The sequence below is a fragment of the Blautia sp. 2227st1_G12_2227SCRN_220401 genome, assembly GCF_039062885.1.
Classification (GTDB): domain Bacteria; phylum Bacillota; class Clostridia; order Lachnospirales; family Lachnospiraceae; genus Blautia_A; species Blautia_A fusiformis.
The window spans coordinates 1-57671 of the sequence record NZ_JBCLNI010000019.1; the positions used below are offsets into that span (position 1 = coordinate 1).

Genomic DNA, 57671 nt, shown 5'->3' on the forward strand with positions numbered 1-57671 from the left:
AAAAACACCATATAGATTTTTTGTACGCCGCCGCCCGCCATCGAGCAGAGTTTTACACCTAATTGGGGATAAAACAGTTGATGGCGGGCGGTGGCATCGTACTGATTGGAATAAACCTGATTCCACAGCTTGCAACTTTGTTTGGATAAATAAATGGGTGGAATAACCGAAAAAATAACAGAGTTCATAAAGGATCTGCTAACAGGCTGGATCACATCAAACCTGGATACCATGTTCACCGATGTAAATACCAAAGTAGAAACGATTGCTACAGAGGTTGGGAAAACACCCCAAAATTGGAACAGTGGCATTTTTTCCATGATAAAAAATCTGTCGGATAATGTCATTGTCCCCATTGCGGGGATGATTATTACATTTGTACTGTGTTATGAGCTGATTTCCATGATTATGGAAAAAAACAATATGCACGATACGGATACGTTTATGTTTTTCAAATACATTTTTAAGATGTGGGTAGCGGTATATCTGGTTACTCATACTTTTGATATTGCGATGGCAATTTTTGATGTAGCGAATCATGTGGTATCCAATGCTGGCGGTATGATAACCGGTTCCGCATCTATTGATGTTACAGAAGCATTGAAAACGCTTCTTGAAACGCAGATTGAAGATATGGGAATCGGAGAATTACTGGGGCTTGGTCTTGAAACGATGCTGGTCAGTTTATGTCTAAAAATCATATCAGTCCTGATTACCGTCATTTTATATGGACGAATGATAGAAATATATCTTTATGTCTCTGTGGCACCTATTCCGTTTTCAACATTTACGAACAGGGAATGGGGAAGTATTGGAAATAATTACGTGAAGGCATTATTAGCGTTGGGATTCCAGGGATTTTTTATGATGGTATGTGTTGCGATTTATGCAGTTCTGGTAAATGCTATTACAGTTGCGGATAATCTTCATACAGCTATCTGGTCAGTTGCAGCATATACAGTTATTTTATGTTTCAGCCTGTTTAAGACCAGTTCCCTGGCAAAATCAATCTTCAATGCACATTAGGAGGAAACAAGAATATGGCATATGTTCCAGTGCCGAAAGATTTTTCAAAAATAAAGACAAAATTAGCACTGAATTTAACTAAAAGACAAATTATATGTTTTTTTCTGGCAGGAATTTGTGGTGTTCCGGTCTATTTGCTGACAAAAGCAGGACTGGGAACAGATGTGGCAGCAACGCTTATGATCATAGTGATGCTGCCATTTTTCTTTTTTGCAATGTATGAAAAGGATGGATTTCCAGCAGAGAAAATATTGCTTCACATTATCCGGCAGAAATTTTTAAGACCTGGAATCAGGGTCTATCGTTCCCAAAACTTATATGACCGGATTATAGAGTACGATAAATTAGAGAAAGAGGGTGCATGGCTTGAGAAAAAGGCAAAAGAAGCCAGGGAAGCGAGAAATCCGTTCCATTTCCTTAAAAAAGCAGACCGAAAAAAATAAGAAACAGAAAACCGGACTTACGAAAGAAGAAAAAAAGCGTCTGAAAGAACTTCGGATGATAAAAGCGGAGAATCAGAAGAAGAGGAAGCCTTTTACAGCGCAGGATACGATTCCATATAAGGAAATATATAAGGATGGTATCTGCAGGACGGATGATAACTATTATTCAAAAATGGTGCAGTTTTACGATATAAATTACCAGTTAGCGCAGAATGATGATAAAGCGGCTATTTTTGAGAACTATTGTGAGTTCCTGAATTCATTTGATAGCTCTGTTGAGGTACAAATTACATTTCTTAATCAACAGGTGAATTTTGATGAGTATGCAAAAAATATTGATATTCCAGAGCAGGATGACTGTTTCAATGATATTCGGAAAGAATATTCGGATATGTTGAAAATGCAGCTTTCCAAAGGAAATAACGGGCTTGTAAAAACAAAATATATCACATTTTCCATTAAAGCGGATAATCTGCGAAATGCAAAATCCAGGCTGGAGAGAATTGAAGCCAGTGTGTTGAATAATTTTAAGGTGATGGGAGCCATGGCAGAGCCTTTAAATGGAGTAGAACGTCTGAAAATTCTGCATGATGTGATGAATATGGACACAAAAGAATCTTTCCATTTCCATTATGGGATGGTTGCAAAAACAGGTCTGCAGACAAAAGACTTTATTGCACCTACCGGATTTGATTTTCGTAATGACAGCTATTTTCGGATGGGACAGACTTTTGGATGCGTGTCATATTTACAGATTACATCACCAGAACTTACGGATAAGCTGCTGGCAGATCTGCTGGATCTGGAAGAGAATCTTATCATCAATATGCACCTGCGTCCCATTGATCCCAAGGCAGCTATTAAAAGTCTGAAAAGTACGCTGTCAAATATTCAGAAAATGAAAATTGAAGAACAGAAGAAAGCGGTCAGAAGCGGATATGATATGGATATTATTCCAACGGACATTTCTACATACGGAGAGGATGTGGAGGGATTGCTCAATGAAATCCAGTCCAGGAATGAGAAACTTTTTGAACTTACTTTTTTGCTGATGAATACAGCGGACAATAAGAGAAAACTGGACAATATTGTGTATCAGACGGCAGGAATTGCTCAGAAATATAATTGTAATATACGGAGACTTCAATATCAGCAGGAACAGGGACTTGTGGCATCACTGCCACTGGGAATGAACCAGACTGGAATACAGAGAATTATGACTACGACTTCTACAGCAATCTTTGTTCCGTTTACCACACAGGAACTTTTCCAAGGCGGTGAAGCTCTTTACTATGGCTTAAATGCACTGTCAAACAATCTCATTATGGTGGATCGGAAACGATTGAAAACACCTAACGGCCTGATTTTGGGTACTCCTGGTTCCGGTAAGAGTTTTGCAACGAAAAGGGAAATTCTCAATGTTTTCCTGATTACAGACGATGACATTATTATCTGTGACCCGGAGGGAGAATATTTTCCGCTGGTAAATGCCTTAAATGGTGAAGTTATTAAAATCAGTGCAAAAAGTAATGATTACATCAATCCTATGGAAGTGAACCTGGATGTTATTTATCATCCGGAGAAATACAGGATTAATGGCGATGTGGAGGATATTGATACCATTATTGCTGATAAAGCAGAGTTTATCACATCTTTCTGCGAGGTCATTATGAAGAAACCTCAAAATGCAGAATTAAATGGTGATGAGGTTTCCATGATTGACCTGTGTGTAAAAGACATTTATAAAAAATATCTTTACAATGATCCAAAATCGGAAAATATGCCGACTTTGCAGGATTTCTATGAACGTCTGAACTTTTATGCACCAGATAAACCAGCAGCACAGAACATTGCCAACAGTCTGCAGTTGTATGTAACAGGATCGCAGAATGTATTTAACCATCGAAGTAATGTTGATACGCAGAACAGAGTGGTATGCTTTGATATCCGGGAACTTGGAACCACATTACGAAAAGCAGGGATGTTGATTGTCCAGCATATGGTTTGGACAAGAGTATCACAGAACCGCAGTCGCAGGAAATCAACCCGTTATTATGTGGATGAATTTCACCTTTTGCTGAACCAGCCACAGACTGCTAATTATTCTATTGAAATGTGGAAGAGATTTCGTAAGTGGGGTGGAATCATTACAGGAATCAGCCAGAATGTAACAGATTTTCTTGGCTCTCTGGCAGTAGAAAGTATTGTGGGAAACAGTGATTTTATCCTGATGTTAAATCAGCACAGTGGGGATCAGAAGATCCTTGCGGAGAAATTGAATATTTCCAAACATCAGATTTCTTTTGTAAATAACAGTAATGCAGGAGAAGGGCTGCTTTTTTACGGAAATGTAATCATACCTTTTGCAGACAGATATCCGCAGGATACCAGAACCTATGCTTTGATGAGTACTAAACCGGATGAGATTCAGACTTAACGGACAAAAAAGCAGAGGTGAGGTACATTGGGAAAACAAAAATATACGGCGAAAGAGAAGAAAGTCAGCCGTATGACCAGAAATGGTCTGGTTGAGGAAAATCTTGCAACAAAGGAGACCAGAAAAGTTACAAACAGCGATCAGGAGTTGTCTTATAAACAGAAGGATGTAGAACAGGCATTTATTACTTCTGAAAAGAAGAAAAACTCTCATAAAAAAGCTGAAAAGAAACAATTTTCCGAAAAAGTTCAGGAGGGAAATCCTGCGAAAAAAGAAGAGGCTGCAAACAGTCCTCCGGGAAAACGAAAAACACAGGGACGGTACAGATACCGGGACAAGCCTGCAGGTGTTTCTGTGGATTCAGCGGTAGAAATACGTGAGCGCAAAGAAAAACACAGGAGCCAGTATCAGCGACAGAAAAAGAAACAGCAGAGCCTGCAGTTTGGAAAACTGGAGACAGATGGAAGTCTGAAGAAAGAAAAGAAAACTTCGTCTGAAACAGATGGAGGATATTTTCAGGCAGAGAAGAATGATGTTTCTACAAATCGAAAAAAAAGAACGCAGAAATATAGCCGAAAAACAATAAAAACTTATCAGGAAGTGGATAAGGCTGCAAGAAAACAGGAAGCTGAAAGGCAGAACAAAATTCCGAAAGATTCTGTTTATATCAAGAAAACAAATGAGGAACAGAAAGCAAAGGTAAAGTATCATTTATATTTCGATAAAAAAACAGGGAAAACGGATGGTAAAAAGAAAACATTGTCTTCTGTTCCCCAAAAAGTATTAAAAAATGCAGTATATCAGAAAACAGGCGAGGAAGAGGAGGAAAACAGTGCTGTAGATGCAGCGCATAAGCTGGTGCGTTCGAGTGAGTGGATATTACAGGAACATAGCAGTCGAAATATCCGGAAGAATCGCAGTCAGATACATAAAGAAAACCGTTTAGAGCAAAAAGTCTGGAAGAGTGCAGCCAGGTATCAATATCAGAAATATCTGGAAGAACATCCAGAGATGCAGAAAAAGCTGATCAGAAAATTAATACAGAAGCAGAGGATTAAGCGAGAGTATCAGATGGCATACCGGGCTGGGAAGATTGCAAAAGAAACAAAAGACACCTCAATCCGGTCAGTAAATCTTGCTACTAAAATTGCAAGAAAGGCACAGGAAGTATTTGTAAGAAATGTAACTACTCTGATCTCATTGGGGTTGTTATTGATTTTGCTTCTTTCTGTAATGACAGGATTTGCTTCCTGTTCGGCTATGTTTTCTAATGGAATTTCTACGGTAATCGCTTCCAGTTACATTGCGGATCCGGACGAAATTGAAAAAGCAGAGTTGTATTATACGCAGTTGGAAGCCAGTCTTCAGCAGAAAATAAACCAGATGGAAGCCCGGTATCCAGGAAAAGATGAATACAGATATAACATTGGTGAAATCGGCCATGATCCCCATACATTGATCAGTTATCTGACTGCCAGGTATGGGGATTTTAAGTTTGAAGAGATAAAAGGAGAACTGGAAACAATTTTTTCTTTACAGTACGGAATCACCATAGAGGAAAAAAGTGAAACCCGGCAGGAAACATCTACGATACAGGTAGGGCAGTCATTGGGAAATGTGGTGACCAGTGGATATTGTAACTGTCCCATCTGCTGTGGCGTGTGGAGTGGAGGACCGACTGCTTCAGGGGCAATGCCACAGGCTAATCATACGCTTGCGGTTGATGCTGCAAACCCATTTCTTCCAATAGGGACGAAAGTAGTGATGAATGGGATTGAGTACACCGTAGAAGATACTGGAAACTTTGCCCAGTATGGTGTCCAGTTTGATGTTTATTATGATAATCACGCAGTAGCTGAGGCACATGGTCATCAGACCTGGGAATGTTTTCTGGCAGAGGGCAATCAGAACTCTGTGGAAGTTACCCGTACAGTAACTGCAGATGTACTGAATGTTTCCGTTCAGGCAAAACCGCTTAGAAGTGTTATTCTGTCCAGAATGGAAGAGGATGAGCAGGAAATTTATGAAGAGGTCTATTCCAACAGAGGAAATTTACAGACATATAAAACTCCGGTTGAGTTAAACTGGTATGCCTATATCAGTACTTATTATGGGTATTCTGTAAACAATGGAACCGGGCAGACACAACTTCACAGAGGTGTGACGGTTAATGTACGACAGGGAACAGAAGTGAAGTCAGCGATGAATGGTTTTGTTGTAGATGTAGGATATAGCGGAACTTTTGGAAATTATGTAGTTACGCAGGATAAAAAAGGTGTGCAGATTAAATACGCTTATCTGCAGAGCATTTCGGTAGCAAATGGTCAGGAAGTAACAACAGATACTGTAATTGGTACAACGGGAAGTACAGGAAGTGCAACCGGAAGCCAGTTATATTTGGAACTGGTCAAAGATGGGGAATATTATAATCCTGTTTTTTATATCAGTACCGGAGATAGCGGGCTGTATGGTGGAGGCGGCAGTTATGATGATGAGACTGTGCGGAGATTATTTGCGGAAGCAGACAAATATCTTGGTATGCCGTATGTATGGGGCGGTTCCAGCCCGGAGACTTCTTTTGACTGTTCTGGTTTTGTAAGCTATGTGTTTACCAATTCGGGTGTCTGCAATATGGGAAGACTTACTGCACAGGGAATTTATGACATTTGTATGCCTGTATCACCAGAAGAAGCAAGACCAGGAGATATTATCTTTTTCACTGGGACGTATGATGCGGGAGAGCCGGTTACCCACGTAGGAATTTATGCCGGAGATGGACAGATGATCCATTGTGGAAATCCAATTCAGTATACGTCCATTAATTCTGCATACTGGCAGTCTCATTTTTATGCTTTTGGCAGGCCATAAGGAGGGGCGTTGTCTAATCATAATAAAGTTTGATAATTTGATAAAAAGAGTGACATAGAAATAAAAAAGTTATACAATAAAATCAAAGGAAGAAAATGATAAAAAGGTATGACATTGCGAACATGAAATAATAAAAAAGCATGACATCGGGGTGGTGGATATGGCAAAGAGAACACGAACATGGAATGAAGCCAAATACCGCAAATATCTTGCTGAAGGGAGAACTTATGGAATATAAGCCATGGGTTCAAGTTCAGGATTTCCCTTCTAAGGGGATAGTTTCGCGTGTAAAAGGCCGTACTACGGGAAGAATCCATCACCTGATGTCAAACTTGGAATTACGATATTTCCTTCTGTTGGATTGGTCTGAAAAAACAATAGATATCCGGGAACAGTTCCCTCTTGATGAAATATCAGAAGCTATTGGAATTGCAGATGCCTGTGGCATCCGGTATCCTTGTGATAACGTCAGTGGTTTCCCGTATGTATTGACAACAGATTTTCTGATCACGGTAAATGGTGGTTATGTTGTAAGGGCAATAAAACCCAAAACAGAACTCCAAAAACTGAGGGTAAGGGAGAAACTTGAAATAGAGAGGCGTTACTGGTTAAAGAGGAATGTCGAGTGGAGAATTGTAACAGAAGATGAGATTCCCAATACAAAGATGTAGATGATTTCAGAGGACTAGGGTTGATGTATGAAGTAGAAGGTGGATTTTCTTATTCTCAGAGAGCCTTCAAGCTTTTAGAACATGCCTTGGACTATGAAGGGAAAGTGAGTATTCCGGAGAAATTTCCTGAAAGAAATGTGTTTACGGTGGCTACAAATGATGATATTGAAGCACTATTTAAGAACTAATAAATAAAACTGTTATCTGAATAGGAGGATACCGGATTATGAAGATTGAATCTATAAAGATAAAGAATTTTAGAAGCTATAAAGAAGAAACGGTAATTTGTTTTGATGATCTTACAGTATTAGTTGGTAGAAATGACATAGGTAAATCTACAATCCTTGAGGCGTTGGATATTTTCTTTAATGATGGAGGCGGGGTAATTAAGATTGATAAAACTGATCTTAACATCCAGGCATCAAAAAATGGTGACAACGAAACTGTCATTTCTGTATGTTTTTCAGAATTGCCAGAGTCGATTATTATAGATTCAGCAGTGCAGACCACGCTTAGCAATGAATATATGCTGAATTCTGATGGCTTTCTGGAAGTGGTAAAGAAGTATAAAAGTGGCGGAAAGGCTTCCGTATTTATCCAGGCGAAACATCCGACGAATGCTGATTGTAAAGATTTACTTCTTAAGAAGAATGCAGAACTTAAACGAATTGTCACGAGTAAAGGCATAGAATGTGAAAACCAGAGCGTCAATGCAATAATGAGAAGATCTATCTGGGAGCATTATGCAGATGACCTTAATTTGCAGGATATCGAGATTGATGTTTCAAAAGAGGATGCAAAGAAAATCTGGGATAAGTTGTCTTCTTACATGCCCGTGTATTCTCTGTTTCAGTCAGATCGTAAGAACAGTGATGGTGACAGCGAAGTTCAGGATCCGTTAAAAGAGGCAGTTAAGCAGATCATCAATGATGAAGGATTGCAGCAAACTTTGGCTTCGGTAGCAGAGGTTGTAGAAACAAAGCTGAAGGAAGTTTCAAGTAGGACTCTGGAAAAGTTGCGGGAAATGGATCCTGCTGTTGCAAACAGCCTGAATCCGGTTATCCCTACTGCTGACAAGTTAAAATGGGCGGATGTATTTAAGGCGGTGTCAATTTCAGGTGATGAGGATATCCCTATCAATAAAAGGGGAAGCGGTGTCAAGAGGCTCGTCCTGTTAAATTTTTTCAGAGCAGAAGCTGAGAGGAGAGCTGCTGAAGGTGATAATACAGGTATTATTTATGCGATTGAAGAGCCGGAAACTTCCCAGCATTCCAATAATCAGCGAGTGCTGATAAAAGCATTAAAGGAACTTGCTCAGGCGGCTAATACACAGATTTTGCTTACAACACATAGCCCTGTTATTGTAAAAGAACTTGACTTTGAAAATCTTCGCTTGATTTATGAAGATGAAGATGGAAAACGCGTACTCTCAGTGGAACCGGCAGTTCTACAGTATCCTTCATTAAATGAAGTGAATTATGCAGCTTATGGAGAGGCAACAGAGGAGTACCATAATGAATTATATGGATTTCTGGAATTTCAGCAATGGCTTAATGATTACAAAACAGGAAGGCCGCAAAGACCATATCTGTATGTGAAAAATGGTAACACAAAGACATGGAACCTTGATCTGACGGAATATGTCAGACATCAAATCCATCATCCAGAAAATCATAGCAACACACACTTTACTCAGAGTGAATTGAGGCAGTCTATTGAAGATATGAGGCTCTATATTAGAAATCGTGCTGAAACGGAAGGAATATGGGATCCGATTCCGGACGGTGAATAAGACTGCTTACATAAACTATATAAGAAAACTGAATAAAGAGATTTACTTAAAAGGATGCAAAAGCCGCGAAAAGCAGATGCGTCCTTTTTTGTGTTCAAAGTAGAGAGGAGGTGATACCTTTGATTTTATTGGAGAGAATTATTGTCAGACTTTTTTATGATTATCATGAAAGGAAATATCAAACTTTTTTGTGAAAGGACAGGCGTATTTGAACATTGAACGAATAAAAGAAGAACTTGCAAGAACCTACGCTAAGATTGAAAAGCTACAGAAAAAAGCAAGGGATCTGGAAGAACAGAAGAAACAGGCAGAGGATATGGAGTATCTGAAAATTATCCGAAGCAATGGAGTTTCCGCAGAGGAACTTCAGTTGATGATTGATATCAGCAAGGAGGAACAAAAAAAGATATTGGAAACCAGAGAAAAGGAGTAGACAGAAAATGAAGAAATTTCATAAAAGAGCAGCTGTATTTTTAACCGCAGCTACGTTAGCAGGACTTCCGGTAGGAGCTTTCTTTTATAGTTCGCCCGGAAGTCTGACTGTATGGGCAGATAATGTAGAAGTGGAATCATCAGAAGAAAGCAGCCTGGAAGATGTTGATTTTTCAGATGGATCAGAAGCTGAAATTCATGCAGATCCAGTGGAACAGGCACAGGAAGATGCAGGAAATGATGTGACGGAAACACCAGAAGTAGGGATTACCTTTACAGAACCCGAAGGCTGGCAGACAGATACGGCAACCGTAAAAATTCAAGTGGAAGATACAAAGAATACAGGTGCTTTTTCTATTGCAAAAGTAGAAGCAAGACTTTCAGAAAATGGAGGATGGTCAGACATAACCGGAAATATGGAAGTATCCATCTCTTCTAATTGTAGTGTTTATGTGAGAGTTACCGATCAGAATGGAAATACTTATGAGCAGAATCGTTACATAGAGTGTTTTGATAAAACCAAACCAACTATTATTGCGGCTGCGAAGAATGGGATACTGATTGTGCAGGGAGTTGATGCGGAATCGGGAATTGCTGCTTTGTATGTCAATGGAAATGAATTCACAGAACTGACGAATAATACATTAAATGTCCGTTTGCAAAAAGCGGATACTTCCTATGAATACTTTACCCTGCAGGCAAAAGACAAAGCAGGAAATATGTCAGAGATCTATAAAGTAGGAAACCCTTATTATGAAAATCCAGATGCAGTAAAAGAGAATACAGAGGTTTCCGGAACGGAGCAGAATGCAGCTTCTTTGCCAGCCGATGGAACTGCAAGTAAGCCCACCAGTGCTACGGCAACCGTAACGGAACATCAGACAACGAACGAGACTGCTACTGCACCAACAGAACCAGAAAACACAGGAAATGAAACAGATACAGAAGCAGATACCGGACGGGTGCAGGGAGAAAGTTCTGCTTCCGGCATGACAACAGGAACAGTTCAGGACAAAGGGGGAAAGGAATTTTATACGATCAAGACAAAAAGTGATAAGGTTTTTTATCTGATTGTAGATAAGGATAAAACGGATGAAAATGTTTATCTTCTTACAGAGGTAGGCGAAAATGATCTTTTGAACTTTACGGATACCAACATGGTCACACTTCCACAGAACCAGGCTATTGCAGAATCCGCACTGCCACTTGAAACAGAGAAGATCACAGAGATACCGGAACCAGAAGTTACGATCATACCGGAAGAAAAGGAAGAACCTGAGAAGAAAAGCAATAATTCCGGCACGATTTTATTAATGCTGCTGGTTCTGGCAGGAGTTTGTGGTGCTTACTATTATTGGAAATTTATGAAAGGAAGAAATACTTCTTTTGATTATGAAGAGGACGAGGACGACGATGAGGAGGAAGATACAATTCGTGAGGATGATGAAGAATTAGAAGAATATGAAATGGAAGGTGAAGTAGAAGACGAAGAATCAGAGGAATAACTTTGTTTCACTTAATTACAGCGACAGGTGCAGAAAGGAGATAGAAAATTGCAGCTTGTAATTGCGGAAAAACCCAGCGTAGCCAGAAACATTGCGAAGGTGCTTCATGCCACAAACGTAAAAGATGGCTATCTGGAAGGAAAAGAGTATCTGGTTTCCTGGTGTATTGGGCATTTGATTGAACTGGCCAGTGCAGATCAGTACCGGGATGACTGGAAAGCATGGAAATATGAAACACTTCCCATGATTCCGGAGAATTGGAAATATCAGATTAAAGAAAGTACAAAAGGGCAGTTTCGGGTTTTAAAGGAACTGCTTCACAGAGCAGATATCACAGAAGTTATATGTGCAACAGATGCAGGAAGAGAAGGGGAGTTGATTTTCCGTCTGGTATATAACCAGGCAGAATGTAAACTTCCCTTTAAAAGACTGTGGATTTCTTCCATGGAGGAAAAAGCAATTCTGGAAGGATTTCAGCAGCTGAAAGATGGACATGAATATGATGATCTTTATTATTCTGCAGTGGCGCGAAGTGAAGCAGACTGGCTGGTAGGAATTAATGCCACCAGACTGTTTACGGTACTGTATCACCATCGGTTGATTGTAGGTCGGGTGCAGACACCTACACTTGCAATGCTGGTGGAACGGGAAAAGAGCATCGAGAACTTCCAGAAAGAGAAGTATTATCTGGTTCATCTTCTGATGGATGGATTGGATGCTGTAAGCAATCGGATAAAAGAGAAAAGTGCTGCCGTTCAGATGATGGAGGATATGAAGGATGAAACTGCACAGATTCTTTCAGTAAAGAAAGAGAAGAAAAAGGTACAGCCGCCGAAATTATATGATCTGACCACATTACAGAGGGAAGCAAATCGTCTTCTTGGATTTACGGCACAGCAAACCTTGGACTATACCCAAAGCCTTTATGAGAAGAAACTGGTGACGTATCCAAGGACGGATAGCCAATATCTTACAGATGATATGGAAGAAAATGCTCTTCTAGTTGTCGGGGCAGTAAATAGTATGTTTCCTGAAATGTCAATAAAGGGTTCAGAACCAGAAATAAAGAGACTTTTGAATAGTAAAAAGGTATCAGATCATCATGCAATTATACCAACGGTAGAAATTGCAAACATGGATTTAAAAGCACTTCCGGGTGGAGAAAAGGAAATTCTCATGCTGATTGCATCAAAGTTATTATGTGCATCGAAACAGGAATACATATATAAGAGTATTAAGACTGAAATTTCCTGTCATGGAGAACTGTTTACTGCATCTGGAAAGAATGTTCTCCAATATGGATGGAAAGAAGTGGAAGAACGGTTCTTTAAATTATATGGGAAAAATGCAGAAAATCCAGAAGAGGAGGAAAGTGATTTTCCAGATATAAAAATGGGACAGGTATTTGAAAGTGTTGTTGTAAAATTTAGTGAACATTTTACAGCACCGCCGAAGCATTATACGGAGGATACACTTCTTAGTGCCATTGAACACGCTGGTAGCTCGGAAATGACAGAAGACGCAGAGAGAAAAGGTCTTGGGACTCCGGCTACCAGGGCGGCGATTATTGAGAAGCTGGTCGAGAAAGGTTTTATTGAGCGTAAAAAGAAGCAGATATTACCGACAACAGATGGAAGAAATCTGATCAGGATTCTTCCGGAAATGATCAAATCGCCAAAACTTACAGCAGAATGGGAAAATGATCTGACACTGATCGCCAAAGGTCAGAAAAATGCAGAAGAGTTTCTTTACGGAATTGAAAAAATGGTTACCAAACTGGTAAGTGATAATGGAGAGCCAGTGGAAGAATACCAGAAACTATTTTCGGATGATCGAAAAGAGATTGGAAAATGCCCAAGATGTGGCAATAAGGTTTATGTGGGAAATAGAAATTATTATTGCTCAGGAAGTGATTGCAATTTCACGTTATGGAAAAATAACCGATTTTTTGAAAGCCAGGGAAAAACTCTTGATGAAGCAACTGTCAGGAAGCTGCTGAGTGAGAAGCAGGTGCATTTCAAAGATCTGGTATCAGAGAAAACAAAAAGAAAGTATGAAGCAACTATAAAGATGGAGGTTTCAGAAACTGGAAATCCAAAGTTTCAGTTGATTTTCCCGGAACGGAAGAAAGGAAAAAAGAATGAAGAATAAAAAGAATATGAGAAGATTTTTGTCGGGATTCCTGGCAATGCTTACAGTATTATCCACAATTTTATCACCAATGCTGTCTTATGCGGCAGATGTGGTACCAGCACCAGAAGAGCCACCGTTATATGAAGAAATAAAAAATGAACTGGATGCGGATGAGGTGGTAAAAGCAAAAGATCTGGAACTGGAAACAGGCAGCATTTTTGAAGTGGAGAAAGACTTTACCGGACTGGAAATACCAGATGAAAAAAAGGTAAAGATCACTTTCCATGAGGCAAAAAATGAGGAAAAACAGGACTTTACAACAGATTACGAAGATACATACAAAGCTGTTTATTATGTAGAGCCAGTAAGCGGGCATCCAATTTATCAGATTTATCGTAAGCTGATTGTAAAGGAAACTGCGGTACAGGTTGCTGAATCTGAGAATCAGGAATCTGTAAGCAATCAGGAAAATGAGAATGAAGCAGAAGACGAGGAGCCAGCCATAGGCTCTGCAGAGAGTGAAGAACCTGTGCAGGATGAGGTAAATGCAGAAATTCCGTCAGAGGATGAAATTTATGAAGAAGTAACTCCGACAGAAATTCCTGTTGAGGAAGAGCCAATAGACACATTAATCCCGGAAAACCCGTCTGAGGAAGTTTCAACAGAAGAACCAGCCATAGATAATCCGGATACAGACAGCACATTTGAAGAAATTGCAGATACTGATCCGGAAGAAATGCCAGAAGCGACAGACGATTCTTTTACAGACGGAACAGAGAAAACAGAAGATGCAGATGGAAATTATCAGGTAAATATTGTTCGTGGAGAGGAATTTCATATTGAGCTGAACCATGAAGATGGACAGTATCAGCCAGGAGAAACCGTTGTATTTTCCGGAGATATGCCGCAAGGCAGCTTAATTGCAGTAGGAACAACAAAAGTACAAGCAAACCAGACAGAGAATACAGAAGATTTATTATATTCAGAGGTGACTTATCATGAAGAATCGGATAAATTCAGTTTTGAAATGCCAGCAGATGACATTGATCTAAGTGTTTCCACGGATCAGGCAGAGAACGGTATCATGTTACTTGCAGCCGATACTCCATGGGATGATGCAACAAATATTGAAGCAAATAAATATTACTATTATTCAGATGGCCAGCTTCATCCGTTTGATACAGTTATGGGACAGGGTGGAAATGACAGCTACAAATATGTTCGTTACAAAGCAGGCGGAAAAACTTATACAGTAAATGCGTATTGTATGCAGCACTCCATGCAGTCACCTCCAAGTGGGACAACATATAAAAATATGGTTGAACTGGATGAAGGTGGAGATGATAAATATTTGAGAAAAGCCTTATTCTATGGATATGGCGGTCCAGGATGGGGACATACATTCAATGGATATAATGTAAAATCCATTATGGAAAAATATGGATGCAGTTCTGAGACAAGAGCCATGCAGCATTACCTGGTTGACTATTTATATGATGGCGAATCCGGATTTGGAGGTGCGCTTTCTACAACCGCTAAAAATATGCTGAAAGAGATTAAAGCAGCTCTTGCTAAAATGCCTGATCCGACAGCAATGAAACTTCTTCCAGGACTTTCCGTTAATGCAACGGGAAAGGAAACAGAAAGTTTTACCTGGAAGGCAAATGAAGCATTTACCATTACCATTCATCTGGAGAACGGAGTAAGCCTTGTTAATGAAACCACAGGAAAAACGGCATCTGGAAATGTCACTGTAAAGGGTGGAGAGAAATTCCATCTTGTAGCTACAACAGCCAATATGGGTAGCCTGAAAGGAAAGTATGCGATTACATCTAATTTCCCTTTGGATTTCCATGCAATGCTCTTAAAATTGGAGAGTTCACAGGACATTGGTTTTGGCTACTATACGGATTCCTCTGACCTGCAGCTTACAGTTGACTGGCCGGAAGAAGCAGTTATTGAAATTACAAAGAAAGATGGAGATACTGGAAAAAATCTAGCTGGAGCCGTGTATGGGGTATATAGTGATAACGCCTGCACAAAGCTGATTGCTAAAATGCCGCCAACAGACAGCAATGGTTCTTCACGTGTAACTCTTACCAAGACACAGGATACTGTTTACTTAAAAGAGATTACAGCACCGGAAGGTTATGTTGTCCAGGCTTCTTCGTATGGAGTGAAATTAGTAGTTGGCAGTACAACCAAACAGACTGTAACGGACAAAGAGCAGAAAGGAAATCTGACCGTTTATAAAGAGGGAGAAGTTTTTGTAGGAGCTGTATCTGATGAAAATGGAACTCCATTCCAGTATGAGAAACGCCGTCAGAAAGGAGCCGTTTATAACGTATATGCTGCCGAGGATATTGTAACAGCAGGTGGAAAAACAGTTTACAAAAAAGGCGCAGAAGTAGCGAAAAATCTGATCACAGGTGAGAACGGTTCTGTAACGGTAAAGAATCTTCCGCTTGGAAGCTATAATGTAACAGAAGCACAGGCCCCGGAAAATTTTTATAATGCAAAAGAAACAAAAAAAGTAACCATTTCTTATGCAGGGCAGACTGCAGAAGCGGCTTTCTCAGAGACTACCTTTACAAATGACCGTCAGAAAGCAGTGGTGCAGGTGATAAAGAAAGACAAAGATACTGAAAATACACTATCCGGAGGGCATTTTGCTCTGTTTGCAGCGCAGGATATGAAAACTGTGGATGGAAAAGTAGCAGTAAAAAAAGATGCTCTGATTGAGACTGCAATTACTGGTACTGATGGAAAAGCAGCATTTAAAGCAGATCTTCCAGTGGGATTTTCTTATTATGTAAAAGAAGTCCAGGCTCCGGCTGGTTATGTCAGAAATGAGAAAGATACTTATTCTTTCCAGTTCAGTTATACCAATGATGAACAGGCAAAAATTTCTTTCAGTCATACTTTTGTGAATGACAGGGTCAGTGCTGCAATCTCTTTGAATAAAAAAGATGCCGAGACAAAAGAAAATAAGGCACAGGGAGATGCTTCCCTGGAAAATGCGGTGTATGGACTTTATGCAAGAAACGACATTACCCATCCAGATGGAAAGACAGGCGTTATTTATAAAGCCGGAAGCCAGATTGGTACGCTAACTACCGATAAAGAAGGAAAAGCAAGGATAGAGAATCTTTATCTTGGAGAGTATTACATCAAGGAAATTACCCCATCCGTAGGATATCTGGCAGACGAGCATGAATATGATCTTGTATGCAGTGATGAAGGTGATCTGACAGCGGTTGTAGAAAAAGAGTGTACCTCACTGGAAACGGTGAAGAAACAGCCGTTTGAACTTATTAAAGCTGCCAATAATGGAGACACAGATGCTGCATTACTATCCGGAGCTGGATTTAGTGCATATCTGGTATCTTCTTTGGTGGTAAAAGAGGATGGAAATTATGATTTTTCCTCTGCAGAGCCAGTTGTGATCGGTGAAAATGGAGCAACGGAAATTTTTACAAATGAGAAAGGCTATGTAAAATCCATTGCAATTCCATATGGAACATATCTGGTGAGAGAAACTACAACACCCCATAATTACAAACCTGTAGATGATTTTATTGTCCGGATTACAGAGAATAAACCAACAGAGCCGCAGACATGGAGAGTTCTTTTGGATAAAGAATTTTCTGCAAAACTGAAAATTATCAAACAGGATGATGAGACTAAAAAATCTGTTCTAATTCCGGGAACAGAGTTTAAAATTTATGATATGGATCATGAAAAATATGTAGAGCAGGTAACTACATACCCGACAACTGTTACACATACCTCATATTTCACAGATATAGATGGATATCTGATACTGCCTCAGAATTTAAAAATTGGTCATTATAGAATCGAAGAGGTAACAGCACCGGACGGTTATACCATTAACAAAAATTATGTCGAAATACAGGTGGATACCAATACCCTGTATCAGACGGATCCGGTTTCAGGTGATGCGGTCATTGAAGTGGTATATGAGGACCATTCGGTGAAAGGAAAACTCACTGTACAGAAAAAAGGAGAGGTTCTTTCGACCTATAAGAATGATTTTAGGTATGAAGTTCAAAACCTTTCCGGTGCAGTATATGAAGTATATGCTGCAGAGGATATCTATACAGCAGATTTCCAGAAAGATGATACAGGAAAAAGAATCCTGAAATATGCAAAGGGTGAAAAAGTTGCAGAACTGACAACGGATGAATCCGGAAAAGCAGAGCTTGATAATCTGCCTCTAGGAGAATACAAAGTTGTAGAAAAGACTGCACCGGAGGGATTTGTATTAAATGAAGAAGAACAGAAGATTTCTTTCGTCTATGCAGACCAGAATACACCAGTGATCTCACAGAGTGCAGAGTTTATAAATGACCGCCAGAAAGTAGAAGTGTCAGTTGTGAAAAAAGATGCTGAAAATGAGAAAGGGCTTTCTGGAGCAGAGTTTGGTCTTTACGCAAAAGAGGATATAAAAGCAGGGGATAAGGTACTGGTAAAAGCAGACGAATTGCTTACAAAAGCGGTAACAGGTGAAGATGGAAAAACTGTTTTTGAGCAGGATCTGCCATTTGGAACTTATTATATAAAAGAACTGGCAGCACCAGATGGTTTTGTATCTTCAGATGAGCAGATTGAGGTGACTGCGAAATATCAGGGACAGGAAGTAAAAACAGTAAAACTGGAAACCGTTTTTAAGAATGAGCCGACAACAACTGAATTTACGAAATCAGATATTACAACAGGTGTGGAACTTGACGGAGCAACACTGACGGTTTTGGATTCAGACGGAAAAGAAGTAGAAAAATGGACTTCTGTAAAAGGAAAAGCTCATGTAATAAAAAGACTCCATGTGGGAAAAACCTACACACTTCGGGAAGAGTTTGCACCATATGGTTATCTGCAGGCGGAGGAAGTGAAATTTACAGTTTCTGATACTGCAGATGTTCAAAAAGTAGAAATGAAGGATGCTGTTCCGGTTGGACGAATCATCATCAATAAAAAAGGTGAATTTGTCAAGGAAGTTACCTGGAAAGATATGCTGGCAGGCGGCATGGACGCAGCATTTGGCTATGTTACAGGTTCTTTGAAAGATGTTACTTTTGAAATTTATGCAGCGGAGGATATCAAGGCTGCAGATGGGGAAAGCAGTGATTATTATAAAAAGGACGAATTGGTAGCAACAATTACGACAGATGCTCTTGGATATGCAAGATCAGAAGATCTTCCTTTAGGCAAATATTATGTAAAGGAAAAAGAGACGGCGGATGGATATGTTCTGGATGGAGAAATCAGAGAGGTTGATCTGACTTATCGTGATCAGAATACTCCGGTTGTGACTTATGATGAGGACTGGCAGAATAACCGCCAGAAAGCAAAAGTAACTGTAGTTAAGAAAGAAAAAAATACAGACCGTGTTCTGGAAGGCGGAGTATTTGCACTTTATACAAAGAATGATATTTTAAATGCAGAAGGCGAAGTAATCCTGAAAGCAGATACCATGATCGAGCAGAAAGCTACGGATCAGGATGGAAGGATTGTATTTACGGCAGATCTTCCAATCAATGGCAACTACTATGTAAAAGAAGTGCAGGCTCCTGCTGGATTTGTGACAACAGAAGAAATCAAGGAATTTGATTTTGCTTATGCGGGAGAAGAGGTTGCAGAAGTATCCTTTGAGTTCACTTATGAAGATGAGCCAACTACTTTTGAAATCACAAAATCAGATATTACAACCGGGGAAGAATTACCAGGTGCAAAACTGAAAGTATCCGATTCAGAGGGAAACGTTGTGGATGAGTGGACATCCGGAAGCACACCACACATCATTAAGGAACTGGAAGTTGGAAAGAAATATACATTAACAGAGACAATTCCTGCTGATGGCTATGCAACTGCAGAATCCATTACGTTTGTAGTAGAAAATACTGCAGATATACAGAAAGTAGAAATGCAGGACGATACAACAAAAATTCTGATCAGTAAGGTGGATATGACAGATGGAAGCAGCGAGGTCAAAGGTGCGAAGCTGTATATCCTTAATGAAAACCAGGAAGTTATGGAAAGCTGGACGTCTGGTGATCAGCCCCATTATGTGGAGAAACTTCCAATCGGTACTTATACATTATTGGAGGAAACAGCACCGAAGGGTTACATTGTGGCAAATAAAGTGACATTTGAGATTAAGGACACCGGAGATATTCAGGGAGCCAAAATGGAAGATGAACAGGCAATGGGCAAGGTGATCTTAAATAAAACAGATAAAGATACCAAGAAGCCAATGAAAGGTGTAGAATTTGCCCTTTGTGACAGTAAAGGTAAAGTTCTGGAAACTCTGGTAACAGACAGTGCCGGCCATGCAGAATCAAAGAATTATCCGATTGCGACTTTTAAGAATGGGCAGTATAAAAAAGCAATCACATATATCCTGAAAGAAACAAAAACACTGGATGGCTATCAGCTTGATGAAACCGAGCATAAGATTCAGTTTGAATATGTCAATGACCGTACTCCTGTGATTGAATATACTCTGGATTTGACAAATAAGAAAGCTCCGGAAAAAGACACTCCGGAAACATCAGAAAACCAGGGAGTCAGCACTCCTGTTTCCCATGGTTCTGATGCGACTTCTGTATTCAATTCACCAAAAACAGGAGATAATACAAATATTGCTATTTTTGTGCTGGCGCTTGCAGTATCAGCAGGATGCCTGGGAGGTGTAGTGGCAGTTAAGAGAAAACGTAAATGATAGTAGAATAAGGCTTTGGAGCTGCAGTTGCAATGCAGCTCCAGATCTTATGATTGTAGTATTTGAGATTTTATATTATTATAAGCATAGATAATATTTGGCAAAATTATTAGTAGTGAGTCATTACTATGTAGGTATAGGAAAATTAATGATTTGGTGATTGGGGAGAATTAAAAAACGTGATTCACTTAATGGTGATGTGAGGAGGCTATTAAATGCAGAGTGCAATCCATGAAGGATACGAATATCAAGATTATTTTTCTGTTTCAATAATTTTGCAACTAATGCTTCAGCGGAAAGATGCTGAAATAATTGTTGATCGCAAAGATTTCAACGGAGATAAATTTGATGATTTAAAGGTAAAGTTATCTAATGGAATCACTGAATTTCAGATTAAGTATTCTGACGAGGAAAGTTCCCATAACCTTACAAAAAGTGACTTGTCAAATGGAAATGGACATGATACTGCGTTATACGATCTTTTTGCATCTTGGAAAACGAGAAAAGAATCCAAAAATAATACTGAGATAAAACTATGTCTTGCGTGGGGAAGGCCGGCAGATGATGATCCGATTGCAAAGTTTCTGAAGCCCATTCAAGAACATACTATGCCTTTTTCAACCGTTGCATACTCATTTGATGGCGCGGCTTTTTGGCCAGCAGAAGATACGCCTCCAAAAACGTGGAAGAAATTTAATTTGAAGATTAAGTCAGAGCCTATTGAGAGAGAAGATTTTTTAGCTTTTTGCAATGAACTTACATTTATTCTAGAAATGCCCAAGGCAAGTCTTGATTTAAAGAAGCCTGGTGATATAGAAAATGTAATTATTCAGCAAGTTGAAAAATTGGGCGTAGGAATATATCCAAATGATAATCTTAGAGTAGAGGATGTTATCGGTAAACTCGCAATGGAAGTGAAGCATTCTAGAGCAATAGGGAATAAACTTTATACGAATGTTTTAATGGGACGTCTTGGTTTAATTGCGGATTACGGAAAATTTGATCAAAGGTTTCCTGTGGATTCAGCACATCAGATAATACTTAGTGATGAAATTGAACGGCTACATCAAGTAATCCGTGATTCAAAACAAGTTATTATTTCTGGCAATCCTGGTTCTGGAAAATCTTGGCTTGTCGATGAATATATAGATAAGATTAAAAAAGAAAACAGTAAAGTTATACATTATAATTGCTTCCAATCATTACAAGATATAAATAGTCTTGAGAGGATACGTGTTGATTCTTTATATGGAAATTTAGTTTCACAGATTGTAGAACAATGTCCAGAGTTAATCGAACATAAAAAAACGATTTTGGGGGCGGATAAAGCAGAACTTGAAAATTTACTTTGCTTGATTGGCGAAGAGATTTATTTAATAGTGGATGGTCTTGATCATATATCCAGAGAATATGAGCTACATAAAGATCTTATTTCGCGCTCTGAGACAGAAATTATTTCTGAATTATTGGAAATACAGTTTCCGGATAATTGTTATGTGTTAATATCATCACAACCAATAAAAGCGTTGGAGAATTTTAGAACCAGGAATTATGGGGTATTTGAAATTGAGTCTTGGAAAATAGATCAGGTAAAATCTTTGATGGAGACTTTTCATATTAAAGATAATATTATTGAAAATGATGATACTTCATCAATAAGTGAATATTTGCTTAAGAAATCTCAGGGAAATGCGCTATATCTTAGTTATATTTTGCGTCAATTGAGAAATTCAGACGTAAATAAAGAATTAATAGACGAAATACCAGATTATGATATAAGTCTGTCTAAATATTATTCCTATCTATATACAAAGATTCATAACAATCGGACGGTTAATGCACTATGTGGGGCAGATTTTTATCTCAGTTCAGACGATTTAATGGAGATTACTGGAGATGGAGAATTTGTGGAACATGATATATCAGTGCTTCAGCCACTGTTAATTGAGAATATTTCAAACGGTGGTTTTTCAATTTATCATGAGAGTTTCAGGCGATTTGTATTGGCTTTATTAAAAGAAAAAAAGGTTGATTTAGAGAGAAATGTTTATGGCATTCTTGCCGATTGGTTACAGGAAAAACCGTTTTTTGAATTTAATAGGTCATTTTATTATCTCACAGAACTATTGTATAAGATTAAGAGAGATACTGAAAATACTGCTTTGATTGAGAAGAAATTTGTTCTTAAATCGGTTTCAGAGGGATATTCGCGGAAATATATAAGAAAGAATTTGAATTGTATTATTCGAAGCGCTGGTAGAAGTGAAAATTTAGTTGCATTGGTAATAGCTGGTGAATTATTGGCAATGCTTGATGATTTGAACGAATTTGAAAGTACTGGAGAAGAATATTTACAAGCAATATCTGATATAAAAGGCGCTTCTAAACTAAATCAATTAATGCAGATTGATGGAGAACCGACTTTTGAGAAGGATACAGGTCAATTGGCATGCTATATTTCTTCAAAAGCAGGTGTTAAACCTTGGTGGGAGTTGTATTTAGATACAGATACTAAACAAGTCGAGATTGAAAATTTTAAATATTATCTTAGATATAATTTGGATGAGCAGGGTGTTAGTATTATTCCTGATCTTATGGAAACAATAGAAAAAGATGACGTTTCTGTAAGAAATGAATGCATTGAGATTGCATATGATGAATTACGAGATTATATAGAAAATACAGAAATTGCTTCTATTGCGGAAAATCGGCAACTGATGCATTGGAAAAGATATCTTTCATATATTGAAAACGGATATTATCCGCAAACGGGTGTTTCCTTTGAGGATACAATCGGAAATTGGGAAAAAATTAGAAAATTAAAGATGCCAGGAGAAGAAGATGTCAGGATTTTTAAGGAATTCTTTTCACAAATATATTATCTGGCTAAGCAGGAGAATAAAAAAGCCATAGAGACAATTTTAGGCGATTGCGGAAATATTAACTGGTTTTATAATTGGATAATTTATTCTGTAAAAATGGCAGAATTGTGCGCTCGAACAGCACAAATGGATTCTAGATCTATTTGCGAATTAGCACTTAGTAATTTAGAACTATTGATACAGGATACGGAAGTATTCAAGGGACAACCGCGTACTTGTGATTTGTATTTTCTCCGGAATGAGTTAACAATGTCATATGAACGGGCAGTAAAATTGATTGTTCAAAATGGAACGTTAGCGGATTTGGAAAAAGCATTAAGTATTCTTGAACAGCTTGATGATGAGACTGGAACAAGCTTAGATCATAGCATGGAAGGTCCATTAACTGATGCAGAATTTATGAAAGTAATATCTCGTTTTTTGACTATTGACAATTATGAAGCTTTAAAACCGTATTTATTAAGGACTCAAGAAAAAATAGAAAAAAATGAGGTATATGATCGCATTGCTGTGGCCAAGCTTCGATTTGCTAGTCTTATTTCAAAATATAATCAGATTGAGGCTTTAGAGTATTTTGAGATGTGTACGCGTTATCTTATTGCGTATGGCTTTCATAAGGATATTATCCTGGAACAAATCATGGATTCTTATAATATATTTTTCGAATGTGTTGCAGGAAATCCGGAAAATGAACGTGACGCAATAACAGAAATGACAATGGCACTTTGGAATCATACTGATGGAAGAGAAACAAAGCATTTCTTAAATCATTGGTTTGATAAATTACTCAAGACCGATTCAAGGTACGCGCTTGCTTTTTTGAATGAGTTACAGATAAAAAATGGAAAATGGTGGGTTGTGGAACGCATGTTATTGTCTGCTATAGAAAAGTATTGCAATGATCCTGCCTATTTAGATATTGTAATTGGATTGATTGAGTCACTTCCAAATGATACAAGTCCAAGGCTTATTGATTCGGCTGCATCTGTATTTAGAACATTAGCACAGAGGTACATAGAGAGCGACGATAGAGAAAGATTACGGCTTAAATGGCGTATGAATGAGCTTGTTACCAATGTTGTTTCAAGATTTAATATACTGGATAAGCCTTGGCCAGAAAATGATCCTTGGAAAGATGGAAGTATGAAAGACTTCTTGTTAACAGTCGAGACAGCAGGATTTAATGTTTCACAGTATATAGAATATTTTCATATCAAGCAAGCTGATAATGCAAACGAAAAAGACAGTAAAAAAACAGTTGATATTTTTGAAGAAAATAGAATACATTTTGAAGCCTCAACCTTGGAAGAAGCAAAGAAATGGTTTGAAACACATGATTTGATGGAACGAGATGTGAAACATATTTGTGGATTCCTTAAGCCTTATCAGAATGATAAAGATATTATACTTGGTTTGGTGAGATTTATAATTATTAAAAGTAATAGATGGGGTTATAGTAGCAGGCAAAAGGACATCATTCTGCAAATTATAAATCAGTTGGAACTGGATAACAAGGAAATGTCAGAAATTCATATGTTGATGTATCTTTATTCATATGAATGGGGAAGTTCCTTAATGGATAAAGATGAATTTGTCAATAGTATGCGGTTGAATTCAGATGTGGCTCGTGACATATTTTATCGTGAGGTCCCTGAAGTTATTATTTTGCATTCAGGTAGAATTACAAAAGGGCTTTTGGATGCACTTTGGGAAATTGAATTTAACAAAGAGAGTATTATTATGATTTGGAGAGGTGCATTCGATATTATGAAGCTTCGCTTCCCGAATCTCGATCAGTATTCTGTTGATAATGTTTTGATGGAAAAGGATGAACTGTCAGAACTACGTAACTGTTTGTTACTGAGGTTTATTGATGGAGGCAAGGAATCGTTTCTAGCAACTTATGCTTATTTAGCGAATGCTGCTGAAGAAGAGAAGTATTCAGAATTTACAAAGTCGATAGTATTCTGTTTAGAGCAGTATGAAAAATATAATCTTGTGACACAAATAGCAATCGCAGATTTAGTAAAATGTTACGGCTTTCATCTGAGAAAGTTGGATAGAGAGCGAGTTATAAATGCAATCAATACTGTTTATCCAACTGGAAATTTGCTTTTAGATGCTATATTCTCGGAGCTTACAATATATAAGAACTTTCTTTTAAATCATTATGATAAACATGTGCCAGATTATATGGAACAGGAAGATATTGAGTTTTATTTATCAGAAGAACTCTATGATCTTGGCAAAGAAAAGGCACAAAAAGAAATTGATAAATATGCTAAGAATTCAATATATCGAGATCCAATTATGGGGGTGATTAAGAGCTGTGGTATTGATTATATGAATCTTTATAAAAAATTACATACATCAAAAATATTGAATGAAAAAATGCAAAATTTTATTGGGGCATCAAGTAAGATTCCTGAAATAAATACTGTATACAAATCATATGTAATTCAATATGCACTTCATGCGATTATTGAAAAAGCTTTTAGGGATAGAAAACCGGAATTAATTCCACAGAATTTACTACGATTGGTGCCAGATTATCAAGGAATGTATAGATTATTTAAGTGTCGTAAAATACAACCTCAAAATCATCTATATGATAAGGCTAATTCGTGTGAGCTGTTCCTCCCAAGTAATGAGGATGAATACATTCTAATCGGAGCTTTTGAGAAAAAATTACACATTGATTATAAACAGGCATCTTGTATATTTGCATATCAAGGAATAATAGGTTTGGATGATAAAAAACAGAAGAAACCCTTTCAAGAATGTCTTGCGCCAAGAGTTGAAACAGGAGAAATCTATGTAATTATAGAGAATTCGGTAGCACTGATTAATTTAATTAAAACATTAGATAGGGAATTAGAAGATGAAAATTATCTACTGCCGGAAAATTCTGTTTTTAAACTATTTAATGTCCATATTAAATTTGATTTTTTGCATAGAAGATATATTGCAGTCAATCAAGAAAATGATATTATCTTTATCATGAAAAAATGGTCATCTAGTTATAAAGGTGACAGTGAATATCTAGGAAATGTGATTCCGTTATATAGTGGCACTGAATTGTATATAAAGAGAGAATATATTGGAATGTTAGAGCAACAGTTTGGAACGCTGATGATGGAAACTTGCGTGGAAGCATGTACTCAAACTTATTAATCAAGGAAGTATGAAAATGATATTAACATTAATATTAGAAAAAGTGTAAGCTGATTTCTGAAATGCAGATGTGTAATGTTTATGCACATCTGTATTTTTATTATTGTTTCGTGGCTGTGTATCACACAATCTTTTTTGAAAAGGAGAAGAAATTGAAATTAGGAGCAAGAATAAGAAAAATCCGTATGTTTCGCAAACTAACGCAAAAAGAACTGGGGCGTAGGTTAGGATATGGGGAAAGTAGTGCGGATGTGAGAATCGCCCAATATGAAAGCGGACAGCGCACGCCAAAACAGGAAACGCTTATCCGGATAGCAGAAATATTGGAAGTTGATGTCCGGAATTTTTTAAGTCCTGGAATTGCGACAATGGACGAATTAATGGAAACTTTATTCTGGATGGATGAAGAAAATAGAGGGCTTTTTCATCTGTTTCTGCTAAATGATTCAGAAAGTGAAATGGTTGGAATCACAATAAGGGATAAAAAAACAATGTCTTATCTGCAGGAATGGATGGGGAAAAAGCAGAAATTGGGCGATGGAAGAATCACAGAAGAGGAATATCTGGAATGGAAACTGCATTGGCCAGAGAATAAGAGAAAAACAGAATATAAAACCGTATGAAGTAAAAAGGAATTGCTTTGCGGAGAGTTACCTGTTAGAATATTACTGGAGTAACCGTGTACAGGGTTGGTAAAAACCTCCTGGATTTTCAGATTCCGTTAAGGGATACAGAAGAAGGGAGGTGGAGCGAATGGATACATACGAAGTCTTGAGCTTATTGTTCTTAGGCGGTACGTTTCTGATTGCTTTGCTTGCCTATTTGGATAATAGGGACAACAAGCGAAAAAAATAGCCTACCCTGTCTGCCAACAGGATAGGCAGCTCTCTTTGAGAGCAAAATAAATTAAAACCTAATCCAGGAGCATCCACCTTGTGGGCGGTTACTCTTTTCAATTAGAATATAGCATTTTCTCTCCGAAAAGTAAAGTACATTTTATGCAGCCAATTCTAAAAAAGAGTGGGCTGTTTTTTTATTGATAGGAGGGAAGTTTAATGTCTAAACTACAGGACATCCGAAACTTGGTGCAGGAACATGCCGTATCAGTGAGCAGTTCGCCAGGGGATTGGATGGATTATATGGACACAGCATCAAGGTTATATCGTTATTCTTTTTCAGACCAGCTTCTGATCCATGCACAGCGTCCAGACGCAACAGCCTGTGCATCACTGGAACTATGGAATGAAAAGATGTTACGCTGGGTAAATCGTGGTGCAAGAGGAATTGCCTTGTTTGATGAAACCTGGCAGAATACCAAACTTCGTTATGTGTTTGATATTTCGGATACCCACATGGTAGCCGGAGGCAGAAGCCCATATCTTTGGAAGATGCAGGAACACCAGAGAGAAGAGATCCTCACCCATCTGGCAGAAGTCTATGCTCTGGAAGAAAAGGATGCGGCAACTTTGCAGGACGCATTGATGGCGGTCGCAAGGGAAATGGTCAATGACAATCTGGAGGAATACCTGGATGGATTGGAATATGCTGTAGAAGGTACTTATCTGGAAGATCTGGATGAGGTGACGATCCGCAGTGATTTTCGTCAGCTGGCAACAGACAGTGTTTACTATCTGCTTTCCAGGCGATGCGGGCTTGACCCGATGGAACTTCTGGAAGAAGAGGACTTCATGCATATTACAGATTATAACCATCTGTCAGTTCTCACCTTCCTTGGAAATGCGGCAAGCCAGCTCAGTGAGAGTATTCTGATTGATATTGGAAAGACCGTACATAAAATTTCTCTGGAAGAAGCGAGAAAAGAGGTTGAAAATTCCAATGAAAGGAATTATAATAACTTTACCACGTTAATGCACGAAATTAAAAACCAGGATGCAGAAACGAAAAAAGAAGAAAATATTGAAAATGAAGGAGGAACCGATTATGGAACTGACATATCATCGCAAGGGAGATTACCTGTTTCCGAATCTGACCGTCGAAGAGGAAGAAGTGACGATCGGGAAATACGGGATGCTGCGGAGGACATTTCTGAAGGAATACAAGAACAGCCTTTATCAGAGCCTGTTCCTGACCGGGAAGCTGAACAGCCATCTGGAACAGATCGAGAAAGCAGCACAGGAGAGAATGGACAGCCAGATGGAGAAATTACTGGAGAAGAATCCGGCACCGGACAAGGAAGCAGATCCGATGGCATGGACAGCACACATGAACGCACTGATGGCAACAGCGGAAGAGAGCATCTTGACGGAATTGGTATACAGTTAGTCGAAGATACAAGAGAAGATGGATTGAGTAAAGCAGAGGAAGAGATCGCCTCTGCTTTATCTTTGCCCGAATATCCCACCGCAAATGAACAAAGACGGAAGATCGAGGAAAAGGCAGCTGCCCTTTATGCCGGAGAAATTCCGATTCCAGAGCAAGTTGTTGATGAGATCTTACGGACAGGAGGAAACCGGAAAGCCAGCCAGCTCCGGATCATCTATTATCTGATAAAGAATGACCAGTTCCTGCAGGCAGAAGATTATGCTCGTATGCCGGAATATGAACGGGAGCAGATGGCAAATAAGGTACTCCGTTTTTATGACCGTCTTCCGGAAGAGGTGGACAGACCATTTACGGAGGACTTCTTCTGGGAAAAACCAGGAAAAGAAATGGTGGCAGTTTTAGAGAATCCAGAGCAGACAGAAGAACTGTTACAGAAGATGGATGCAGCATTGGCAGCTTTGCCATTGGATTTTGAGGCATATGGGACAAACTACCAGCAGAAAACAGAACTTCTTTCGGAACTCCACCAGTATGCAGAAGGAACCTATACGATATTCCCGACACCGGAAGCAGAACCATCTTTTGCGGAACCATCCGGACACCAGATGACCATGTTTGATTTCTTGGATACAAAGGCAGTGACAGAACCGACCGTAGTAGATATGTCAGATGTGGAGGAAATAGAAGAGGAAGAGGTTACTGCCGAAGAATCTATTTCAGAGAGTCAGGAGCAGGAAATAATAGAAACTTCTGAGGAACAGGAACAGAAAGAACCAGAAGAAGAGGTAACAGCTAAAACAGCAGAAAAACTGGCGGAGTCCTGGGATGAAGGTGTTTTTGAGTATCAAGGGTATCATTTTGAAGCAGTAGGGGTATTGCCGGAAGGAATAGAAGGAAAAGATCTGGTTGCACAGACCCGTTCCAATACAGAACTGCATTTATCGACCTATCATACAGAAGATTTCCCTAAATATTCGTATGATGATTTTTATGCAGTCAGCAATGCACCAACTGCCGATGTGTTCCGGTGCCTGGAAACCGGACGCAATTATATTCCCGGAGAAAATGAACTGTTTGGATATGAGGGAGAATTCCAGCCATATTTAAAACCGGAAGTAGAAAAGATTGTAACAGAACCACACAACTTCCGTATCCAGGATAATGACCTTGGTGCTGGCGGTCCGAAGGCAAAGTATAAGGCAAATATAGAAGCCATCCATTTGTTACAGACTTTGGAGAAAGAAGAACGTCTGGCAACACCCGAAGAACAGGAAATCTTATCCCGATATGTTGGATGGGGTGGCATCCCGCAGGCATTTGAGGAGAGTAACAGCAGCTGGGTGAATGAGTATCTGGAATTAAAGAATACTTTATCGCCAGAAGAATACAGTGCAGCAAGGGCATCGACCTTAAATGCTTTTTATACATCCCCGACCGTGATCCGAAGTATGTATGAAGCATTGGAAAACATGGGACTGAAACAGGGAAATATCCTGGAACCATCGTGTGGAGTCGGTAACTTTATGGGACTGATCCCGGAGAGTATGAGCAAAGCTAATATGTACGGTGTGGAGCTTGACCCAGTTTCGGGCAGGATTGCAAAACAGCTTTACCAGAAAAATAAGATTGCCGTGCAGGGATTTGAGGAAACCAGTTATCCGGATAGCTTTTTCGACTGTGTGATAGGCAATGTTCCGTTTGGAGCGTATCAGGTCAGTGACCGTAGGTATGACCGGCATCATTTTATGATCCATGATTATTTTATTGCAAAATCCCTTGATCTGGTGCGTCCGGGCGGCGTAGTTGCAGTAGTAACTTCCAGTGGAACGATGGATAAGCAGAATCCGGCAGTGAGACAGTATATCGCAAACCGGGCAGAACTGCTTGGAGCCATTCGATTACCGAATAATGCGTTCCAGAGAAATGCCAATACCAGTGTTGTTTCTGATATTCTGTTTTTCCAGAAAAGGGACAGGGCATCCATTGAGGAACCGGAATGGTTAAATTTAAAGGAAACACCGGAAGGCTATTCAGTCAATGCTTATTTTGCAGAGCATCCGGAAATGGTGCTTGGTGAGTTTACTACAGAAAGTACCCAGTATGGAAAGCAGGAAGTGACCGTAAAACCAAAAGAAGGAATTACCTTAGAAGAACAATTAAAAGAAGCTGTCCAGAATATCCATGGCACGATCACGGAACTGGAACTTTCGGATACAGAGCTGGAGGAGGATGTTGTCTCTATCCCGGCAGACCCGGATGTAAAGAATTTCAGTTTTACCGTAGTGAATGAGGAAGTCTATTACCGGGAAAATTCTGTGATGAACCGCATGGAGCTTCCGGCAATGACAGCGGAACGTGTCAAAGGGATGGTGAAGATCCGTGATGTTACGAATGAACTGATCCGGTGTCAGATGGAAGAGGGAAGCGATGAGCAGATCACAAAGCTGCAGGAAAAACTCAATGAAGAATACGATACCTTTACAGCAAAATATGGTCTTATCAGCAGCAATGCCAATAAGAGGGCATTTAGTCAGGACAGCAGCTATTGTCTTTTGACTTCTCTGGAATTTCTGGATGATAAGGGAGAACTGAAACGGAAAGCGGATATTTTTACCAAAAGGACAATCCGCAGGGCAGAAACGGTAACTTCCGTGGATACTGCCAGTGAAGCACTTGCGGTTTCCATTGGTGAGAGGGCAGGCGTTGACCTTTCTTATATGGCACAGCTTTCCGGGAAAACAGAAGCAGAGCTTACAGAAGAACTGGCAGGGGTGATCTTTAAGAACCCAGTCGGTGAAAAATGGGAGCCATCGGACGAATATCTTTCTGGAAATGTGAGGGAGAAACTGCAGATTGCCAAACAGTTTGCAGAAAATCACCCGGAATATCAGGTGAACGTGCAGTATTTGGAGCAGGTACAGCCAAAAGATCTGGATGCGTCAGAGATTGAGGCAAGACTTGGGGCAACCTGGATCTCCGAGGCTTACATTACACGGTTTATGGCAGAGACATTCCATACACCAAGATATTATGTAGGGAGCAAGGTCAAAGTCCAGTATGCCGAAGTGACCGGACAATGGAATGTTATGGGAAAGAATGTGGACAGCTACGGAAATGCCCTTGTCACTTCCACTTATGGAACACAGAGAGCCAATGCTTACCGTCTTTTGGAAGATGCCTTAAACCTTAGAGATACCAAGATTTATGACACGGTACAGGATGCCGAGGGGGAACACCGGGAATTAAACCGGAAGGAAACAATGCTGGCACAGCAGAAGCAGGAACTGATCAAAGAGGAATTTAAGGAGTGGATATTTAAAGACCTGCATCGACGGGAAGATCTCTGTAAGATCTATAATGAACGATTTAACAGCATCCGTCCACGGGAATATGATGGAAGCCATATTCAGTTTGTCGGCATGAACCCGGAGATCACCCTGATGCCGCACCAGAAAAATGCAGTGGCTCATGTGCTGTATGGAAATAATACGTTACTGGCTCATTGCGTAGGAGCAGGGAAGACGTTCCAGATGATCGCAGCCGGTATGGAATCAAAACGGCTGGGACTCTCACAAAAGAATCTTTATGTCGTGCCAAACCATCTGACCGAGCAGTGGGGCAGTGATTTCCTACGTCTCTATCCGGGAGCAAATATCCTGGTGGCAACGAAGAAGGACTTTGAGCCGGCAAACCGAAAACGGTTCTGTTCCCGTATTGCGACAGGGGATTATGATGCCGTGATTATCGGCCATACGCAGTTTGAGAAAATCCCTCTTTCAAGAGAACAGCAGATTGCCATGCTGGAAGATCAGATTGCAGATATTACGTTCTCCATTGAAGAAGCAGCACATCAGGCAGGGCAGAATTATACCATCAAGCAGTTGGAAAAAACAAAGAAGAGTTTGCAGGCGAGGATGAAGAAACTCAATGACCAGACCAGAAAGGATGATGTAGTAACCTTTGAGCAGTTAGGCGTAGACCGGCTGTTTGTGGATGAAAGCCATAGTTTTAAGAACCTTTTTTTGTATACAAAAATGCGGAATGTGGCGGGTATCTCACAGACGGATGCACAGAAAAGTTCCGATATGTTTATGAAATGCCGGTATATGGATGAACTGACAGGCGGCAGAGGGATCACCTTTGCTACAGGTACTCCTGTATCGAACAGTATGACGGAGCTTTACACTATCATGCGTTATCTCCAGTATGACACACTCATGCGTATGGGCATGGGACACTTTGATTCCTGGGCGGCAACGTTCGGGGAGACAGTAACCGCAATCGAATTATCACCGGAGGGCTATACTTTAATAGGACGATAAAATTAACTGTCCTAAATTGAAAATACATAAGGAAGGAGGTTAAGAGAATGTCAAGGACTTCAAAGATTACAGCACTTTATGAGAGATTATCAAGAGATGATGACCTGAATGGCGAGAGTAATTCCATTACCAATCAGAAAAAATACCTCGAAGATTATGCCCGTAGAAATGGCTTTGAGAACATCCGCCATTTTACTGACGATGGTTTTTCGGGTGTAAATTTCAATCGCCCAGGCTTTCAGTCTTTGATAAAAGAAGTTGAAGCAGGCAATGTCGGAACATTGATTGTTAAGGATATGAGCCGATTAGGGCGAAACTATCTGCAAGTCGGATTTTATACGGAAATTCTGTTTCCGCAGAAAGATGTCCGTTTTCTTGCAATCAACAACAGCATTGACAGCAACAATGCTTCGGATAATGATTTTGCTCCGTTTTTGAATATTATGAACGAATTTTATGCCAAAGACACGAGCAATAAAATCAAGGCTGTATTTGATGCCCGAATGAAAGACGGAAAGCGTTGTAGCGGTTCAATCCCTTATGGATATAACCGATTGCCGAGCGATAAGCAGACGCTTGTTGTTGACCCTGTGGCTTCTGAGGTGGTAAAGCGTATCTTTCTGCTTGCCAATGAGGGCAAAAGTCCACGAGCCATAGCGGAAATACTGACCGAAGAAAAGGTTTTAATTCCTGCCGCATATGCAAAGGAATATCACCCAGAACAGTACAACGGGATTAAGTTTGCAGACCCTTATATTTGGGGCATATCTGCCATTAGAACGATTTTAAGCAGGCAGGAATATCTTGGACATACTGTTTTGAGAAAGTCGGTCAGCACCAATTTTAAATTGCATAAGAGAAAGACTACCGATGAAGATGAGCAGTATGTGTTTTATAACACCCACGAGCCTATCATATCGCAGGAACTTTGGGACAGCGTTCAGAAGCGAAAGAAACGAGTGAACAGAGCTGCGGCAAGAGGTACACATACCAACCGATTAAGCGGTTATCTGTACTGTGCCGACTGTGGCAGGAGAATGACTTTGCAAACGCATTATAGCAAGAAAGACGGTTCTGTTCAGTATTCTTACCGTTGCGGCGGGTATGCAAGCAGGGTTAATTTCTGTACTTCCCATACGATTAGTGCTGATAATGTTGAAGCCTTGATATTATCGGCAGTTAAACGCTTTTCAAGATTTGTTCTGAATGATGAAAAAGCCTTTGCTTTGGAACTGCAATCCCTTTGGAAAGATAAGCAAGAGGAAAAGCCGAAGCACAATCAATCGGAGTTGAAACGCTGTCAGAAACGCTATGACGAACTCTCTACGCTCATTTGTGGCTTGTATGAAAATCTTATATCGGGATTGCTACCCGAAAGACAATACAAGCAACTGATGAAGCAGTATGACGATGAACAGGCTGAATTGGAAGCGAAAATGGAAACGATGAAAAAGGAACTTTCTGAAGAAAAAGACAGCACTATGGATATTCAGCATTTTATATCGCTGATACGCAAGTACAAAAATCCTACGGAAGTTTCTGATTTGATGTTTACCGAACTCATTGACAAGATTGTGGTGTATGAAGCCGAGGGTGTGGGAAAAGCAAAGACACAAAAGGTTGATATTTACTTCAATTATGTCGGACAGGTCGATATTGCCTACACCGAGGAAGAACTTGCCGAGATAAAAGAGCAGGAAGAACAGGAAGAAAAGAAGCGATTGGAGAAACAGCGTCAGCGTGAAAAAGCCTATCGAGAGAAGCGAAAGGCAAAAAAACTTGCTGAAAACGGTGGCGAAATCGTCAAAACAAAGGTATGTCCTCATTGTGGGAAAGAGTTTACCCCTACAAGCAACCGACAGATTTTCTGTTCAAAGGATTGCTGCTATCAGGCAAGGCAGGATAAGACAAAAGCCGATAGAGAAGCGGAAAAAGGAAGTCATTATTATCGTCAGCGTGTATGTGCTGTGTGTGGCAGTACTTACTGGCCTACACACAGTCAGCAGAAATTCTGTTCCGAGGAATGTAAAAAGGTAAATCACAATAAGAAAACCTTGGAGTTTTACTACAAGAAGCAAAAGGAGAAAGAACTATGCAAAGATTTATTACAGACGAAAGAACAGGTATCCGATACGAACTCATCGGAGATTACTATTATCCCTGCCTGACAGTAGAGAAAAGTCCTCCCCTTTCAAAATATGGTCGATTGCGGCAACGATATTTGAGGGAACATAAGCGTGTGCTATATTTTAATCTGCTGACAAGCGGAAAGTTATATGAACACCTTGCCGAAATTGATACTTCGGCTCGTGATATGGCGGAATATCTGATAAAGGAAATGGCAAAGAAGCAGGGTGTAACGGAAGAACTGAAAGCAACGGATATGATGAGATGGATAGGATTGATGAATAACATTCGAACCTGTGCCGATGAGATTGTATTGAATGATATTGTGTATTCCTAACGGATACCAACCGAAGAAGAACTGCTGTCAAACCGATGGCAGTTTTTCTTTTTCGGCAAGTATTCAAGAAGTCATTAAGTCGTGAGTATAATCGAAGTGGTAGAAAAATTCGTAAAGATGTGGTACAATACTTTTGCTTGTGAGCGACAAATCGAAATTTGAGGAGATAGACTAGTGAGAACATACGAGAATAAAGATGAACTTAAAAACGAGATAAATAAAAGTTTTGCAAAGTACATTGTAGAATTCGATGTTATTCCAGAATCATTAAAAGATAAGAGAGTTGAGGAAGTTGACAGAACTCCGGCAGAAAATCTTGCCTACCAGGTTGGATGGACAACGCTCGTCCTTAAATGGGAAGCAGATGAAAGCAAAGGTCTTCATGTCAAAACTCCTTCCGATGATTTTAAGTGGAATCAGCTTGGTGAATTATATCAATGGTTCACAGATACATATGCTCATCTGTCGTTGCAGGAGCTTAAAGACATGCTGAATGAGAATATTAATTCGATTTATGAAATGATTGACTCATTAAGTGACGAAGAATTATTCGAGCCACATATGAGAAAGTGGGCCGATGAAGCAACCAAAACAGCGGTCTGGGAAGTATACAAGTTCATACATGTTAACACAGTTGCTCCGTTCGGAACCTTTAGAACTAAGATTAGAAAATGGAAAAGAATAGCACTATAAATTTCAGTTTGCCAGTATCTTAGACAGAATATGAACAACGAAAAACATCGTAGCAATACGGTGTTTTTTTGTTACCTAAAACCAACAAATTCATACATAACCACAGGTTAGTACAAATACCTTGTGTGATTTTTTGAAAGGCTTAGAACGGGGATTTTCTCCGATTTTCGCCCCTAAAAGATACACAAAAAGGTTTCAAGTATCTTTCCTGTGGTTTTTTTATTTTCAAACGGAAAGGTGGATTGATATGCCAAGAATGAGCAAGAAACGGAAACAAGAATGGGCATTGTTTCTGAATGACCGTAATCGCATTACCTACAACGAACTTTGCAGAAAATGCAGGAATGACTGTAAGCAGAGTTTCCGCTGTATCGTGGTGCTTTGCCCGAAATATTTATCGAAAAGGAGAACAAATAAAAATGATTGAAAATGAAATGACTGTCAGCGTACCTCTTGAAGTTGTCAAGGCAAGCGAAATCGAGCCGAAAGAAGTGAAATGGCTGTGGTATCCGTATATTCCGTTTGGCAAGGTTACGCTGTTGCAGGGCGATCCGGGCGATGGAAAAAGCAAGCTAATGCTTTCCGTTGCCGCCCTGCTCTCAAAGGGCGAACCTCTGCCCTTTACCGAAACGGAAGAAAACGAGCCTGTGACTATCATCTATCAGACAACGGAAGATGACGCAGACGATACGGTAGTACCTCGCTTTAACTCTGCCGGTGGCAACGGAGAGAACCTTATCTTCATCAGGGAAGATGAAAAGTCTTTATCCTTTGGGGATAACCGTATTCGTGAAGCGATTGAGATGTACCACGCAAAACTTTTAATTCTTGACCCGATGAGTTCCTATATCGGAGAAATCTGTTCGATGAACAATGCCAACGAAACACGAGCCGAGTTTAATCATCTGATAGCGGTTGCGAAAGATACTGGCTGTGCGATTGTGATTATCGCTCATATGAACAAGATGAAAGACACCAACCCCCTTTACCGTACCAATGGTTCGATTGACATTGCGGGTGCTGCAAGAAGTATTCTTGCAATCACACGCACACCGAACAAGGAAGTACCTGCGGAAAGATATTTGGTGCAGGTAAAATCCAACCTTGCCCCGACAGGCTCTGCCATTCTGTTTGAAGTATCTGAGAAAGGTGTGGACTTCATTTCCGAAATGGAAATGACAGCAGAAGAAGCGTTCCAGTCCCTTGCCCCGAAAATTGGCAGACCCAACGATAAGGAAGTCAAGGCGAAAGCATTTCTGATGGAAATGCTGAAAGACGGAGAAATGCTTTCTTCAGATTGTGAAGAAAAACTTGAAGCCGCAGGGTTCAAGAAATCGACCATCAAAAAGGCAAAGAAGAACACAGGAGTTATTTCCCGAAAGAAAGGTTTTCTGTGGTACTGGTCTTTGCCGATGGGCGATATACCGAGAGAATAAAAACGGACTGTCTGCTGATGGGACAGTCTGATTTTATGATTGAGGTATCAAAGGAGGTCAAGGGGGAACACCCTTGCCCACGACATCTTTGCAGACGAAGTCTGAAAGTGTCATAGTGGGTTACACACATTCAAAGAATGTTGTGTAACGGCTTCGCCCTGCCGAGAAAGGAGAACGAAAATGGCTAAAAACAACAAAGCGGATATGAGTTGTGCAAGGGTTAAAAAGTACACCGCTTCCGATGTCAGCAAAGCAGAAAGACACAACGAGCGCAAAAATGAAACCTATGAAAATATGAATGTCATTGAGGAACGCATACCATTTAATGTGCATTTCAAAACACCGACTGCCCCGACTTATATGGAACAATTAAAGCAGATGGAAACTGACGGTTTGGTGTCGCTTCGTGGGTTGAGGAAAGACGCAACGATCTTCAATGAAATTGTGATTGATGTGAACACGATGTACTTCGAGCGTAACGGCGGCTACGAATACGCAAAGCAGTTTTATGAAGAAGCGTTCCATTTCATCGAAGAAAAATTCGGTGCTGAAAATGTAATATCGGCAGTAATGCACGCTGATGAAATCAATATAGCGGCAACCGAGGAACTTGGGAAAGAGGTGTACCACTATCATCTTCACGCTATGGTTCTGCCTGTGGTGGAGAAAGAAATCCTATGGAGCAAGCGTTGCAAAGATGAAAAACTGCGAGGAACGGTTAAGGAAGTTGTTCATCAAATCAGCCATTCAAAGAAATGGAAATCGGATATTCCGCTGACCGACGAAAAAGGCAATCCGCTTCTCAGAAAGAACGGAAAACCGATGTTCCGAGCTTCATACAGTATTCTGCAAGATGAATTGTTTAACCATATGACGGAGCAAGGCTTCAAAGGCTTTCAGCGTGGCGAATACGGAAGTACAGCAGAACACCTGACTTCCCTGCAATATCAAATCAAGCAGGACAAGGAACGCTTGGAGAAGTTGCAGAAGCGCATTCAGCATGAACAGATAAAATATGAGCCTGCCCGTAATGTTTCTAAAACCTATAACGAGATTGACCGTATGGGGCAGAAAACAATCACAGGTAAAATGGCAATCTCCAAAGAGGATTATTCTGAGCTTACTGCCCTTGCCAAAGAGGGCATTACAAGTCGTGCGGAAATTAGCGAATTAGAACAGAGTGCCAACTATTACCGACAGAAATATTTTGACTGTGCAAACGCGCTCGAAAGAATGAAAACTAAATACAACGAACTGAAAGAAAAGTGCAGACCTTTTCTTCAAGCGTTGGAGCATTTCCCCGAAGTTGCTAAACTTTTTACCGAAAAAGTGAAGCAACTTTTTTCTTTTAAGGAAGCACAGGAACGAGCCGAAAAAGAAGCAAGGGAAAAAGAACGACAGGAGCGTATCAAGGCTCGAAGAAACAAGCGTGGTATGGAAAGATAACCATTTCCATTATACTCACGACTTAATGACTTCTTGATATATTGAAAATCTGCGGTTACTGGGTGCTCTAATGTGAATGCCCAGCAATCAAATTTTATGAAAGAGAGGAACTGACTATATGAAAGAACAGAAATATTCTTATTCACAGCGAATTGGAAAGACAACATTCATCGTAAATGTAAAGCAGTCCGAAAGTGCCAAAAAGCCTTTGAATACGGTGTTTCAAGACATCTGCAAGCACGAGGTTTTGGGCGATTTCTTTACGGACAAATCATTTAATTTAGAAAATCCACAAAAAGTATCTTGACAAACTCGACCCCGAAGGAACGGGCTATCGTGCAAAAACACGGTTTGCCCGTTTTTTCAATCTTCCGGAGCTGATTTCTATTTTTAAGGAAGCTGCAGATATTCAGACTTCTGATATGCTGAACCTTCCCGTACCGGAAGCAGAGTTTATCAATGAAGTCTTGAAGCCAAGTGAAGAACAGCAGGATATGGTAGCAGCATTTTCAGAACGTGCAGAATCAGTAAGAGCAGGAATGGTAAATCCGACAGAGGATAATATGCTCAAGATTACCAACGATGGAAGAAAGTGTGCGTTAGACCAAAGGCTTTTGAATGAACTCCTTCCGGATGCCGAAAAAAGCAAGGTCAATACCTGTGTGGAAAATGCTTTCCAGGTATGGGAGGAAGGAAAAGCAGACCGGACAACCCAGCTGATCTTCTGTGACCTGTCCACACCAAAAGGAGACGGGACTTTCAACGTATATGATGATGTCCGGAACAAACTGACAGAAAAAGGAATCCTGAAAGAAGAGATTGCTTTTATCCATGAATACAACACGGAGGCAAAGAAAGCGGAACTGTTTGCAAAGGTGCGGGCCGGACAGGTGAGAATCCTGATGGGTTCCACTCCAAAACTCGGTGCTGGTACCAACGTACAGGACAGGCTCATTGCCCTCCATCACCTTGACTGTCCGTGGAAGCCGTCTGATGTAGGACGGATTTTGCGGACATTCAAAATAAAAAAGAATGTGGAGGTAACAGACAATGGCAAAGACAATTTTTGAGGAAATGGGCGGCAAATACGAAAGGCAAGGCGATTATTTAATACCGTGCTTAACTGTACCCGCCGAAGAAGAACAGCCGATAGGCATCTGGGGACAGCGGCATTTGGATTATCTGAAGCATCACTGCAAAGTTACATACACCAATCTTCTTACAAGCGGCAGACTTAACGCTTACCTTGCCGACATTGACAGACAGGCACAGGAACGCTTTGAAAGGCTCATAGAGGGTATGAAACAGGCACAGGGCATAACGGAACAGCTAAAGGCAGAAAACGCCTTAGAATGGACAGGATGCCTCAATAACATAAGGGCTTGTGCGAGGGAGATTGTGGAAAAGGAAATTATTTTTGCATAAACAGATGATTAGTGGCAGGGGGAAATCCTGCCGCTTTTTCTGCTTTAGTTTGTCAGCTTGACAAATAAAGAGTTAAGGAATATAATTAGATTCAGTATTATACAAGGAGTTAATAAATATGCGGCAAGGTATTCTTAAATAAACTGTCAATTTGATAGTGGGAACAAAAAGTAGCAGTCCCGTTTCACTTTTAATATGGGGCTTAGTTTTTTGTACCCAGTTTAAGAATACTTTTATCATGTAATTTTATATGCCCGAAAACATATAAGTGTTTTGGGGCTATTGGAGTTATTTACCCAGTGATAGGAGTATTTATCACTGGGTATTTTTATGCCCTTTTTTGGGTGTTGATAGGAGGAAAATCACATGAAAATAATTAACTTAGGCATTCTGGCTCACGTTGACGCAGGAAAGACAACATTAACGGAGAGTTTATTGTATACCAGTGGTGCAATTGCAGAACCAGGGAGCGTAGATAAAGGCACAACAAGGACAGATACAATGAATTTGGAGCGTCAAAGGGGAATCACTATCCAGACAGCAGTGACATCTTTTCAGTGGGAGGATGTAAAAGTCAACATTATAGATACGCCAGGCCATATGGATTTTTTGGCGGAAGTATACCGTTCTTTATCCGTATTAGACGGAGCAGTATTATTAGTTTCTGCAAAGGATGGCATACAGGCACAGACCCGTATACTGTTTCATGCACTACAGACAATGAAGATTCCGACAATTTTTTTCATCAATAAAATTGACCAAGAGGGGATTGATTTGCCAATGGTATATCAAGAAATGAAAGCAAAGCTTTCTTCGGAAATTATAGTGAAGCAAAAGGTTGGGCAGCATCCCCATATAAATGTAACGGACAATGACGATATGGAACAGTGGGATGCGGTAATTATGGGAAACGATGAACTATTAGAGAAATATATGTCAGGGAAACCGTTTAAAATGTCAGAACTGGAACAGGAAGAAAACAGGAGATTCCAAAACGGAACGTTATTTCCCGTTTATCACGGAAGTGCTAAAAACAATCTGGGGATTCGGCAGCTTATAGAAGTGATTGCCAGTAAGTTTTATTCATCAACGCCTGAAGGTCAATCTGAACTATGCGGGCAGGTTTTTAAGATTGAATATTCAGAGAAAAGGCGGCGTTTTGTTTATGTGCGTATATATAGCGGAACATTGCATTTGAGGGATGTTATTAAAATATCTGAAAAAGAGAAAATAAAAATCACAGAGATGTGTGTTCCGACAAACGGTGAATTATATTCATCCGATACAGCCTGCTCTGGTGATATTGTAATTTTACCAAATGATGTTTTGCAGCTAAACAGTATTTTGGGGAACGAAATGCTGTTGCCGCAGAGAAAATTTATTGAAAATCCTCTCCCTATGCTCCAAACAACGATTGCAGTAAAGAAATCTGAACAGCGGGAAATATTGCTTGGGGCACTTACAGAAATTTCAGATGGCGACCCTCTTTTAAAATATTATGTGGATACTACAACGCATGAGATTATACTTTCTTTTTTGGGGAATGTGCAGATGGAAGTCATTTGTGCCATCCTTGAGGAAAAATACCATGTGGAGGCAGAAATAAAAGAGCCTACTGTTATATATATGGAAAGACCGCTTAGAAAAGCAGAATATACCATCCACATAGAAGTCCCGCCAAATCCTTTCTGGGCTTCTGTCGGGTTGTCCATAGAGCCGCTCCCTATTGGAAGCGGAGTGCAGTATGAAAGCAGAGTTTCACTTGGATATTTAAACCAATCGTTCCAAAATGCGGTTATGGAGGGGGTTCTTTATGGCTGCGAGCAGGGGCTGTATGGATGGAAAGTGACAGACTGTAAAATCTGTTTTGAATATGGATTGTATTATAGTCCTGTAAGTACCCCCGCAGACTTTCGGCTGCTTTCCCCTATCGTATTGGAGCAGGCTTTAAAAAAAGCAGGGACAGAACTATTAGAGCCATATCTCCACTTTGAAATTTATGCACCGCAGGAATATCTCTCACGGGCGTATCATGATGCCCCAAGGTATTGTGCAGATATTGTAAGTACTCAGGTAAAGAATGACGAGGTCATTCTGAAAGGAGAAATCCCTGCCAGATGTATTCAAGAATACAGGAACGATTTAACTTATTTCACAAATGGGCAGGGAGTCTGCTTGACAGAGTTAAAAGGATACCAGCCAGCTATTGGTAAATTTATTTGCCAACCCCGCCGCCCGAATAGCCGTATAGATAAGGTTCGGCATATGTTCCACAAGTTAGCTTAACAGCTTGCAAAAGTCATATAAAATGAGATTTGAAAGGATTAGAGACTAATTATGATGAAATGCGAATGGATATTGTGTCCTGTTTGTGGGAGCAAAACCCGTAATAAAATTAGGAAGGACACTGTTTTGGAGAATTATCCCCTTTATTGTCCAAAATGCAGACAAGAAAGCTTGATTAAAGTTGACAACTTGAAGATAACTGTCATCAAAGAGCCAGACGCTTAAGACGCAGAGCCGATGAAATTGTGGAACAATTCACGAATCATCGGCTCTTTTTGTTTCGTATTTGAAAGAACAAACTCACCAAATAAAAAAAACGATATTCGGGTGGGTTATTTTGTTATACCCTAAATTACCCTCTGAATTTGTTTTTAAATTTGGAGGGATTTTTTTATGTTCTTTTTTCGGGCGGTTATTCATCTGCTCATACGAAGTAAAATTTATCAATACATAGCATATCAGAGAATGGCAGGAAACCAGTTAAAAAAATTTCTGCCAGTGCAGCGGTACTTCTCACCTTGAAAGTGGAAGTACAATCTCCATACAACAGAATTTGTATTTCCCATAACCGTGAAGGTCACAGAGCCTTTGCGGTTTTTCTTTTGTCGTTTTTTGTTGGAAAGTGCCGCAGGGCTGTTTCTGGTGTGCGTTGCCGCTCCCCGCCTCTCCATCTGGATTTTTACATTTCAAAAATTCAGATTGGAGGTATTAGCGGTGAAATACGCACCAAGAAAAGTATATATCAAAGAAAGCGGCGGCTATGTGGAACTGTCCTATACGGATTTCTGCCGCCGCAGGCAAGCCGACAAGGGATATATGGACAAGCTGTTTATCCCCGTCCAAGGTTGTCTGCTTGAAGTCGTAAGGGAGCAATATGCGGACTTCTACCGTGACAGGGAGCGGTGGCGTTACCTGCAAAAATTAGATGCGAGGAATAGACTGCTATCTCTCGACGGATTTACGGACAGCGAGGGGAATCCTCTGGACTTTATCACTGATGAAGCGGTGGACATTGCAGAAACCGTTGTCAATGCGGTCATGGTGGACAGGCTGAAAGCCGCCCTGCCTTTGCTGTCGGATAGTGAACAGGAGCTGATACAGGCAATCTTTTTTGACGGACTTTCCGAGCGTGAAGTCGGGGCGAGGTTGGGCATAACCCAGAGCGTTGTAAACAAACGCAAAGCCAGAATCCTAATAAAACTAAGAAAGATAATAGAAAATTAAAATTTAAGGCGTTCAGCCCCCTTGTTTTTTCCTTTGGGAAGATGAGGGGGCTTTTCTCTGCCCTCTCAATCAATTCTGATTGGAGGAAGTAAGAATGGCATACAACCACGGACGGGAGGACAGGAAATGGCGTATCTGGAAAGAAGCGGAGGAAAAGCTGCTGCGTGAGTGCGGCGTTGATGAAGCGACCATTGAGCAGATACGCATGGCGGACAGGGCAGACTTCAATTCCAACAGGCGGTTTTACCGATGGACGAATGACGTTGCGGAATATCTTGAGGACATGGCAGGCAGGGAGCGGCAGGCGGAAGTGGGTACGGTTGCGGAGTTACTGGAAGAGATTGAGAGCGAAAATCTCTATCAAGTATTAGTCACGGTGGACGGGCGTACCTTGAAAATCGTCCTGCTGAAAATGCAGGGGTATTCCACAAAGGAGATTGCCCCGCTTGTGCATTTGACGACTGGTGCCATCTATGCGAGGTTAGACCATCTGCGGAAGAAGCTGCGGAAAATTTTATAGCTTCTAAAACAGCCTGCCATCCTGCGGGCTACTGGGTGAGGGATGGAAATCCCCTCACTCATTTTTTGCAGGAGGACAACAGGATGGCATACAGGGTTAAGGCATACACGCTTCGGGAGGAATCCACGGAAAGCGGCACAAGGTATTTTATCAGCTTTAAGGACGGGCAGGGCAAATCCCACGAGTTGGAAGTGTCGGAACAGTTCTTTATGGAGTTTCGGCAGATGGAGCGCAGGAACAGGAATCTTTTCTAATGGGACGAGCGGCACAGGGAGTTTAACGAGGTATGGGACGAAACCCTTTACAGACGGGCGTTGCGTGTGCCTAAGAGCCTTGATGAACGCATGGTTGAGGAAGAACGGAATGAAACGCTCTATAAGGCGGTTGGGAGCCTTCCAGAGATACAAAGGCGGCGTTTCCTGCTCTACTACGAGTATGAGTTCAATTTTTACCAAATCGCCGCTATGGAGCATTGCACCGCTTCGGCAATACAGAAATCTGTTGCGATTGCAAAGGAGAAAGTAAAGGCGGAAATTGAAGAAATATCTCCAACCGTGACCGACACCGCCCGAAAAAGAAATCTGTTTTTTATTTGTGTGGGATTGGCGGCATTACATACTCTCACTTTTTTCCGTGGGAGTAAATCTATTTTTAAGGAGGTCAACGCCTATGTGCAACGAAAACAAAGACACCGCCCGAAAGGAGGAAAGCCATGCAGAAGTTACAGACAGTCAACGCCGAAACGCTCCTTTATGAACCGCTTGAGAAACCATCCTTTGTGGTGGACAGCCTTATCCCGACAGGCTTATCGCTGTTCTGCGGCTCACAGAAGATAGGCAAAAGCTGGCTCATGCTGAAGCTATGCTTATGCGTGTCGCAGGGAATCCCTTTATGGGATATGCCGACAATGGAGGGCGATGTGCTTTACCTCTGCCTTGAGGACACGTTCTGCCGCATACAGGACAGGTTATTTCGTTTGACGGACGAAGCAAGCGGGCGGCTCCACTTTGCCGTGGCAAGCTGCAAGCTGTCAGACGGTCTTATCGTGCAGCTTGAAGATTATCTGAAAGATTACCCAGACAGCAGGCTCATTGTCATTGATACCTTGCAGAAAGTCCGTACAGCTTCAAAAGACAATGCCTATGCAAGCGACTATGGGGACATCTCCCTCATCAAAGACTTTGCCGACAGGCACTCTCTGGCGGTCATTGTCGTACACCACATCCGAAAGCAGAATGACAGCGACGTGTTCAACAAGGTGTCTGGGACGACAGGATTAACGGGGAGTGCGGACGCTACCTTTGTTCTGGAAAAGGAGAAACGTGCGTCTGACACCGCCAAGCTGTATGTGACGGGCAGGGACACGCCTTATCAGGAATACACGCTGCGTTTCCGTGATTGCCGTTGGGAGCTTGTGGAGCGGAAAACGCAGGAGCAGCTTGCGAAAGAAACGATACCAGATGTCCTTTTTCGGTTGGTGGATTTTATGAGGGATAAGGAAGAATGGATAGGCACGGCAACGGAACTGTTAGCCGCTATGGGGGAAACGGAAACCATACCCACGGTGATTACGAAATGGCTGAATGAATACCGCACCACATTTTTAAGCGAGAACCGTATCTGCTACCAGTACAGCCGCAGGAAAGACGGCAGGCGGATTGCCCTTGCAAGGAGGGCGGGTGACAGCGGTGATGGTGGTGACAGCGATATTAGGATACCCCCCTGTTACTGTCATTGACGCTTAAAGCCATGTAAAGCTGGCGGCTCTGCCCTGCGGGTGACAGCAGTGACGGTGGTGACAGTGATTTTAGGATACCCTGCCGCTGTCATCCCTACGGGAGAACACCCCGTAAACGCAAAATGCAGGCGTGAGATTTACTCGCCCTTTTCGGTCGTGTAAAACCACCCCTGCGGTCAGAAAAATCATTCCGATTTTTCCGACTGCGTTTACAGGGTGTAACACACTACACTTTGCCCTGCAAAGTCGTGTGCCAGACGTTCCCTCTGGACTCCCTTAAGGCAGGGCTGTGCCCTGCTATCCTACGCCTTACGGCTTCGGATAAAAGAATGGCGGCATGACGGTGACGGCTCTTGCGAGGGGGGTATCCCAAAAACACCGTCATCATCGACATGACCGTCATGCAGGGGGTGAGGGTGACAGTTGCGGCAGTCGGCAGGGGGTATCCCAAAACTGCTGTCACCACCGTCACCGCTGTCACCCCAAAGGACGGTCACCCGCCGAAAGAAAGGAGGAATCCGCCTATGCCTTATGCAATCCTGCGTTTCCAGAAACGAAAAGCGGGCGGCGTTGCGGCTTGTGAACGCCACAACGAGCGGAAGAAAGAAGCCTACAAAAGCAACCCAGATATAGATATGGAACGCTCTAAAAACAATTACCATCTCATAGCACCACCAAAGTACACCTACAAGAAAGAGATTAACCGCATGGTAGCCGAAGCGGGGTGCAGGACAAGGAAAGACAGCGTGATGATGGTGGAAACGCTCATCACAGCTTCACCAGAATTTATGAACCAGTTACCGCCCGAAGAACAAAAAGCGTATTTCCAGACGGCTCTTGACTTCATTTCGGAGCGTGTTGGAAAGCAGAATATCCTCTCCGCTGTCGTCCATATGGACGAGAGAACGCCCCATATGCACCTCTGCTTTGTGCCGATTACGCCAGACAATAAGCTGTCAGCGAAAGCTATCTTAGGCAACCAGAAATCATTATCCGAGTGGCAGACCGCCTACCATGAGCGGATGTCCTCACGGTGGAATCAGCTTGAACGGGGGCAGTCCTCAATGGAAACCAAGCGGAAACACGTCCCCACATGGCTCTATAAATTAGGCGGCAGGCTTGATAAACAGTATGAAGAAATCGTGTCTGCCCTATCCGACATCAACGCCTTTAACGCAGGGAAGAAAAGGGATAAAGCGTTAGATTTACTCTCTGCATGGCTGCCAGACGTGGAGAAATTCTCTAAGGAAATCGGGAAACAGCAGGCGTATATCGACAGTTTGAAAGAGAGAATTGGGCAGGAATCAGACTATGCGGGGCGTATGCGTGATGAAAAGTACGAGCAGGAACTAAAGGTGCAGAAAGCGAATCAGAAGATATTTGAATTGCAGAGAACCAACGAGCAGATGGGGCGGCTGCTGTCAAAAATACCGCCCGAAGTGTTGGAAGAATTGCAGAAAAATCATAGAAGCAGAGCGAAAGAAAGGTAGATATGTGAATGAAGAAACAGGATTTTAAGGTGTTAAAGACCAAAGACTTGTACCCGTTCCCCGACAATCCGTTTCATGTGGCAGAAGATGAAACACTGTCAGAGTTAGCGGAAAGCATCAAGGAATTTGGCATTGTCACGCCGATAATCACACGCCCGAAAGATCTGGAACAGCAGGAAGGACGTATTTTAAGACAGGGAAACCAGAATGACAAAGTAAAGATATTCCGGTATGTGACGGAGAACACTTTTGATGCGTATATGTGGCAGATTTTGGAGAATAAGCAGAAGTTCATCAGCCAGATCATGACCAGTAAATCACCAGTCAGGGCTTGTGAAGATGTGGATGATACGGCACTGTCCTATGCGGAAATAAAGGCACTTGCCACAGGCAATCCGTACATTAAAGAAAAAATGGATCTGGATGTGCAGGTGAGTAAGCTGAAACTCTTAAAGGCAAACCATACCAGTCAGATTTACCGTCTGGAATCCGATATTGCAAAGAATTTCCCGGTACAGATCAGTGCATTGAAAGAGCGGATTGCCGGGATGCAGGTGGATTCGCAGGTAGTAAAAAGCGTGGATTTACAGGATAATGACACGTTTGCCATGACGGTAGGGAATGTTCTTTATGAAGATAAGAAAGAAGCAGGCGAAGCGTTGATTGCCGCCTGTGCAGGGTTAAAAACCGTCAGCACCGGCGGAAAAGTTGGGGAATATCATGGGTTTACGTTATCTGCTTCCTACAATATGTTTTCCAATGTGTTTGAACTGACGATCAAAGGAAAATGCTCTTATAAGCTGGAGATTGGAAAAGACCCGGTAGGAAATATGCAGCGTATCCATAACACCCTTTCTTCTATCGACAGGAAGCTGACGGAAAGTGAGCAGAAATTGGAAACTGTACAACAGCAGCTTGCTACTGCACAGGAAGAGGTAAAGAAGCCATTCCCGAAAGAAGCAGAGCTGAATGAAAAGATAGAACGGTTATCCGAATTAAATGCATTGCTGAATATGGATGAAAAGGGTAATGAGACGATTATGGCAGATGAGGATATTGGCAGAGAAGGAAATAGCACAGACAGCAGGGATGCCGTAGAAGAAAAAGAACTTCTGGAAACAGCAGACAGAATTCATAAGCCATCTATTCTGGAACGATTAAAGCAGGAGAAGGCACAGCAGAATACAGCGGAACAGCCATCTGTACAGAAAGCTGCAAAGAAAAAACACGAACAGGAGTTATAAAAGATTTCCCGTCAGAGTTTTCTCTGGCGGGGACATAAAATGGAGGGTTTGTTTATGGCAAATAATATAGAAAAACAGTTAAAAGAAATATCGGAACGGCTGGAGCAGGGAGTAAAGGAAATCTTTACATCGGAGCGATATACCGAATATCTGAATACCATGTCAAAGTTCCATAATTACAGCTTTAATAACACGCTGTTGATCACCATGCAGAAACCGGAAGCAACACTGGTGGCAGGGTATCAGGCATGGCAGAAGAAATTTAACCGTCATGTAAAACGTGGAGAGAAAGGAATCCAGATCATCGCACCAGCACCGATTCGGGAGAAACAGGAGATTGAAAAGATCGACCCGGTAACAAAAGAGCCTGTGATCGGGGATGATGGACAGCCAGAAACAGAGATCGTGGAGATGGTGATACCGAGATTCCGTGTAACGACAGTGTTTGATGTCAGCCAGACAGAGGGAGAACCGATCGCAGAACTGGAGGTGCCGGAGCTTACCGGAAGTGTACAGTTTTATGATACGTTCATGCAGGCATTGCAGAATATTTCTCCTGTACCAATCCGCATGATGAATGTGGAAGGGGAAGCGAAAGGCTATTATCACCAGACAGAAAAATATATTGCGATAAAGGAAGATATGAGTAATGTCCAGACGATGAAAACCGGAGTCCATGAAGTGAGCCACGCATTGCTGCATGACCGGGAAGTAATGGATGCGGAAGGAGTCTTAAAAGACCAGACAACAAAGGAAGTGGAAGCAGAAAGTATTGCTTATATTGTCTGCAACCATTTTGGTCTGGATACTTCAGAATATTCGTTTACCTATATCGCCAGCTGGTGCGAGAGCAGGGATATGAAGGCGTTGAAAGCATCTATGGATACCATCCGAAAAACATCGGCAGAGATCATTGAGAATATCGAGGCACAGATGTACGAGTTGGAAATGGAAAGACCAATCCGGGATACCTTCCATAAGGAAGATTTGATTCTGCATCTTTCGGGCAGCATGGGTTCCGAGTTTACTTATGATCTGATCGAAAATATGAGCAGGGAACAGTTAGAACAGAATGTGGGTGAATACGTCCGCCTTCTGGAAAGTGGTGAGATAGAGGAAAATGAGAAACCACTGGAAAGTTTTCTGGAAGAAAAAGGTGCTGCCGTCACACCACTCTATGACAGCAGTGGGCACGGAGAGAACTATCCGATTGATTTTTATGATGTGGAATATGATGCGGACACAGGCGTTACTTCTTTTTCTGACCTTTCTCCGAAAGATCAGGCAGAGATGTTGGTGCAAAAAGCAGAGTTTCCAAGAAATATTTTTTCGGAAAATGAAAAGGCATTTGTAAATGAATATGCAGAAACCTTCCCCGGACAGGTGGAAAGACTGAATGACCTGGTATGGGATATGAGGGAATCTTACGATGAAGCCGGTTCAAAGCTGGTGTATGAAGTGATCCAGGCAGCAAGGGCAAACTTCCCAGTGAAGGAACCGGAGATTGCAGAAGAAACAGCCATGCAGTATGCCCACCGTCTGATTGAAACGGCAGAAGCTGCAAATACAGGAAATTTCACAGATTCCCAGAGAAATCTTATTGTGAATTTTGCATATAAGATGGATGACAAAGACGAAGTGCTTGGACTGGTGAATCGTATGATGACCGCAATCCGCAGACCGGAAAGTGAATATACGAGAAACCTTATGAATGAAACACAGGCACAGATTGACAATTTCCCAGATGGCATGATCGGTTTTACGGAAATGCACGAGGCAGGAATCCAGTTAGACCATATGCTACCGCTTACGAAAGACCGGGCATATGAATTATACCGTGGAGGGGCAGAAATTTACATCTTATATGGAAATCCAGAGAATCCACAACGGGCAGAACAGGTGCTTGTGGAGACGGAAAATGAGATTTTGGGATATGACGGTATCTTTGGAATCACAGAAACAGAATGGGAAGTCCAGAAAGAAAGAGAAGTCTCTGCCACAAAACAGGAAGCACTGGAACGGCAGAGTGCAGAAAAGATTGATGAGACACTTCTTCTGCATGGAGAAAGCAGAAGGTTTGCCATTTATCAGATGGATAGTGGAGATGAGCATACCTATCAGTTTATGGGAATGGAATCTGCAAAGAACCTGGGCTATACCATTGATGGAAAGGATTACCGGATGGTTTATGCAGCACCGTGGATGCCAACAATCACGTTAGACAATATATTTGAACGATTTAACATTGATCGACCGGAAGATTTCCGTGGTCATTCCTTATCGGTAAGTGATGTGATCGTGATAAACAGGGGTGCAGAGATCACAGCCTATTATGTAGATTCTTTTGGATTTCAGGAACTTCCGGAGTTTGTCCAGCATAGAATGAACATGCTGGAACATAATTCCGTCAGGGCATATCCGCCAGTTTATAAAGAAACATTGGAACAGGCAATGGGAGAACGGGATGTAGATGCCTATCTGGATTCCAGAAAGTTAAACCTGGACTGCAAGAAAGCAATCGAGGATGTTATCCGGGAGAATTTTGACGGACTGCACTTAAAGCAGGGTGCGGCAAAAGAAGTCGTGGAACGCTTTGGGGAAGAACGTATGAATTTTGTTATGGCAAACACCATCCGTGAACTTTCTCATGATGGAAGATTTTCCAGACAGAACAAAGACTGGGCGGAGCATATCGAAATCCCGGAAAATATCAGCCGGGGCAGAAATCTGAACCTGGATTATGTGATTGAAAGCCACCCGGCAGTTTTAGATGGGTTTATCGACATGGCAAGAGCTGAGATCCGGATGCAGAGGATAGAACAGGCGATAGGAGAAAACGAAGTGACGATCACAGCAGAGACAAGAGGATATGAAGCAGAAGGACATAACGGGACATGGCATACGGTTGATAAAAAGGAATATGCTGGGGAAAAGTTTTTCTTAATGGAACATGATGAATTTGGCTCCGATGTGGCTGGCATTATCGTAGCAGAAAATGGACAGCTTGTAGCGGAGGACTTATGGAATGGATTTGATGAAGGAGCGTTAGAAACTGTATCAGAATATCTGCAGGAAAATGGAATAACACTCTATGACTTGACGGAATTCCCGAAAGATTCTGTTGTAACCCTGCGGAGTGGACAGACACTTACAATCGAAGAAATACAGGCAGTACAGAAAGACATATGGGAAGAAACGATGGCAGGAAAAAATGAATTGGGAACAGATGTCCGGTTTAATTTTCATGCAGTCAGTGAGGTGCAGCTGCCGGAAGGCATAAAGTTAAAAATGCCAGAGATTCATTACATTGATAATTTTTATGTGATGGAAGATGTAAATGCAGAGGGTGTAGTAAAAGTAAACCGGTATGAATCACTGGATGAAGCGATGCAGGAATATTTACGTCTGCCAAATCATCAGAAAAAAGTGCTTGGTATCCAGAATACGGAAACGATGCAGGAAAGCATGGATTTTATCCGATGTGAAAACGGGATAGATCGGCTGACCCATGCGTATGAACAGATCGGAGGGTGGCTGAATCCAGAAATATATGAAGCGGTAAATAAAATGGAAAACATGCTGGACTGGAATGAGGTACAGATTGCATATCAGATTGGAAAACAATACTTTACAATCCAGACCGCAGAAGATGGCTATGACTATACATTTTACAATGAAGATTATCAGGAGGATGATGGAGGAATCTATGACAATCCGACAATCTATGTGGATAAAGCTGCCAGTGATATTTTAGAAGATAAAGGGTACTCACTGGAAGATGCAAAAGTAGTGGATTATGAAGAACTGATGGCAGATGTGGAAGAAGTTCAGGAAGAACAGATGCAGCGGATACAATTAGAAAAGAACTGCCCGGCAAGTATTTTTGAAGGATTTCGCAGAGAAGAAGCACTGCAAACCTATGAGGGAATCGCAATGCAGTTTACCAGGAGTAAAGGGTATCTGACCATACAGGCAACAGAAGAAGGATATTCTTTTATTTTTTATGACTTTGACCTGCATGAAATCCAGAGTGGTGATTATGATAATCCCGACGCATTTATCCAGGAAGCCGCTTATGAAATTCTTAAAAGTGAGAGAATGGATGACATGGAATGTGTCAAAGTGGATTATAAAGAATTTGAGGAAATGACGATCCAGCACTCTAAAGATTTATTGCAGGAGGGGGAACTTCGTGTGACTTCTGAGATTGGAAGAAATGAACTGGCATTAAATAGCCTGAGCAGGGCAGAAGTAGAAAGAGGGGTTCTGTATCATGCACAGGCAGTATTAGAAGATATGGGAATGGAACAGGAGGTAGAGCTGCTTGCTGCAAGAGTGTATGGTTCCAGAAGCAGACAAGACCTTTACCGGGAAGATTCTGACCTTGATGTAGTGATTTCTTATCGTGGCAATATCCGTGAAGACAGTTTCTTCAATGAATTAAATGCTCATGGTATAGCAATGGCAGGTATTAAGGTGGACATCAATCCTATCGCAGAAGAAAGAATCACTCTGGCAGAATATATGAAGGAAGCAGATGCTTACCTTGATCAGCAGGAGATTAAAAAGCTGGCGGTGGATTTAGATAATTTCAGATATGAATATGACGCTTATGAATATAAAGATACCGTTGAGAACAGGGAAGAACAGGTGGAGAAAATCACAGAGGACATTCTGAATAAGAAAACAGAGTGTTTAAAGGACTGGTTGGTTGAAGTATCTGAAGAATCCGATATAGACAGCGATGCTATAACTGCCCATTCTTTACTTTCCCGTCTGGAGGACGCAGAGAGATTTTCTATCTTTGACAAACAGCCAGAGCAGGAACAGCCAGAAGCCACGATCAGTTTTTATGTCGCAGAGTGCATGGAGTTTCCGGTCATGGGAGAGTACCATAACAACCTTACTTTAGAAGAAGCCATTAAAATATATGAGAGCATCCCGTCAGAACGGTTGCATGGAATCAAAGGAATCGGATTTGATCTGCAAGATGGCGATGAAGATTATTCTGGGGAATATGGACTCATGAGTGGAGACAGGATAGACAGGGATCTGATTGATATGATTCCACATTATAAGGAGAGTCCATTGGTACAGAAAGCAATCAACGATATGGAAAAATATCTGAATGAGAAACATGGAAAAGTGCAGGAAGCAGAACAGACCGTGGAAGTGAAACAGGAAGTTTCAGAAACACCAGTCAAGAAAGAATCCGTATCAGTAGAACCGAACCAGACGCAAAAGAAAGAGCCTGTAAAGGGCGAAAAAGGAGAACTGAAAAAATCTGTGCTGCAGTCGTTAAAAGAGTTCCAGGCAAGAGTAAAAGCACAGGAGCAGAAAGAAATGGCAACTGAAAAATCCAAAGCACATAAGAAGGGGGATGTAGAATTATGATGGATCTGGCAATGAACTTTGATACAGACGAATGTTTAGTGACCGCAATGTTTGATAAAGGCAACCGAAATGATACGATGGAAGAGGAACACATCAGATATTATCATGCGTAGATGAAAAAACAAAAATTTTCAAACAAGACATTGTTGAAAATAAAAACCTGTGCTTTGAGGGACTAAGTATAGACAAATATAGGCGAGTGGTGATCCATGGTGAAACTGAAATTGAATTGACTTATACAGAATTTGAAATCTTATTGCTATTAGCACAAAATGCCGGAATAGTGTTCAGTAAAGAGCAGATTTACGATTGTGTCTGGAAAGAACCATATTTTGGCGATTATAATATTGTTATGAGTCATATCCGTAACCTACGTGAGAAAATAGAAGATAATCCAAGTAAACCAATGTACATACAGACAGTGTGGGGAGTTGGGTATCACTTTAATAAAAATTTAAGCAGTGGTCTGTGAAAATATTCCAGATCACTGCTTATTTTTCCTTTTTAACACCCAAGAGATATTCACAAGATACATGAAAAAATTTAACTAATGATACAGACGGCGTGAAAAGTCAAGATATTCTAGCGGAAAATTGAAGAAAATCAGAAGAATGCCAGGAAGACTTTCCTATGGAAATTTAATCGTACAGACGTTAGGAAAGTGTGGGAAATTTCGTCTGTGTCATGACATAGGAAGTGTTTGCTAGGTATCCTTTCATGCACTCCCGAAGGATGTGCCAATGTAGAAGGCATATGATTGTATTATTCGAAAGAACGAATTATAATAATATTCGGAGGAATGGATATGGATTATATGATATTAAAAGAAGCTAGTGCAAAATGGGGAGTAACACCTCGTTGGATAAATTATTTTTGCTCTGGTGGACGTATTCCAGGACCTGTAAAGATGGGAATGGTTTGGCTGATACCAAAATCAGCATAAAAACCTGTGGATGGTCGGACAAAACAAGGGAGAGAATTGTACCATGAATAGAATTTTGATTATAGATGATGACAGAGAACTGTGTGCCTTAATTAAGCGCAGCGTACAAACGGAAAATATAGCAGCCGATTTTTGTAATACCGGAAAAGAGGGCTTGCAGAAATTAAAAGAGCAGGAATATCAGCTTGTAATACTGGATGTGATGATGCCCGGTATGGATGGGTTTGAAACACTGGAAGAAATCCGCAAAGAGCATAGTTTGCCAATTTTAATGTTCACATCCAAAAATGACAGCATTTCTAAGGTGCGGGGGTTACGGGCCGGAGCGGACGATTATCTGACAAAGCCGTTTGATATGGATGAGCTGATTGCCCGTATTGTGTCCCTCATTCGCCGTTACACTCGCTTTAATCAGCAAGCCGGAACGATGCAAAAGCTGAATTTTGATGGATTACAAATTGACCTTGAAAATCGTTCCGTTACTACGGGAAACGGCACTTTTGAACTTCCACCAAAGGAATTTGATTTGCTGCTCTATTGTGTAAAAAATCAAGGAAGGATTTTAACAAAGCAGCAGATTTATGAAGAAGTATGGGGTGAAGAATATTTCTATGATGACAGTAACATTATGGCGATTATCAGTCGGCTTCGTAAAAAATTAGAAGTCAACCCCTCCAGTCCAAAGTACATCCAAACTGTCAAAGGGATCGGTTATCGCTTTAACAAGGAGGTGTAGTCAGCATGGAAATCATCGTATTCTTGTCCATTGTGATTGCTGTTGTGGCTGTATTGACTTCCATCGTTCTCGTTCGGCGTATAAAAAAACAAATAGCAGAAATGACCGATGCATTGGTTGATGTGAAAAATGGAAATGGCAATCGGCGTATTTTGTCTGCAACAAATGAACTAACAGCCCCTCTTGCATATGAAATCAATGAGATCGTTGTGGCTTATGAAAGCAGGCTTTCTGCTGTGCGACAGACGGAAGAAACCAACCGCCAGCTTATGACGAGCCTTTCTCACGATGTTCGGACGCCTCTTACCACTCTGATCGGGTATCTTGATGCTGCACACAAAGGTATTGTTACGGGAAAAGACCGGGATGATTATATTGAAACTGCTCGCCGGAAAGCCCACGATCTGAAAGAATATATTGATGTGCTTTTTGACTGGTTCAAGTTAAATTCCAACGAGTTTGCTTTGGAAATCCAGAGCATTGAGGCCGCAGAGTTTACAAGGAATATCCTGATTGACTGGATACCGATTTTTGAGGATAAACAGGTTGATTATGACATTGATATTTCCGAACAGCCTGTCCGGGTAAGATTGGATATAGACAGCTATATGAGAATCATCAATAATCTCATTCAAAATGTCATCGCTCATAGCCATGCGGACAAAATTAAAATCTCCCTATCGAAGAAGGAAAACAGCATGGAGCTGCTGCTGGCGGATAATGGAGTGGGAATTGAGAAAGAAGATTTGAAACACATATTTGAACGGCTTTATAAGTGTGATAAAGGACGCTCTGAAAAAGGCAGCGGACTTGGTCTTTCTATTGTCCATCAGCTTGTAGAAAAGATGGGTGGAAGTATAACAGTTGAAAGTTTGCCGGGAAAAGGAACTGAATTTATGTTGCTTTTTCCTTTGGAGAGTTAAGCGGGTTCCCGTCTTTATGGCGGGAGCCTTTGTCATTTTACTGGATTTCAAATTGCAAGGTTAGTGCAAGGTTGCGGCAAGGTTAATGCAAGGTTGGCATGATAAAATACCTTACAGAACAGGAGGTTTTGAATATGGATACAAAATATATCATTGAAACAAAAAATCTGACAAAGCAATACGGCTCACAAAAGAGTGTGGCTGACTTAAATATCCATGTCAAGCGTGGGAGAATTTATGGTCTGTTGGGTAGAAACGGAGCCGGAAAAACCACAACTATGAAAATGCTGTTGGGTTTAACGAAGCCTACTTCCGGTGAGGTCAAAATCTGGGGAAAGTCTTTGCAAGGAAATGAAAAGAAGTTGCTGCCCCGCATTGGCAGTTTGATTGAGTCCCCTGGTTTTTATCCCAATCTGACCGGTACGGAGAACCTGCGTATCTTTGCTACCCTGCGTGGAGTACCAAACAATCATGCCATCAAAGACGCTCTGGATTTGGTCGGGCTACCTTACAAGGATAAAAAGCTGTTTTCGCAATACTCTCTTGGCATGAAGCAGCGGTTGGCGATTGCCCTTGCAGTCATGCACGATCCGGAGCTTTTGATTTTGGATGAGCCGATCAACGGTCTCGATCCCATCGGTATTGCAGAAGTGCGATCCTTTATCCGTGAGCTTTGCGACACAAGAGGAAAAACCATTTTAATTTCCAGTCACATTCTTTCGGAGATTTCCTTGCTGGCTGATAATATTGGAATTATTGACCACGGTGCATTGCTGGAAGAAGAAAGCCTTGCTGAGTTGGAGCAAAAAAGCAGTAAACATATCCGGTTTACGCTCTCTGATACTGCACAGGCGGCAAGAATTTTGGAACGCAATTTCCATGAAACCCATTTTTCCATACAAGACGACCACAATCTGCGTCTACACAATATGGAGCTACCCGTGGGGAAAATTGTAACTGCTTTTGTAGAAAACGGATTGGAGGTATCAGAAGCACATA

Annotated in this window: 35 protein-coding genes and 6 pseudogenes (1 of these 41 running past the window's edge); all 41 read left to right on the top strand. The window is 41.0% G+C overall.

Annotation, left to right across the window (positions count from 1 at the left end; genetic code table 11):
* Positions 1-65: 65 nt before the first annotated feature.
* Positions 66-149, top strand: a pseudogene (locus tag ABCM67_RS10665) (Maff2 family protein); the annotation flags it as partial.
* A 4-nt stretch (positions 150-153) separates the two neighbouring features.
* The gene (locus ABCM67_RS10670) at positions 154-1026 is read left to right on the top strand and encodes a CD0415/CD1112 family protein (protein WP_005426566.1); all 873 of its coding nucleotides are present in this window, start codon (positions 154-156) and stop codon (positions 1024-1026) included.
* A gap of 14 nt (positions 1027-1040) precedes the next feature.
* On the top strand, positions 1041-1469 hold the full coding sequence (locus ABCM67_RS10675; RefSeq protein WP_021652599.1) for a PrgI family protein: 429 nt from the start codon (positions 1041-1043) through the stop codon (positions 1467-1469).
* Positions 1438-3906, top strand: coding sequence for a PrgI family protein (locus ABCM67_RS10680; RefSeq protein ID WP_342992862.1), 2469 nt, complete (start codon positions 1438-1440; stop codon positions 3904-3906). The genes ABCM67_RS10675 and ABCM67_RS10680 overlap by 32 nt, the downstream gene beginning before the upstream one ends.
* 27 nt (positions 3907-3933) lie before the next feature.
* Positions 3934-6774, top strand: a complete 2841-nt coding sequence (locus ABCM67_RS10685) for an NlpC/P60 family protein (RefSeq protein WP_342992846.1) — start codon at positions 3934-3936, stop codon at positions 6772-6774.
* A gap of 227 nt (positions 6775-7001) precedes the next feature.
* The gene (locus ABCM67_RS10690) at positions 7002-7445 is read left to right on the top strand and encodes a TnsA endonuclease N-terminal domain-containing protein (protein WP_342992847.1); all 444 of its coding nucleotides are present in this window, start codon (positions 7002-7004) and stop codon (positions 7443-7445) included.
* 23 nt (positions 7446-7468) lie between these two features.
* Positions 7469-7633, top strand: coding sequence for a hypothetical protein (locus ABCM67_RS10695; protein ID WP_342992848.1), 165 nt, complete (start codon positions 7469-7471; stop codon positions 7631-7633).
* 38 nt (positions 7634-7671) lie between these two features.
* Complete coding sequence (locus ABCM67_RS10700; RefSeq protein WP_342992849.1) at positions 7672-9237, top strand: ATP-binding protein; 1566 nt, start codon at positions 7672-7674, stop codon at positions 9235-9237.
* Positions 9238-9445: 208 nt separating this feature from the next.
* Positions 9446-9670, top strand: a complete 225-nt coding sequence (locus ABCM67_RS10705; protein WP_342992850.1) for a DUF4315 family protein — start codon at positions 9446-9448, stop codon at positions 9668-9670.
* 7 nt (positions 9671-9677) lie between these two features.
* Positions 9678-11174, top strand: coding sequence for a DUF4366 domain-containing protein (locus ABCM67_RS10710; protein ID WP_342992851.1), 1497 nt, complete (start codon positions 9678-9680; stop codon positions 11172-11174).
* Positions 11175-11222: 48 nt separating this feature from the next.
* On the top strand, positions 11223-13325 hold the full coding sequence (locus tag ABCM67_RS10715) for a DNA topoisomerase 3 (RefSeq protein WP_342992852.1): 2103 nt from the start codon (positions 11223-11225) through the stop codon (positions 13323-13325).
* Positions 13315-20049 (top strand): SpaA isopeptide-forming pilin-related protein, encoded by a 6735-nt coding sequence (locus ABCM67_RS10720; RefSeq protein WP_342992853.1) that lies wholly within the window; start codon positions 13315-13317, stop codon positions 20047-20049. The genes ABCM67_RS10715 and ABCM67_RS10720 overlap by 11 nt, the downstream gene beginning before the upstream one ends.
* 215 nt (positions 20050-20264) lie before the next feature.
* Positions 20265-26105 (top strand): NACHT domain-containing protein, encoded by a 5841-nt coding sequence (locus tag ABCM67_RS10725; protein ID WP_342992854.1) that lies wholly within the window; start codon positions 20265-20267, stop codon positions 26103-26105.
* Between the two features lie 152 nt (positions 26106-26257).
* A complete protein-coding gene (locus tag ABCM67_RS10730; protein ID WP_342992855.1) occupies positions 26258-26728 on the top strand; it encodes a helix-turn-helix transcriptional regulator in 471 nt (156 codons plus the stop codon).
* 130 nt (positions 26729-26858) lie between these two features.
* The gene (locus ABCM67_RS10735; protein ID WP_015524590.1) at positions 26859-26960 is read left to right on the top strand and encodes a putative holin-like toxin; all 102 of its coding nucleotides are present in this window, start codon (positions 26859-26861) and stop codon (positions 26958-26960) included.
* Positions 26961-28046: 1086 nt separating this feature from the next.
* Positions 28047-28388: a TnpV protein gene (locus ABCM67_RS10740; protein WP_118051254.1), complete on the top strand. Its 342-nt coding sequence runs from the start codon at positions 28047-28049 to the stop codon at positions 28386-28388.
* A 1142-nt stretch (positions 28389-29530) separates the two neighbouring features.
* A pseudogene (locus ABCM67_RS10745) lies at positions 29531-32710 on the top strand (SNF2-related protein); the annotation flags it as partial.
* Between the two features lie 47 nt (positions 32711-32757).
* Positions 32758-34878 (top strand): recombinase family protein, encoded by a 2121-nt coding sequence (locus ABCM67_RS10750; protein ID WP_142691972.1) that lies wholly within the window; start codon positions 32758-32760, stop codon positions 34876-34878.
* Positions 34803-35174, top strand: coding sequence for a TnpV protein (locus ABCM67_RS10755; protein WP_004612398.1), 372 nt, complete (start codon positions 34803-34805; stop codon positions 35172-35174). The genes ABCM67_RS10750 and ABCM67_RS10755 overlap by 76 nt, the downstream gene beginning before the upstream one ends.
* A gap of 174 nt (positions 35175-35348) precedes the next feature.
* On the top strand, positions 35349-35867 hold the full coding sequence (locus tag ABCM67_RS10760; protein ID WP_342992856.1) for a ClbS/DfsB family four-helix bundle protein: 519 nt from the start codon (positions 35349-35351) through the stop codon (positions 35865-35867).
* A 247-nt stretch (positions 35868-36114) separates the two neighbouring features.
* Positions 36115-36294 carry a hypothetical protein gene (locus ABCM67_RS10765; protein WP_226845240.1) on the top strand — a complete coding sequence of 60 codons (180 nt, stop codon included), beginning with the start codon at positions 36115-36117 and terminating at the stop codon, positions 36292-36294.
* Positions 36287-37303: an AAA family ATPase gene (locus ABCM67_RS10770; RefSeq protein WP_226845238.1), complete on the top strand. Its 1017-nt coding sequence runs from the start codon at positions 36287-36289 to the stop codon at positions 37301-37303. Before ABCM67_RS10765 ends, ABCM67_RS10770 begins: the two co-directional genes overlap by 8 nt.
* Before the next feature lie 180 nt (positions 37304-37483).
* Positions 37484-38749 (top strand): plasmid recombination protein, encoded by a 1266-nt coding sequence (locus ABCM67_RS10775; protein WP_142691970.1) that lies wholly within the window; start codon positions 37484-37486, stop codon positions 38747-38749.
* Between the two features lie 118 nt (positions 38750-38867).
* A complete protein-coding gene (locus tag ABCM67_RS10780; RefSeq protein WP_055173307.1) occupies positions 38868-39056 on the top strand; it encodes a transposase in 189 nt (62 codons plus the stop codon).
* Position 39057: 1 nt separating this feature from the next.
* A pseudogene (locus tag ABCM67_RS10785) lies at positions 39058-39819 on the top strand (DNA methylase); the annotation flags it as partial.
* Complete coding sequence (locus ABCM67_RS10790; protein WP_001140406.1) at positions 39800-40174, top strand: TnpV protein; 375 nt, start codon at positions 39800-39802, stop codon at positions 40172-40174. The pseudogene ABCM67_RS10785 and the gene ABCM67_RS10790, both read left to right, overlap by 20 nt.
* 366 nt (positions 40175-40540) lie before the next feature.
* The gene (gene tet(O) / locus ABCM67_RS10795) at positions 40541-42460 is read left to right on the top strand and encodes a tetracycline resistance ribosomal protection protein Tet(O) (RefSeq protein WP_000691759.1); all 1920 of its coding nucleotides are present in this window, start codon (positions 40541-40543) and stop codon (positions 42458-42460) included.
* Between the two features lie 51 nt (positions 42461-42511).
* Positions 42512-42685 (top strand): cysteine-rich KTR domain-containing protein, encoded by a 174-nt coding sequence (locus ABCM67_RS10800; protein WP_011528024.1) that lies wholly within the window; start codon positions 42512-42514, stop codon positions 42683-42685.
* Positions 42686-43174: 489 nt separating this feature from the next.
* Positions 43175-43684, top strand: coding sequence for a sigma-70 family RNA polymerase sigma factor (locus tag ABCM67_RS10805; protein WP_342992857.1), 510 nt, complete (start codon positions 43175-43177; stop codon positions 43682-43684).
* 94 nt (positions 43685-43778) lie between these two features.
* Positions 43779-44204 (top strand): sigma-70 family RNA polymerase sigma factor, encoded by a 426-nt coding sequence (locus tag ABCM67_RS10810; RefSeq protein ID WP_000323895.1) that lies wholly within the window; start codon positions 43779-43781, stop codon positions 44202-44204.
* Positions 44205-44287: 83 nt separating this feature from the next.
* Positions 44288-44762, top strand: a pseudogene (locus tag ABCM67_RS10815) (sigma-70 family RNA polymerase sigma factor).
* Positions 44763-44916: 154 nt separating this feature from the next.
* Positions 44917-45942, top strand: coding sequence for an AAA family ATPase (locus ABCM67_RS10820; RefSeq protein WP_001170964.1), 1026 nt, complete (start codon positions 44917-44919; stop codon positions 45940-45942).
* Between the two features lie 524 nt (positions 45943-46466).
* Entirely contained in the window at positions 46467-47432 is a 966-nt protein-coding gene (gene mobV / locus ABCM67_RS10825) for a MobV family relaxase (RefSeq protein ID WP_001820668.1), read from the top strand.
* A gap of 8 nt (positions 47433-47440) precedes the next feature.
* Positions 47441-47584 (top strand): annotated as a pseudogene (locus tag ABCM67_RS10830) (ParB N-terminal domain-containing protein); the annotation flags it as partial.
* Between the two features lie 9 nt (positions 47585-47593).
* Positions 47594-48676: pseudogene (locus tag ABCM67_RS10835) on the top strand (DNA methylase); the annotation flags it as partial.
* 54 nt (positions 48677-48730) lie between these two features.
* The gene (locus tag ABCM67_RS10840; RefSeq protein WP_342992858.1) at positions 48731-54070 is read left to right on the top strand and encodes a DUF3849 domain-containing protein; all 5340 of its coding nucleotides are present in this window, start codon (positions 48731-48733) and stop codon (positions 54068-54070) included.
* Between the two features lie 202 nt (positions 54071-54272).
* Positions 54273-54542: a helix-turn-helix domain-containing protein gene (locus ABCM67_RS10845; RefSeq protein ID WP_330409192.1), complete on the top strand. Its 270-nt coding sequence runs from the start codon at positions 54273-54275 to the stop codon at positions 54540-54542.
* A 333-nt stretch (positions 54543-54875) separates the two neighbouring features.
* Positions 54876-55013 (top strand): DNA-binding protein, encoded by a 138-nt coding sequence (locus ABCM67_RS10850; RefSeq protein ID WP_080633534.1) that lies wholly within the window; start codon positions 54876-54878, stop codon positions 55011-55013.
* Positions 55014-55056: 43 nt separating this feature from the next.
* Positions 55057-55749: a response regulator transcription factor gene (locus ABCM67_RS10855; RefSeq protein WP_110102441.1), complete on the top strand. Its 693-nt coding sequence runs from the start codon at positions 55057-55059 to the stop codon at positions 55747-55749.
* 5 nt (positions 55750-55754) lie between these two features.
* Positions 55755-56672 (top strand): HAMP domain-containing sensor histidine kinase, encoded by a 918-nt coding sequence (locus ABCM67_RS10860; RefSeq protein ID WP_117638879.1) that lies wholly within the window; start codon positions 55755-55757, stop codon positions 56670-56672.
* A 134-nt stretch (positions 56673-56806) separates the two neighbouring features.
* Positions 56807-57671: the 5' portion of an ABC transporter ATP-binding protein gene (locus ABCM67_RS10865; protein WP_342992859.1), read on the top strand. Its footprint extends 62 nt past the window's final position; the window shows 865 of its 927 coding nt (coding positions 1-865); it begins with the start codon at positions 56807-56809; its stop codon lies off the right edge, out of view.

Coding starts and splice junctions, on each gene's coding strand:
- ABCM67_RS10775 (WP_142691970.1), top strand. CDS start 37,484: ATGGCTAAAAACAACAAAGCGGATATGAGTTGTGCAAGGGTTAAAAAG.
- ABCM67_RS10765 (WP_226845240.1), top strand. CDS start 36,115: ATGCCAAGAATGAGCAAGAAACGGAAACAAGAATGGGCATTGTTTCTG.
- ABCM67_RS10725 (WP_342992854.1), top strand. CDS start 20,265: ATGCAGAGTGCAATCCATGAAGGATACGAATATCAAGATTATTTTTCT.
- ABCM67_RS10735 (WP_015524590.1), top strand. CDS start 26,859: ATGGATACATACGAAGTCTTGAGCTTATTGTTCTTAGGCGGTACGTTT.
- ABCM67_RS10780 (WP_055173307.1), top strand. CDS start 38,868: ATGAAAGAACAGAAATATTCTTATTCACAGCGAATTGGAAAGACAACA.
- ABCM67_RS10675 (WP_021652599.1), top strand. CDS start 1,041: ATGGCATATGTTCCAGTGCCGAAAGATTTTTCAAAAATAAAGACAAAA.
- mobV (WP_001820668.1), top strand. CDS start 46,467: ATGCCTTATGCAATCCTGCGTTTCCAGAAACGAAAAGCGGGCGGCGTT.
- ABCM67_RS10810 (WP_000323895.1), top strand. CDS start 43,779: ATGGCATACAACCACGGACGGGAGGACAGGAAATGGCGTATCTGGAAA.
- ABCM67_RS10855 (WP_110102441.1), top strand. CDS start 55,057: ATGAATAGAATTTTGATTATAGATGATGACAGAGAACTGTGTGCCTTA.
- ABCM67_RS10750 (WP_142691972.1), top strand. CDS start 32,758: ATGTCAAGGACTTCAAAGATTACAGCACTTTATGAGAGATTATCAAGA.
- ABCM67_RS10740 (WP_118051254.1), top strand. CDS start 28,047: ATGGAACTGACATATCATCGCAAGGGAGATTACCTGTTTCCGAATCTG.
- ABCM67_RS10700 (WP_342992849.1), top strand. CDS start 7,672: ATGAAGATTGAATCTATAAAGATAAAGAATTTTAGAAGCTATAAAGAA.
- ABCM67_RS10820 (WP_001170964.1), top strand. CDS start 44,917: ATGCAGAAGTTACAGACAGTCAACGCCGAAACGCTCCTTTATGAACCG.
- ABCM67_RS10850 (WP_080633534.1), top strand. CDS start 54,876: ATGGATTATATGATATTAAAAGAAGCTAGTGCAAAATGGGGAGTAACA.
- ABCM67_RS10720 (WP_342992853.1), top strand. CDS start 13,315: ATGAAGAATAAAAAGAATATGAGAAGATTTTTGTCGGGATTCCTGGCA.
- ABCM67_RS10840 (WP_342992858.1), top strand. CDS start 48,731: ATGGCAAATAATATAGAAAAACAGTTAAAAGAAATATCGGAACGGCTG.
- ABCM67_RS10670 (WP_005426566.1), top strand. CDS start 154: ATGGGTGGAATAACCGAAAAAATAACAGAGTTCATAAAGGATCTGCTA.
- ABCM67_RS10710 (WP_342992851.1), top strand. CDS start 9,678: ATGAAGAAATTTCATAAAAGAGCAGCTGTATTTTTAACCGCAGCTACG.
- ABCM67_RS10770 (WP_226845238.1), top strand. CDS start 36,287: ATGATTGAAAATGAAATGACTGTCAGCGTACCTCTTGAAGTTGTCAAG.
- ABCM67_RS10690 (WP_342992847.1), top strand. CDS start 7,002: ATGGAATATAAGCCATGGGTTCAAGTTCAGGATTTCCCTTCTAAGGGG.
- ABCM67_RS10695 (WP_342992848.1), top strand. CDS start 7,469: ATGTATGAAGTAGAAGGTGGATTTTCTTATTCTCAGAGAGCCTTCAAG.
- ABCM67_RS10755 (WP_004612398.1), top strand. CDS start 34,803: ATGCAAAGATTTATTACAGACGAAAGAACAGGTATCCGATACGAACTC.
- ABCM67_RS10790 (WP_001140406.1), top strand. CDS start 39,800: ATGGCAAAGACAATTTTTGAGGAAATGGGCGGCAAATACGAAAGGCAA.
- ABCM67_RS10860 (WP_117638879.1), top strand. CDS start 55,755: ATGGAAATCATCGTATTCTTGTCCATTGTGATTGCTGTTGTGGCTGTA.
- ABCM67_RS10800 (WP_011528024.1), top strand. CDS start 42,512: ATGATGAAATGCGAATGGATATTGTGTCCTGTTTGTGGGAGCAAAACC.